This is a genomic window from Aestuariibaculum sediminum, assembly GCF_014596945.1.
Classification (GTDB): Bacteria; Bacteroidota; Bacteroidia; order Flavobacteriales; family Flavobacteriaceae; genus Aestuariibaculum; species Aestuariibaculum sediminum.
On record NZ_JACVXB010000009.1, the window covers coordinates 1 to 57,671 of the forward strand.

At 35.1% G+C, this 57,671-nt stretch carries 45 protein-coding genes and 1 tRNA gene (1 of these 46 running past the window's edge); 7 read left to right on the forward strand and 39 right to left on the reverse strand.

Annotated features, from left to right (window positions below):
* Window positions 1–450: 450 nt before the first annotated feature.
* On the forward strand, window positions 451–1,266 hold the full coding sequence (locus ICJ83_RS15095; protein ID WP_188231246.1) for a mechanosensitive ion channel family protein: 816 nt from the start codon (window positions 451–453) through the stop codon (window positions 1,264–1,266).
* A gap of 3 nt (window positions 1,267–1,269) precedes the next feature.
* Here the strand turns inward: ICJ83_RS15095 and tsaB are convergent, their stop codons facing one another.
* From tsaB to cyoE, 14 genes are all read right to left on the reverse strand, one after another.
* Entirely contained in the window at window positions 1,270–1,944 is a 675-nt protein-coding gene (tsaB, locus tag ICJ83_RS15100) for a tRNA (adenosine(37)-N6)-threonylcarbamoyltransferase complex dimerization subunit type 1 TsaB (RefSeq protein WP_188231247.1), read from the reverse strand.
* Window positions 1,945–1,946: 2 nt separating this feature from the next.
* Entirely contained in the window at window positions 1,947–3,275 is a 1,329-nt protein-coding gene (locus ICJ83_RS15105; protein ID WP_188231248.1) for a TolC family protein, read from the reverse strand.
* 16 nt (window positions 3,276–3,291) lie between these two features.
* Window positions 3,292–4,416 carry an efflux RND transporter periplasmic adaptor subunit gene (locus tag ICJ83_RS15110; RefSeq protein ID WP_188231249.1) on the reverse strand — a complete coding sequence of 375 codons (1,125 nt, stop codon included), beginning with the start codon at window positions 4,414–4,416 and terminating at the stop codon, window positions 3,292–3,294.
* A gap of 15 nt (window positions 4,417–4,431) precedes the next feature.
* Complete coding sequence (locus ICJ83_RS15115) at window positions 4,432–5,676, reverse strand: ABC transporter permease (protein WP_188231250.1); 1,245 nt, start codon at window positions 5,674–5,676, stop codon at window positions 4,432–4,434.
* Between the two features lies 1 nt (window position 5,677).
* Complete coding sequence (locus ICJ83_RS15120; protein WP_188231251.1) at window positions 5,678–6,907, reverse strand: ABC transporter permease; 1,230 nt, start codon at window positions 6,905–6,907, stop codon at window positions 5,678–5,680.
* The gene (locus ICJ83_RS15125; RefSeq protein ID WP_188231252.1) at window positions 6,900–7,601 is read right to left on the reverse strand and encodes an ABC transporter ATP-binding protein; all 702 of its coding nucleotides are present in this window, start codon (window positions 7,599–7,601) and stop codon (window positions 6,900–6,902) included. The genes ICJ83_RS15120 and ICJ83_RS15125 overlap by 8 nt, the downstream gene beginning before the upstream one ends.
* Window positions 7,602–7,693: 92 nt before the next feature.
* Window positions 7,694–7,924, reverse strand: coding sequence for a hypothetical protein (locus ICJ83_RS15130; RefSeq protein ID WP_394354317.1), 231 nt, complete (start codon window positions 7,922–7,924; stop codon window positions 7,694–7,696).
* Complete coding sequence (locus ICJ83_RS15135) at window positions 7,917–8,450, reverse strand: DUF420 domain-containing protein (protein WP_188231253.1); 534 nt, start codon at window positions 8,448–8,450, stop codon at window positions 7,917–7,919. The genes ICJ83_RS15130 and ICJ83_RS15135 overlap by 8 nt, the downstream gene beginning before the upstream one ends.
* The gene (locus tag ICJ83_RS15140; RefSeq protein WP_188231254.1) at window positions 8,443–9,186 is read right to left on the reverse strand and encodes an SCO family protein; all 744 of its coding nucleotides are present in this window, start codon (window positions 9,184–9,186) and stop codon (window positions 8,443–8,445) included. Before ICJ83_RS15140 ends, ICJ83_RS15135 begins: the two co-directional genes overlap by 8 nt.
* Window positions 9,173–9,895, reverse strand: a complete 723-nt coding sequence (locus tag ICJ83_RS15145) for a hypothetical protein (RefSeq protein WP_188231255.1) — start codon at window positions 9,893–9,895, stop codon at window positions 9,173–9,175. Before ICJ83_RS15145 ends, ICJ83_RS15140 begins: the two co-directional genes overlap by 14 nt.
* A gap of 88 nt (window positions 9,896–9,983) precedes the next feature.
* Window positions 9,984–10,364 carry a cytochrome C oxidase subunit IV family protein gene (locus ICJ83_RS15150; protein WP_188231256.1) on the reverse strand — a complete coding sequence of 127 codons (381 nt, stop codon included), beginning with the start codon at window positions 10,362–10,364 and terminating at the stop codon, window positions 9,984–9,986.
* 21 nt (window positions 10,365–10,385) lie between these two features.
* Window positions 10,386–11,366, reverse strand: a complete 981-nt coding sequence (locus ICJ83_RS15155) for a cytochrome c oxidase subunit 3 (protein ID WP_188231257.1) — start codon at window positions 11,364–11,366, stop codon at window positions 10,386–10,388.
* Window positions 11,367–11,503: 137 nt separating this feature from the next.
* Window positions 11,504–12,085, reverse strand: a complete 582-nt coding sequence (locus ICJ83_RS15160) for a cytochrome c oxidase subunit 3 (RefSeq protein ID WP_188231258.1) — start codon at window positions 12,083–12,085, stop codon at window positions 11,504–11,506.
* A 3-nt stretch (window positions 12,086–12,088) separates the two neighbouring features.
* Window positions 12,089–12,982: a heme o synthase gene (gene cyoE, locus ICJ83_RS15165; RefSeq protein WP_188231259.1), complete on the reverse strand. Its 894-nt coding sequence runs from the start codon at window positions 12,980–12,982 to the stop codon at window positions 12,089–12,091.
* 174 nt (window positions 12,983–13,156) lie between these two features.
* Between cyoE and ICJ83_RS15170 the strand changes: the two genes are divergently transcribed.
* Window positions 13,157–13,669: a hypothetical protein gene (locus ICJ83_RS15170; protein ID WP_188231260.1), complete on the forward strand. Its 513-nt coding sequence runs from the start codon at window positions 13,157–13,159 to the stop codon at window positions 13,667–13,669.
* Window positions 13,670–13,759: 90 nt separating this feature from the next.
* Here ICJ83_RS15170 and ICJ83_RS15175 read toward each other — a convergent pair whose 3' ends face one another.
* From ICJ83_RS15175 to ICJ83_RS15220, 10 genes are all read right to left on the reverse strand, one after another.
* The gene (locus ICJ83_RS15175; RefSeq protein WP_188231261.1) at window positions 13,760–15,859 is read right to left on the reverse strand and encodes an energy transducer TonB; all 2,100 of its coding nucleotides are present in this window, start codon (window positions 15,857–15,859) and stop codon (window positions 13,760–13,762) included.
* Window positions 15,860–15,975: 116 nt separating this feature from the next.
* Window positions 15,976–16,773, reverse strand: a complete 798-nt coding sequence (locus ICJ83_RS15180) for an energy transducer TonB (RefSeq protein ID WP_188231262.1) — start codon at window positions 16,771–16,773, stop codon at window positions 15,976–15,978.
* Window positions 16,774–16,898: 125 nt separating this feature from the next.
* Window positions 16,899–17,624 (reverse strand): energy transducer TonB, encoded by a 726-nt coding sequence (locus tag ICJ83_RS15185; RefSeq protein WP_188231263.1) that lies wholly within the window; start codon window positions 17,622–17,624, stop codon window positions 16,899–16,901.
* Window positions 17,625–17,689: 65 nt separating this feature from the next.
* Window positions 17,690–17,998, reverse strand: a complete 309-nt coding sequence (locus tag ICJ83_RS15190; protein ID WP_188231264.1) for a VanZ family protein — start codon at window positions 17,996–17,998, stop codon at window positions 17,690–17,692.
* Between the two features lie 58 nt (window positions 17,999–18,056).
* Entirely contained in the window at window positions 18,057–18,437 is a 381-nt protein-coding gene (gcvH, locus tag ICJ83_RS15195; protein ID WP_188231265.1) for a glycine cleavage system protein GcvH, read from the reverse strand.
* Between the two features lie 69 nt (window positions 18,438–18,506).
* Complete coding sequence (gene sov, locus ICJ83_RS15200) at window positions 18,507–25,772, reverse strand: T9SS outer membrane translocon Sov/SprA (protein WP_449369430.1); 7,266 nt, start codon at window positions 25,770–25,772, stop codon at window positions 18,507–18,509.
* Between the two features lie 6 nt (window positions 25,773–25,778).
* The gene (gene ruvA / locus ICJ83_RS15205; protein WP_188231267.1) at window positions 25,779–26,360 is read right to left on the reverse strand and encodes a Holliday junction branch migration protein RuvA; all 582 of its coding nucleotides are present in this window, start codon (window positions 26,358–26,360) and stop codon (window positions 25,779–25,781) included.
* 53 nt (window positions 26,361–26,413) lie between these two features.
* Window positions 26,414–28,711 (reverse strand): NADP-dependent malic enzyme, encoded by a 2,298-nt coding sequence (locus tag ICJ83_RS15210; protein ID WP_188231268.1) that lies wholly within the window; start codon window positions 28,709–28,711, stop codon window positions 26,414–26,416.
* A gap of 290 nt (window positions 28,712–29,001) precedes the next feature.
* Window positions 29,002–30,849, reverse strand: a complete 1,848-nt coding sequence (locus ICJ83_RS15215; protein ID WP_188231269.1) for a trehalase family glycosidase — start codon at window positions 30,847–30,849, stop codon at window positions 29,002–29,004.
* Window positions 30,830–32,059 carry an MFS transporter gene (locus ICJ83_RS15220; RefSeq protein WP_188231270.1) on the reverse strand — a complete coding sequence of 410 codons (1,230 nt, stop codon included), beginning with the start codon at window positions 32,057–32,059 and terminating at the stop codon, window positions 30,830–30,832. Before ICJ83_RS15220 ends, ICJ83_RS15215 begins: the two co-directional genes overlap by 20 nt.
* A gap of 520 nt (window positions 32,060–32,579) precedes the next feature.
* Between ICJ83_RS15220 and ICJ83_RS15225 the strand changes: the two genes are divergently transcribed.
* Both ICJ83_RS15225 and ICJ83_RS15230 read left to right on the forward strand, forming a co-directional pair.
* Entirely contained in the window at window positions 32,580–33,644 is a 1,065-nt protein-coding gene (locus ICJ83_RS15225; protein WP_188231271.1) for a LacI family DNA-binding transcriptional regulator, read from the forward strand.
* Between the two features lie 125 nt (window positions 33,645–33,769).
* On the forward strand, window positions 33,770–34,792 hold the full coding sequence (locus ICJ83_RS15230) for a LacI family DNA-binding transcriptional regulator (RefSeq protein ID WP_188231272.1): 1,023 nt from the start codon (window positions 33,770–33,772) through the stop codon (window positions 34,790–34,792).
* Here ICJ83_RS15230 and queG read toward each other — a convergent pair.
* The 10 genes from queG to ICJ83_RS15280 form a co-directional block, all read right to left on the reverse strand.
* On the reverse strand, window positions 34,789–35,715 hold the full coding sequence (gene queG / locus ICJ83_RS15235) for a tRNA epoxyqueuosine(34) reductase QueG (protein ID WP_188231273.1): 927 nt from the start codon (window positions 35,713–35,715) through the stop codon (window positions 34,789–34,791). The genes ICJ83_RS15230 and queG overlap by 4 nt on opposite strands.
* A gap of 3 nt (window positions 35,716–35,718) precedes the next feature.
* A complete protein-coding gene (gene ruvB / locus ICJ83_RS15240) occupies window positions 35,719–36,741 on the reverse strand; it encodes a Holliday junction branch migration DNA helicase RuvB (RefSeq protein WP_188231274.1) in 1,023 nt (340 codons plus the stop codon).
* Between the two features lie 80 nt (window positions 36,742–36,821).
* Window positions 36,822–38,612: a cytochrome c oxidase subunit I gene (locus ICJ83_RS15245; protein WP_188231275.1), complete on the reverse strand. Its 1,791-nt coding sequence runs from the start codon at window positions 38,610–38,612 to the stop codon at window positions 36,822–36,824.
* A gap of 30 nt (window positions 38,613–38,642) precedes the next feature.
* Entirely contained in the window at window positions 38,643–39,710 is a 1,068-nt protein-coding gene (locus ICJ83_RS15250) for a cytochrome c oxidase subunit II (protein ID WP_188231276.1), read from the reverse strand.
* A gap of 30 nt (window positions 39,711–39,740) precedes the next feature.
* The gene (locus ICJ83_RS15255; protein WP_188231277.1) at window positions 39,741–41,096 is read right to left on the reverse strand and encodes a quinol:cytochrome C oxidoreductase; all 1,356 of its coding nucleotides are present in this window, start codon (window positions 41,094–41,096) and stop codon (window positions 39,741–39,743) included.
* Window positions 41,097–41,116: 20 nt separating this feature from the next.
* Window positions 41,117–41,665 carry a c-type cytochrome gene (locus tag ICJ83_RS15260; RefSeq protein WP_188231278.1) on the reverse strand — a complete coding sequence of 183 codons (549 nt, stop codon included), beginning with the start codon at window positions 41,663–41,665 and terminating at the stop codon, window positions 41,117–41,119.
* 7 nt (window positions 41,666–41,672) lie between these two features.
* On the reverse strand, window positions 41,673–42,203 hold the full coding sequence (locus ICJ83_RS15265; RefSeq protein ID WP_188231279.1) for a DUF3341 domain-containing protein: 531 nt from the start codon (window positions 42,201–42,203) through the stop codon (window positions 41,673–41,675).
* A gap of 9 nt (window positions 42,204–42,212) precedes the next feature.
* Entirely contained in the window at window positions 42,213–43,658 is a 1,446-nt protein-coding gene (gene nrfD / locus ICJ83_RS15270; protein ID WP_188231280.1) for an NrfD/PsrC family molybdoenzyme membrane anchor subunit, read from the reverse strand.
* Window positions 43,659–43,686: 28 nt separating this feature from the next.
* Window positions 43,687–46,794 (reverse strand): TAT-variant-translocated molybdopterin oxidoreductase, encoded by a 3,108-nt coding sequence (locus tag ICJ83_RS15275; RefSeq protein WP_188231281.1) that lies wholly within the window; start codon window positions 46,792–46,794, stop codon window positions 43,687–43,689.
* A 34-nt stretch (window positions 46,795–46,828) separates the two neighbouring features.
* Entirely contained in the window at window positions 46,829–48,121 is a 1,293-nt protein-coding gene (locus tag ICJ83_RS15280) for a cytochrome c3 family protein (RefSeq protein WP_188231338.1), read from the reverse strand.
* Window positions 48,122–48,336: 215 nt separating this feature from the next.
* On the opposite strand from ICJ83_RS15280, the gene ICJ83_RS15285 reads away from it, so the two are divergent.
* Complete coding sequence (locus ICJ83_RS15285; RefSeq protein WP_188231282.1) at window positions 48,337–48,732, forward strand: SPOR domain-containing protein; 396 nt, start codon at window positions 48,337–48,339, stop codon at window positions 48,730–48,732.
* 51 nt (window positions 48,733–48,783) lie between these two features.
* On the opposite strand, the gene ICJ83_RS15290 is transcribed toward ICJ83_RS15285, so the two are convergent.
* The 4 genes from ICJ83_RS15290 to rimP all read right to left on the reverse strand — a co-directional run bounded on the left by ICJ83_RS15290 (window position 48,784) and on the right by rimP (window position 53,938).
* On the reverse strand, window positions 48,784–49,266 hold the full coding sequence (locus ICJ83_RS15290) for a phage tail protein (protein WP_188231283.1): 483 nt from the start codon (window positions 49,264–49,266) through the stop codon (window positions 48,784–48,786).
* Window positions 49,267–49,391: 125 nt separating this feature from the next.
* Complete coding sequence (gene infB, locus ICJ83_RS15295) at window positions 49,392–52,199, reverse strand: translation initiation factor IF-2 (protein WP_188231284.1); 2,808 nt, start codon at window positions 52,197–52,199, stop codon at window positions 49,392–49,394.
* A 31-nt stretch (window positions 52,200–52,230) separates the two neighbouring features.
* Complete coding sequence (nusA, locus tag ICJ83_RS15300; RefSeq protein WP_188231285.1) at window positions 52,231–53,463, reverse strand: transcription termination factor NusA; 1,233 nt, start codon at window positions 53,461–53,463, stop codon at window positions 52,231–52,233.
* Window positions 53,464–53,476: 13 nt separating this feature from the next.
* The gene (rimP, locus tag ICJ83_RS15305) at window positions 53,477–53,938 is read right to left on the reverse strand and encodes a ribosome assembly cofactor RimP (protein ID WP_188231286.1); all 462 of its coding nucleotides are present in this window, start codon (window positions 53,936–53,938) and stop codon (window positions 53,477–53,479) included.
* A 225-nt stretch (window positions 53,939–54,163) separates the two neighbouring features.
* On the opposite strand from rimP, the gene ICJ83_RS15310 reads away from it, so the two are divergent.
* Window positions 54,164–54,997 carry a universal stress protein gene (locus ICJ83_RS15310; protein ID WP_188231287.1) on the forward strand — a complete coding sequence of 278 codons (834 nt, stop codon included), beginning with the start codon at window positions 54,164–54,166 and terminating at the stop codon, window positions 54,995–54,997.
* A gap of 82 nt (window positions 54,998–55,079) precedes the next feature.
* On the opposite strand, the gene ICJ83_RS15315 is transcribed toward ICJ83_RS15310, so the two are convergent.
* Window positions 55,080–55,152 (reverse strand) — tRNA-Gln (locus tag ICJ83_RS15315).
* Between the two features lie 153 nt (window positions 55,153–55,305).
* On the opposite strand from ICJ83_RS15315, the gene ICJ83_RS15320 reads away from it, so the two are divergent.
* A protein-coding gene (locus ICJ83_RS15320) for a glycosyltransferase family 117 protein (RefSeq protein WP_188231288.1) crosses the window boundary here: on the forward strand, window positions 55,306–57,671 show its 5' portion. Its footprint extends 943 nt past the window's final position; 2,366 of the gene's 3,309 nt are visible here — the first part of the coding sequence; its start codon is at window positions 55,306–55,308; the stop codon falls past the right edge of the window.

The window sequence follows — 57,671 nt, forward strand, 5'->3', positions numbered from 1 at the left end:
CTAGCAACATCGCCGCTAACGGGCTGCAAATATACCCCGCTTTTTCCTTACCAAACAAACTTTTTTTATCCTTTTTTATTCATTTTTACACTCTTCTCTTGTTGTCAATGAGTTACAATCCTTTTATTTTTATTTTCACTTAATAAACAGTCATGTTTTTTACCAGACACTATAATATATTCTCAATATATTATATGTATAACCTAATATTAGAGTCATAACTGATAGAGCTCAAGAAGAAACAAAAAAAGACTTCTAAAAAACCGAACTTGACCCAAAGTATTTTTAGATGGGTAAAAACTGAATACTGACTATGTGACAAAAAACATAAAGCGTTTTAACAAAAGTATTTCCACCAAATTATTTACGTCTTAACTATTTTTTTACTCGCTTTTCAAGATAATGTCTAGAATAGTTAATATTTTTGATATAAATAAAAATAAACACATTATGGATTTAGAAAATTTCGAATCGGGAAAATTAATGGATTTCATTACCGAATATGGCTTAAAAATTATTGGCGCCATTCTTATCTGGATAATTGGGTCTTGGATTATCAAAAACATCCTTAAAGCCACTCGTAAAATGATGGCAAAAAGTAATTACGACGAAAGTTTACAGAAATTTTTATTAAACCTATTTAGCTGGGGCTTAAAAATACTTTTAATCATCACGCTACTTGGAACCTTAGGCGTACCAACAACCTCGTTTGCTGCCATTATAGCAGCTGCTGGATTAGCAGTAGGTATGGCTCTCCAAGGATCGTTAGGTAATTTTGCCGGTGGCGTTTTAATTATGATTTTTAAACCTTTTAAAATTGGAGATTTAATTGAAGCCCAAGGAGAAATTGGTGTAGTTAAAGAGATTGAAATATTTACCACTAAATTAACTGGACTTTCAAACAAAGAAATAATTATTCCAAACGGAGCTTTATCTAATGGAAACATTATAAACTACACCACTGAAGGGACCCGTCGTGTGGATTTAGTTTTTGGTGTAAGCTACGATTCAGATATCAAGAAAACCAAAGAAGTTATAATGAATGTCTTAACATCGCACCCTAAAGTATTGGACACACCTGCACCAGCAGTAACGGTTTTAGAACTTGCGGATAGTTCGGTAAATTTCGCTACCAGACCTTGGTGTAAAACGGAAGACTACTGGACCGTTTACTTTGACGTTACTGAAAATGTAAAAGAGGCTCTTGATGCAGCAGGTATTGAAATTCCTTACCCACATCAAGTTGAAATTCATAAAAATGCCTAAGATTTATTTAGACTTTGGTTTCATAACAACAAAGTCTTTTAAATAATAAGGTTCAAAATAAGCGACATCTTCGGTGTCGCTTTTTTTATACTTTGCGTCACTTATACCCCCCATCTGGCTTGCACTTGGAAATTTATCATCGATAAAAATAGCATTAGGATGCTTAATTAAGGTTTTTGTTTTCTCAACCCCACTTCCAATAAAATAAACTTTACCCTTATTTAAATAGTCTTCAAACGCATTTTCATCCAACACCTGTGCTTCAGTTTTACGGACCTCGTTATAATTGGCATCGTAAATAGCCGAATACACTTCCATGCGTCTGGCATCAAGCATAGACACAATAACACCTTCTGACGCGTTTACTTGTTGAGCTAACGAGAGCAATGTAGGCACCGCAATTAATGGTTTATCTAATGCAAAACACAAGCCTTTGGCTGCCGACACTCCTATTCGTAACCCAGTATAAGACCCAGGTCCTTTGCTAATTGCCACCGCATCTAGACTTTTTGCATCAACCTTAGCTTCCTTTAAAACAGATTCAATAAATACATGCAGACTTTCAGCATGCGAATAATTTTTACTATTATCTTCTTTTAAAACAATAGTTTTTCCATTGTTTGAAATAGCTACCGAACAGTTGGTAGTAGCTGTTTCTATATTAAGTATGAGTGCCAATTTTAATTTTTTAAAGATTTTCCCATGTAAAAGTCTAAAACTTTTGTTTTAAAAACAAAATCATATTTTGAATTTATCAAAGAAGTTTGCGCATTGAGGTAACGAATTCTCGTTTGCTCTAAATCGAAAGCAGTCATATTACCAAGTTTATAACGTTCTTCGGCATTTTCGAAAGCGATTTTTTGTGATTCTATTGATTTTTTGGCCGCTTCAAATGCTTTTAATGCCGCTTGCGCATCGGTAAAAGCCTGCTGAATATTATTTTCCAAATCTAATTTAGCTTGTTGCAAATCTAACTTAGAGTTTTGTTCCTGAATTTGCGATTTAGCAACTGCTGTTTTATTTTGATATTTCGAAAAAATAGGAATGTTTACTCCCAACCTGAACGAATGTGACTTTTGATTATTAAGCTGATTAAAAAATGAGTCTTCATTTTCTGTTAGATTAGAAAAAAACACATTCGAACCAAAACCATAACCAAAACTTACGGTTGGCCAATACCCCGCTTTATTAACCTCTGTACCTAACTCAGCTACTTCAACATTTTTCTTTGCTAATTTAATCTCATTCCTATTATCGTAGGCATACGACAAAATAGAATCGACATCATTATAAAATAGCGCAAATGAAAATGAATTAATATCAATTAGTTCTATTTGAAATCCCTTATTAGGAATTTGCAATAATTGTGATAAGGACAGTAAAGATAAATTATAACTGTTCTCTGCATTAATTAAACTTTGTTCATCTGAAGCTAAAGTTGCTTCGGCATCAAAAATATTAGCTTTAGGCTGTACTCCAGCATTGACAAAACTTTTTACCTGCTCTAACTGATTTTTAGAAAATTCGATTTGCGCTTTGGCAATCTCTAAATTTTCCTTGTTAAACAAAACGTTTAGATAAGCATTTGCAACATTTAGTGCAATGTCGTCCTTTAATTGCTGCAACTGTAATTCGTTTGCTTCTTGAGACAACCGCGATTGTTTGTATAAGTTCGAATTTCGAAAGCCATTAAATACGGTTTGCGAAACTTGAATTCCAAAATTTGTTTGGTGCGATGTACGATTAACAAACTGCCCTTGAAATAGCTCTTGATTACCAAACCCCATTGATTGATTAGCGCTAGCCCCTATCGATGGTAATAAACCTCCTTTTGCTGCAATAACATTTTGTTCTCCTGTTAACAACGAATTTTGAGATTTCTGAACACTAATATTATTCTCCAAGGCATAATCTATACATTCTTGCAGGCTCCATTTTTTTTGTTGCGCCACCGAAACTACACTCATCAAGAACATTAATAGCAATATATTGTATTTTAGTTTTAACATAATTTAGGTTTATCTTTTAACGTCCAGATCTGCTCGCTTCTTTATCATCCTCAGAAGTTTTATTCCAAACCTTTATTTTATCACCTTCTTTAAGTCCATTAATAATTTCCACATTTATTCCATCAGACAATCCAAGCTCTACATCTACTTTTTTATATTTTCCTTCGCCCTCCAAAACCTCTACATAAGGTTTTTCTGTAATTTTATTGTACTGCAGCAAAGCTTCACGAATTGCAAAAACACTGTCTTTACTTTCAATATCTATTTCGGCATTAGCGCTGTATCCTGCTCTAACATTCGTACCTTCTTCTATATTTACATTTGCTTTTATAGTAAACTGCACGGCTCCATTTTCTTCAATGCCTTTAGGAGCTATAAATGTTAAGGTTGCTGGAAAGTCTTTATCAATAATGGCACCAAGAACAACATTAATAGCTTTACCTTCGGAAAGCTTTCCAACTTCGGCCTCATCAACCTTACCTTCAAAAATCATTTGATTCATATCGGCAACAGTCGCAATCGTGGTTCCATCATTGAAATTATTACTTTCAATAACCTGATCACCTTCACGCACAGGAATCTCTAATATAGTTCCCGCAATTTGAGCAATGATATTCGTATTTGCCGAGCTTCCTCCTGACAGAGACCCTCGCTTAATGATCTGATAATCATTTTGAGCTTGGGTTAAAGTTTCTTTAGCCTGATTAAATGACAACTCACTGTTTTCGAAATCCTGTTGCGAAATTACTCCTTTATCAAAAAGCGATTTATTTCTTTTGTATAAAGTTTCTGCATTGTTATAGGATAATTGCGCTGTTTTAATTCGACTTTTCGCGCTAACGAGACTTTGCTCATTTGGTACAACACGAATTTTTGCAATTAAATCACCCTTTTTTACTTTATCACCTTCTTCGACAACAATTTCATCAATAATACCTGAAATTTGTGGCTTCAATTCAATTTCTTCCTCAGGATTTAACTTTCCTGTAGCAACAGCTTTTGTGTTAATGGAAGTGTAAAAAGGTTCTTCTACTTCAAATTCTTCAATAGCCTTAGAGTTGGCGTCCTTAAAATATTTTAAAACGATCAATAATAGAATTAAACCAACTATTCCTATTATGATTTTTACTGTTTTACTCATGTGCTTTTTTTATTGTTATTCTTCTCTTAATGCTTCTATAGGTTTTATACTTGTGGCTTTAAATGCAGGGATTAGCCCTATTAAAGTCCCTAGTATTACTAATATTATTAACGCGACAAACACTATTGCAATAGAAACCGAAGGATTTACTATTGCTGCCGTATCTCCCCGACCAAAAAAATGATTTAATAAAATTAAAATCCACCCTCCCGAAATAATACCAATAATTCCAGCAACTAATGTAATAAACACAGCCTCTACAACAATTTGTCGCTTAATCTCAAATGGGGTTGCTCCAAGTGCGCGTCGTACACCAATCTCTTTGGTGCGCTCTCGAACTGTAATGAGCAAAATATTTCCTATGGCAAAAACCCCTGCTATTAATGTCGATATACCAACAAACCATGTTAAAAACTGCATTCCAATAAGAAAACCGGAAAAACGTTCGAATAATTTACCCAGATTAAAACTTCCAAAGGCTCGAGTATCATCTGGGTGTATATTATTCAGGTTTTTTAATAACAGTTTGGTGTCTAGTTCTATTTGCTTAATATCAAAATCAGGCTTTCCAGTAATCATTAAAGAACCAATTAAATCACCTTGATTATATATTTGTTGAAATGTGGTAAAAGGAATATGAAGATCTTGTTTTGGTCCTCGACTTGTTGTATCCAATTTAAATATGCCAACAACCTTAAAATTTATTCCACTAACATCAATATATTTACCTATTGCATCTTCTCCCTTTTCAAACAACTGTTTATAGACATCTTCTGAGATAACAATTACTTTTTTATTATGTTGGATATCATTTTCATTTAAAAAACGTCCTGTCAGCAAGTTTTTCTTTTGAAGGTTATCCAGCAAGGGATAGTCACCCGCCATTTGGAAATTACCTGATTGAAAATTTCTGGATGCACTGGTTTGTTTTTGACTTCTTGGCAATACAAACTCAACGCCTTTAACATTATCTTCAACCTTACGTGCATCGGTAAGTGTTAGCCTAACCCGCTTACCTTCCTGAAAACCTCTAAAAGGAATACTGGTTGTTTGCCCCCAAATAAAAACACTATTTGTTGCGTAATCTCCAAATAACCGATTGAATGAATTCTCTAGTCCTCTAGCAGACCCCAGTAATCCAATAAGCAGAAGTATACCCCACCAAACACCCACCATGGTTAATACCGACCTAAGCTTATTTTTATTTAAGCTGTCCAGTACTTCCTGCCAGGTATCTCTATCGAATAAAAATCTAAACATACTAATCGTTTCTAAGCGCAACAATAGGTTTAATTTGTGATGCCTTTTTTGCGGGTAAATATCCCGCAATAGCACCAGCAATAATTAATGTTATCGTTGCTCCAAGCACCAAGGTATTACTCACCCTTGGGTCTTTTATAAAATATACTTCCAAACTTGGACCAATAACATCTAAAACACCTATCCCAATAATTAGCCCCACATAACCAGCAATGGCTGTAATAAAAATAGATTCTAATAAAATAATAGAAACTATAGATCCTGGCGAAGCTCCTAAAGCTTTTCTAATACCAATTTCCTTGGTGCGTTCCTTAACAATAAATATCATTATATTACTTATACCAACAACACCCGCGACAAGCGTACCAAATCCAATAACCAAAATAATTACAGTTAATCCATAAGTAATCATACTAACTCTCTTGGTCGTTTCGGCCCTATTAAATAATCTTATGGCGCTTTGATCGTTGTTTGCAACCGAAAACCGCTGTTTTAACTTTGACTCTATAGAACTTCCAAATGCCAAAGCCTGACCAGCTGACATCTCAGGATTATAAGTAAGATGCATCATGTCGACAAAATCGTTATTGCCATATAAAAATTGTATGGTACTCACTGGTATATAAATTACACGCTCTTCTAAGTCGCCTTCATCATCGGTAAAAACACCTACGATTTTATATTGAATTCCTCCTAAATTTATATATTTTCCTAAGGGCTCTGTTTTCTTAAATAAATCTTCAACAATAGCTTTCCCAATTACAGCTATTTTAGTTCTATTTTCAATATCACCTTGATTTACATATCGACCCGATTCAATTTTATTGTTTTCAATAAACATATAATCAGGATACACCCCACGAACATCATAATTACTTTTCTCTCCTCTGAAAGACACAGCATAATTTCTATTTATTTTAGATGTAAAATATTGGACATCATTCCCAAATTGGTCAAGAATATAATCGGAATCCTCATTTTTAAACTGAATTTTTCTGCCTGATTGCAAGCCTTTGTACGCTTTAGAAGTGCGTCCCGGATAAATAACTATTGAATTATTAGCATCGGTACCGAATGAATCATTAAACGTGTTTTGCAAACCATTGGCGATACCAAAAAGTATTGCGAACAATAAAATTGCAAATGCTACTGTAAAACCAGAGAGCAAACTTCTGGTTCTGTTTTTATTAATACTTTGAAATATTTCCCGCCAAAGATCTAAATCAAACATATTGTTCGGCTCTAACTTGGTTTACTTTTGTGTCCTCAATAATTACACCATCGCGCAATCGAACGATACGTTTGCACATATTGGCAATATCTTCCTCATGTGTCACCATTAAAATAGTTTTTCCTTCATCGTTTAATTGCTGAATAAAAGCCATGATTTCATGTGACGTGTTGGTATCTAAAGCACCTGTTGGCTCATCGGCAAGCAACAATTTCGGATTTGCTGCTAAAGCGCGTGCGATTGCTACACGTTGTTTTTGTCCACCCGAAAGTTCTTTAGGTAAATGATGCGACCAATCGGCGAGACCAACTTTACCAAGATGAAACATTGCTAACTCCAATCGTTCTTTACGTTTCATACCTTGATAATATAGCGGTAAGGCTACATTTTCCAGGGCGGTTTTATAGTTAATAAGATTAAAGGATTGAAATATAAACCCTAAAAACTTATTTCTGTAAACAGCTGCTTTTTTTTCGGTTAAATTCTTTATTGTTAATCCATCCAAGATGTACTCTCCCGAATCGGCTTCATCGAGCATACCTATTATATTTAAAAGTGTTGATTTACCAGAACCGGAAGACCCCATAATAGCAACCATTTCGCCTTGGTTAACCGATAAATCGATTCCCTTTAAAACATGCAAACTAGAATCGCCCATTGGATAGGACTTATGTAATTGATGAATTTGTAACATTTTAACCGAAGTATTAATAAGAATTATAAGTTACTAAAAGATTAGACACTCATAACAAAGATATGTTACAAAACGAGGTATAAAAGTTTTTATTATTTTTTTAACGTATTGAATTTCTTATAAATAAGATAGCCAATTCCTGCAACCAAAAGGTAAGGAATAGCCATTAAATATACAATTCCATCATTTATACCTTGAGCTGCAGACTGTCCCTGTTCACTTTCCAACACAGCACGACACATGGCGCATTGTGCTTGAGTTTTAAAAACGCCAAGGCACATAATAATAAATAGGATAATATGTTGCCTACCTGTTTTACGCATAATAAGGAGATATCATAATATAAACCAAAACACCTGTAATAGCAACATACAACCATAATGGAAATGTGATTTTTGCGATTTTCTTATGACGCTCTATATTATTTGTAATTCCGCGCACATAAGTAATTAATACAAACGGAATAACCACTATAGACATTAATATGTGCGTAATTAAAATAAAATAGTACATATATTTTAAAACCCCTTCTCCTCCAAATTTCGTCGAATCGCTGGTCATATGGTAAGCCACATACATAACTAAAAACAGTAACGATAATATGATAGCTGTTTTCATTAAACGTTCATGTAATTGTATTTTACCACCTCTAACAGCAATAAATGCCAAAACCAAAACTAGCGCTGTAATTGCATTTATAGAAGCGTAAATTGGAGGTAAAAAGACAGGAAGTTTAGCATCAATTTTCACACCAAACAAAATAGCCACTACTACCGGAATAACAATTGACAAAGCAATTATTAACTTATTATATTTTGTGTCGTCTATTAATGGGTTAGAATTATTCATTAAGCAATTTTTTAATATCTTCTTTTAAAGCTGTAATTTCTTGAGGCGCACCATCGTCATCAACCTTTTCGGTTTCTGAGGCAATACCTCTATAATATATGATCGGATTTCCAAATTCGTCCTTTCTTGAACGAATAAAACCATTTTTATCAATTAAGGCAAAATTACCTGAATGTTCAAAACCTCCAGCAGCAGTTTCATCTTCGGCTGAATATAAATTAAAGCCCTGATTAGATAACTCGTAAATTGTATCACGATTACCTGTCATTAAATGCCAATTCGGATTAACAATACCATATTGATCGGCATAATCTTTTAAAACTTCTACCGAATCGTGCGCTGGATTAATGGTAAATGAAGCTACTCCAAAATTTTCAAATTCTGAAAATGTATTCTGAATTTGAACTAGATTTTTGGTCATTCTAGGACAAATGGTAGGACAGGTTGTAAAGAAAAATTCTACTACATACACTTTCCCTTCGTAATCCTTGTTGGTAATCATTTTACCATTTTGATCTGTAAATGAAAATGAAGGCACCTTTTTAGGAACCGCATTGACTTCTATAAAGGCCAAATCTGATTCTTTACCGTTTTTTTCGGTTGCGAAATCACTTCGACTTTCATCGCGTACAATATCGTTATTGGTTATTCTATCTATTATTTTTGGTATAAATAATATGCCAAATAACAGAATGATAAACGCAATACCGATATATGAATAATTATTCTTCTTCATCTTTATTTTTTAAATCGTAGTCTCTTCGGCTGGAAGAATCGAACTCACCTTTACGTTTTTGTCTATACTCAGTAAACAGTATACGTAAATCGTCACTCATTTTATTTTTAATTTCGGCAACCTCTATACAGTTATAAGCATATAAACCATAAACAGGATTGTTTTTTTCTTTCTCACGATCTTCACGATCATCGATTCGACCCCGCTGATACAAGTCTTTATCAACTATAAATATTTTATTTGTTTGTAATGCTGAGCCCAAAGCTTCTTCGCTTTTTAAACTCGCGTAAACCTGTTCTATATTTTCAGGAGTCCCATAAACAAAGTGCCAAAATTTTAAGTCTTCGTAAGTAAATATTTCTTCCTTTAATTTCGCCACGGAATCTTCGGTCCCGAATGGTACAACTAACACCACCTGAAATTTTTTGAAACCTTTAAATTTATCGTAAACCAGCTCCTTCAAGTTAGAAGCTTCAATCATATTATTCATAGGATTCTTACCTAAAAACCCCAAAACTGTGATGTGGTCTTTTAAAAAAATTTCTGTACCATCGTCTGATACAAAATCATTAATATCCTTTACCGATTTATTTACAATATCTAAAGGCGTATAGTTATGAGTAGCCGGATATAAAAACAATAAAAACGTTACAGGCAGAAAAAATAAAACTGCTAAAACGACGTATCTGCTTATTTTTTTATAATTCATTAAAACCCTGTTGTGTTTTGTGGTGCAAAAATAAAAAAAGGCGGTATAATTACCGCCTTTATATATCTATTTAACTAAATTATAATAGTTAAAAATCTTTTTTAATAAATCCTTTATCGTAAACGTTAAAAACATAACCACCTTCTTGTAGTAAGATGAAGGTTAAATATAAGATTAAGAAAATCGTCGTCCAAACAACAGCGCGTCTTAATCCTTTAGTTTCATCGCGCATGTGCATGAAATCCCAAGCAATGTAATACGCCTTTACGATAGTTAAAATAATAAATATCCAGTTAAGTAATTTCATACCTAACACTTTTACCATTAAACTTTCTGGTTTGTAAATACCTAATACAACCTCAATAGCGGTTACAAACGATAAGAAGATTAAAACTCCCCAGATTTTTTGAGTATTAGATTTGAATTTAAGTAACCCTCTAAAAATTTCTAATTTATGATCTTGTGCCATTTTTAATGCTTTTTATATAAATTAAACTAGGTAGAAGAATGTAAATACAAATACCCATACTAAATCGACAAAGTGCCAGTAAAGACCAACTTTCTCAACCATCTCATAACTCTTACGTTTCTCGTAGGTTCCTAATACTACATTAAAGAAAATAATGATATTAAGAACAACTCCTGAAAATACGTGGAATCCGTGGAAACCAGTAATGAAAAAGAAGAAATCTGCAAATAAAGGTGAGCCATATTCGTTATGCTGTAAATTAGCACCTTCAACAACTAACTTACCATTTGCTTTTAATTGTTTTAAAGATTCCTCTCTAGATAAAACAGTTTTTTGACCATCTTCAGTTAAATATTGTGTTCGAACTAATAGGTTGCTATTCGCCTCAAAACCGTGAATTACATCTTCTACGGTATACGTCGGTAAAGACCCTTCTCCTACAAACCATAATCCATTTTTACGCTCTTGCTGAACACGTTCATGTTCTCCAGCAACTGCAAAATCTCTTAACGCAACACGATGACCATCAGCATCAACAAACTGTAATATATTACCTCCTTTTGTTTCAACAGCGCCATAATCTCCTTTAATAAAAGTTGCCCATTCCCAAGCTTGCGATCCTACGAAAATTAAACCACCTATAATGGTTAAGAACATGTAAAGTGTAACTTTAGCTTTGTTTAAATGGTGTCCTGCATCTACCGCTAGCACCATAGTTACAGACGACATAATAAGAACAAATGTCATAAATGCCACATAAATCATAGGCAATTCATGTCCGTGTAAAAACGGTACGTGTGTAAATACTTCGTCGGCTATTGGCCAAGCATCAATAAATTTAAATCTAGAAAATCCATAGGCAGCTAGGAAACCAGAAAATGTTAAAGCATCTGAAACGATGAAAAACCACATCATCATCTTACCGTAACTTGCCTTAAGTGGTTCATTACCACCACCCCAAGTTTTACCTTCTGCTTCAGAAGTTACAACTGTAGTACTCATATATGTCGGTTATTATTTAAAAGTTGGACAAAAATAATCATTTTATTCATGTAATAAAACATCAAACTTAAATTTTAAAGGCATAAACACTGATGTTTTAAGATGTTTGTTTAGTATTTATGTATTTGTTTATGAAATTATCTAACGAAATATAAAAACAAGAACAGATATACCCACAGTATATCAACAAAATGCCAAAAAGTTGCAGCCAGCTCAAAGCCAAGCATATTGGTCGCAGAATACTTCTGTTTAAAATGATTATAAATTACAACCAACAAACAAATTAATCCGGCAACAACGTGTAAGATGTGCATTACTGCAATAACATAAACATAAGACATGGTAACATTACTGGTTGGACCTGTAAAATTATATCCTAAATCTATAATCTGCTGAAACCCTACAAACTGATTGTATATAAAAACAATACCTAAAATAAGGGTTACAACTAACCAAAGCATCGTTCCTGTTCTATTTTCTTTTTTTAAGGCTTGTTTTGCTAAAAGAAACGTAACACTGCTTAATACAATAACCACAGTACTTATTATAAATGCATTTGGCAATTGAAAATCTTTTAACCAATCTGGTCGTGAACTACTTACTATAAAAGCACTTGTCCAGCCTGCAAACGACATTACTAAAGAAATGATACCAAACCAAAGCATCATTTTTTTGGCTCTTACTGTTTTTTCTTCTGTGGTACCTTGTGTTAAATCCATAATTTATCTGATAAATTTATCTATAACGTATACAATTTGTATTAATGAAATATAAGACACACTAACAATCATTAATTGCCTGGCCGCTTTTTCGGTCATTATTTTAATCAATCTAAAAGCGTAGTACAGCATCCATAAGCCCAATAAAAATACAATAACAGCCGCTACAATACTTAATTGCAAACGCCCTGTAAAACCAAAAACGGGAATAATTGAAACTAAAACTGTCCAAATGGTATACATTATAGTTTGAACAGCAGTTCCTTTATCTTGTTTTCCTGTAGGTAACATGTAGAATCCGCCTTTTTTATAATCCTGATATAAAAACCAGCCAATTGCCCAAAAATGAGGAAATTGCCAAAAAAACTGTAACGCGAATAATGTACCAGGCTCAATACCAAAATCATCGGTTGCTGCTACCCATCCTAACATAAACGGAATCGCTCCTGGAATAGCACCAACAAAAACCGCCAAAGGTGTTTTAGTTTTTAAAGGTGTATACACACAGGTGTATAAAAAGATAGATATAGCTCCGAACATAGCCGTTTGCTTATTTATCGCATATAAAATTATTACACCTAATAAGGTAAACAAACAAGCAATTACAAACGCTGTAGTTACAGACATACGCCCCGATGGAATGGGACGGTTTTTGGTTCGATCCATTAAGGCATCTAAATCCTTTTCAATAATTTGATTAAACGCATTAGAGGCACCTACCATAAAATACCCCCCTAAAGCTAATAAAATAAGCGTTTTATAATTTACCATATCAACCCCTAACAAATAACCTGCAAGAGATGAAAACACCACGCTTAAAGCTAAACGCATTTTAGTAATTTCTTTAAAATCTGAAATAACCGAAGGGGCTGTTAATGAAGTTTTTGAGCTACTCAATGTTCTTTTTTCTTAATCGCTTTTCTTTTGCGAGTGCAAAGATACTTTTTAATACCAATTTGACCAATGCTTTTTACAGGTATTTAAAAAAGTTAACGTGGGATAATTGGATCACCTTAAATACATTGCAACGCAACCAATTAAAATTTTTAGCATCTTTAATAAAAAAGAAATATGAAATATTACTTTTCAATATTGTTAATGCTCATTAATTGTTTTATTTCTTGTGATAAAGCTGAAGAAAATAACCCCTGCCAACCAGAAACAACAATTTCAACCTGGAAGGTTAACAAAGAAATAAAAGTAGATTTTAATTCTGAATTTAACAGAAACGACTATTCTATAATCGAAGGGAACAAATTATTGTTTGAATACAATCATTCAGGCGCTCAGTGTGACCATTTTATTGATGACGAATGGGGAGAGAAACTAATATTTCACATTGAAATTAGTCAAACCAAATTTGAATATAATGAAAATGATATTCTGTTAACAAACTGCTTTTATCAACAATATGGTGCTTGGGTAAACCATAATAAATACGAAATTAAAAACGGAATTTTAAAAGGAGAAAAAATATCAGACAGCACATGGGAAATCACGGTAAATATTTATACCATTCCTTTGTTTGAAGATGAAGAACCTAAAAATATTCAATTCAAAACAATTTTTACCGAATCAAACTAAATTAAATCAGATGAATAATGCAAACCTAAACACCTGTTCAGGTTGACTCAAATTCGCAAATGACAGCCATTTGATAATCAATAAAATTTATCAAAAATCGAAATACCAGTTAAATAAATCGGTACGGATCCCGAAGTTAATCCATACCGTATTCGATTTAAACGTTGAAGCTGTTTCGGTTTCTGGATTAAAATCTCTGAAAGTGACTTCTGTAAAAATTTTAAGATTTGATGCTGGATTAATTAAATACCCCGCTTGCAGATTTCCATTAAACACATTTGTTTTATTACCTTGACCAACTTCTACACCAGTATCAAAAGGCCTGTCGTCATAATCGCGGTAAACATCACTTCCATAGCTAAAATTATCTATTCCATCGTTGAAATCTAAACCGCGAACACCAAAAATAAATTTAGCATTGGCAAACCAACGGTTATAATGATACCGTCCTATTACTATAAACTCACTAAGGTTAGCTCCCCATAAATGCGCCATAGATTGGTTGCTATGCCCATAGTTGGTAGCAATCGTGTTGTGCGAGTACGTGTACGGACGAATACGATTATATTCTGCCTGCAATAGTAAATTATCGACATTAAAAGCGTTATAATACTTAGCGCCTATTTGATATCCATATTTATTTGCCCAACTACGCTCTCCTCCTTTTATTTCTTTCAAAGAAAATTCATCTAACACAAACTGGCTGTAAATATTGATGTGATCGTTTATTTTATACTTTGCCGATGCCCCTAAAATCGCATTACCCGCATCCTGCCCTGTTTCAAACTCAATGGCTCTGTAAAAAATAACCGGATTCAAATAGTTTATATCGAAACCACGGTTATTGGTATTGGTCCACATTACCGATTCAAAAAAGCCAAGATTTAATCGTTTTGATACATTCCAGCTTAAATAATGGTTTGCTATATATTTCGTTAAAAAAGCTCCATCTTCGGTGACTTCGGGACGGACATCCTTTAACCACATCCAGGTATTGGTATATTTAATTTTCCAAAATTGCGTGTTTATTTTTAGAAACGGGTGAGGACTTGCAACATCACTTAACAATAATGAACGATAACCGTCTCCTATAAAGTTTTTTCCATGTCCGAATTGAATGTTTATAAAATGCACCGGCGCATACGACAAATAAGCCTCAGCCACAGGATAATCATAAGAATCGGTCTTAAAGCGCTTTGCAATACCACGTCCAGGGATAACCGCCGGATCGGGACCAAAGGCCTTTAAACTTTCGGCATATTGGTTAAAGTATTGAGCAAACCGCCCCTGGCTTTCAAAAACGGTGGTATAGAAATTGAATTTTTCTCCCAAACCTCCCTGAACTCTTAAACCTCGCGTATTATTATATGTAGAACTAAAATCTGCTTCCGAATCGTGGCCTACTTCCAAATCAAAAATTGGATCAATTGTAAACCAATAATCTTTTCCTTGTAATTGCACCAAATGCTCATTCCATAATTTTCGCCCTGCCCACGTGGCTCTATCTTGTTTTAGCTTTGCTTGTTCTTCATTAAAATCATAATATTTCGAAACGTCCTGATAAACAAAGGGCTTGGAAGCTGTATGACTATTTGTTCCAACTAAATTAATCTGCCTATCAAATTTTGAGTAATCTGCGTGTGTAAAAGGTATATTTAACTGGCTAGAATACGCCTGATTTTCATAGTTTATTAATGTCGTATTTACACTATCGAACTCCTTTTTAACCCGAGTTTCTATAGTTGACACGTTTTTTACTTTTGATTCCTCCGTTCTTTCTACAACAACTTCTTCAAAAGGAACATTAAAGCGAATTGAATACTGTTTAAATACTGGACGACCATTATAAGTCGCTGGTCTTATTATCGGTAATTTATCAAAGACACGTTGGACCTCTTTCTTAAGTTCTTCATAAATAGCATCGACGTAAACAACCTTGAACTGTCCTTTAACATCTACTTCAAACAATATATAAACATGACCACTATATTCTTCCTTCTTTACAATTTCAGGTATTTTAAAAGTATCATGAATATGATTATAAACAGCACTATTAAAACACTTTTGCAGGTCGTTAACCCCTACAGAATCACAACTTGAAAATACCGGAGGTTTTTCATAAAACAGGGCTTCTTGAGAAAGCACATTAAATTGAAGACATACAAAAAATAACAGTATTAGGTGCTTCATGAACTCTATATTAGGGTTGAAATTTGCTGAAAGATACTACATTTTTAAGAATGACATTAATAAAAAAAACCGATATTGTTACACAATATCGGTTTTTTAAAGCATTACATTATTATTTAATACTGAACTTTAAATACGATGGGTAAATCATAAATAACATCCACATTTTTATCGCGTTGTTTTCCAGGAATCATCTCAGGTATAAAATCGATAACGCGTTCGGCTTCATTTTCCAATTTACTATGTGGCGCGCGAATTTTTACATCTTTAACCCTTCCATTTTTATCGATTGTAAAACGTGTTCGTATAACTTGTTTTCCTGATAGCCCCAACTCATTTCCCAATTCGGTATCAAACTTTCTCTGAATGAGTTTAGACAATTTATCGGACATACATTTCTTCCGTCCTTCATTATCTTTTTCCTTTTCACAGCCCGGATATATAGGAACCTGCTCAACACGAATAAAGTCTACGGGAGCATCTTCGTCGGGAGCTTTTTCCAAGACCAATACTCCTGGTTTTAAATCTTCTTTTGCCCCAGTATTTTGTTCAGCTGTAACAACCTCTTTAGGCTTAATAAATTCAGGAATCTCATCTACTATATCAGGTTCCTTTGTTAAAATTTCAACCTGTTTTTGTTCTACTTTAGGTGCTACCTTTTCTTCGTAAACCTTAATGTTCTCGATAGCAATTTCCTCTACACCTACGTCGCAATAAACTTCTCCAAAATCTTTAGGGATTTCGGTTTCGAATTTCATTTCTAAAAGACCGTACGCCGAAAGCAGACAAACTATTAATCCAATTTGAAAATAAAGGGTAGTGTTTTTTTGTAAATTTGCTTCATGCTTTTGTGATTTTTTCACGATTTGCTCATTTTGCCGAATGAGTTCGTGAGTTTTCTTTGAATGACTCATAATTATTAAAGTTAACTTGTTAATATTATGATAAAAGCACAATAAGCATACCAAAAAAGAAAACCCGTTACAAAAATTGTAACGGGTTTTTAATATTTTAAAGGTTTTATTATAAACGCTTTAGCTTAGTCCTGAACCTGGAATATAATTGGTAACGAATATGGTACTGTTACCGGCTTACCACGTTGTTTTCCTGGTTGCATTTTAGGAAGTAAATTAATTACACGTGCAGCCTCCTTTTCTAATCCAGGGTGCGGTGCTCTTGCTCTAATTCCTGTAATGTTTCCTGTTTTGTCGATTTTAAAGATTACGTTTATACGTTGTCTTCCTGACAAACCTAAATCACCAGCCAAATCTGTATTAAACTTTTTATTTACGAATTGCGAAATCTTTTTAGACATACAATTCTTTTTATCGATATTGGTTTTCTCTTTTTCACAACCAGGGAAAACAGGAACGTTTTCAATTACTGCGAAAGGCACCTCAATATCTTCTTCTACAGCATCAGCAACTTCAACCTCAGCTACTTCTACGATTTCAGTTTCTTGCGTTACCTCGGTAGATTCGATTACTGTTTCTTCAACTTCAACTTCATCTTCTACTATTTCAATCACCTCTGGTGCAGCTGGTGGCGGTGGTGGTGGTGGTGGCGCAATATTTTGATTGGTAAGCGGTATTTCTTCTTCAATTTCTTGCTCCATGTTAACCATACCGATTTCGATATCTTTATCGTCATAAGTTTTATAGTTGATGGCATAATTTGTTAAGAATAACATTAATGCTAAACCAACTGCAAAGTAAAGTGAACTATTACGTCCAACATTTGCTTTAGGATTCTTTTTAGGTTCCATAATTTAAATACGTTTTTTCAGGATTGCTAAAATAACCATTTATTTATCAAAAAAGCAAGCCTTTATTATTTTTTAATCTGCTTTCTAGTATATACTAATACTGCAACTACAGCTAACAGCACACCTGAGGTATTCGCTATAACATCGTATAAATCAGGCTTTCGTGTCTCTGTTACCATCCCTTGTAATACCTCAATAACTATACCAAAAATTATTGAAAATAATGCCGAATAAATTATAGATTTTAATTTTTTGAAACCAAACTTATAATGCCCTGTACCGTACCACAATAAAGCTAGCACCAAGTACGTGAGGGCATGAAATATTTTATCGGCAAAAGAAACCCCTAAATCGGGGACTTCTTTTAATCGCATTAAGCATACATATGTTAACGCTAAAGTGTAAGTTACACTTATTAAAAACAGATTTTTTTTAAGCACCAAGAAGGGCTTTATAGTCGTCTGCAGACATTAAACCTTCTACTTGAGAAAGGTCTGAACATTTTACCTTAATCATCCAACCTTCACCGTAAGGATCGCTATTTACAGTTTCAGGAGCGTCTTCTAAGGCTTCGTTGAATTCGATAATTTCCCCAGATAATGGTAAGAATAAATCTGATACTGTTTTCACAGCTTCAACAGTTCCGAAAATTTCTTCGGCTTCTAAAGTTTCATCAACAGTTTCAACTTCAACATAAACAATATCACCTAACTCGCTTTGAGCGAAATCTGTAATACCAATTGTTGCTACATCACCGTCTATACTAACCCACTCGTGATCTTTAGTATATTTTAATTCTGCTGGAATATTCATTTTTATTAATTAAAGTTAAAGTTTCGGCAAATGTATTTATTCGAAGGCTAAATTCAAACACTTATTGTGTTAATTCCCAAAATTATATCGCAGCGTAACACCCGATCGAATTGTTGTTTGCGGAAATGCTGTGCTTATCGCGTAATCGGAGAAGGCATAATCGAAGTAAAAAATACCCGTTAGGTTTTTACTAAATGCATAGTCGGCCGAATATTTGAAATTCCAAATGGTTTGGCCCGAAGTAATCTGGTTATTTTCTAAATCGAGATACCTGATAATGGTTTTATTATCCCTTACCGAAATATCAGCTTTCATATTAAGGTCACTAATAATTCGTTTACTTGGACCTGCTAAATTTGAATGAATACGCAAATCTTTAATTCTATAGCCCAAGCCTATGGTATACTCTTTACCTTGTACTTCGGTCATTAAATTATTATCAAAACTCAGCGACAGCAAACGGTCTCTTTGAATTTCTGCCAATATTTTAATTGAGTTTTTCATTTCAAAATCTATACGCACCAACGGACTAAAACGCTCCATTAAATTAATGTTACTGAATAAGGTTTTATTTTTATAATTGCCAGACTGGTTCTTTACATCGGCTGGTTGACTATCGTATTCGACTGAAAAATCTGGCTGAACATAATCTAAATTAGTTTGAAACTGATTGATTGTATAATTAGAAGTATAACCATGGTTTATAGAAAAACGCCTAAAATTCCTTTTGAACCATTCGAATTTCATAAACCCTGTATATTTTAAATTCCAATTTGGTATGGGCACATTTCTAAAAGCACTGGTTTTCACCTTACCGGCATCGGTACCAGAATAGGCCGCCAAAAAGGCTGGTAACAAAACGGCCTGACTATTTTTTCCGAAACCTTTTGGGAATCCGTCTGCATCTACATCATTTAAATTTACACCTTGTTTCTGAGCCAATCTTCTGGCAATCGTTAAGCGATTTGATCTAAAATCATTAAATGCATCACTTGAATTTTCGTCACTCGCACTAAATGCCGTTTTAAGTAATATGGTTGAAATACTAAAGTTACCGAAATTATTAGGCGTTAAGGATTCATATTCGTAGGCTCCTGCTACATTATTAACCCTGTAATTTTCGGCATAATTATCTACATAAAGTTTGTTTCCTGTTAAATCAATTTTTAAATCTCTTACAGGCTCAACTGTAGCAGTATACCCAAAATCTTCACTATGCGAAGTTGTGTATTGCTGATTAAATTCAGGAAACAATGTTAACCAACCATTCCTTGCCGCTAAATACCTGACATCATTTTGGCTACCAAAAGTAAACCCTAAGGTTGGTTTTAGTGTTCCAATAAATCCAGGTGTTTGAAGGTAACCTGGTAAAAACGTCCCATTATTTTCTGAATAATTTAATTGAATATTCTTAACGCTCGTTAAAATATCGATACCCGCATTTAAAAATTTTGTACCCGTGTCGCCTTTAGGTTTTGACTGGTTGTCTGATGGATTTGGCGGATTATTACTACTTCTAGTTGTTGTTGATGTATTTCTTCTAACTGGTTTTTTCACCAAACCTATATTTCGATACAAACGATTTAAATCGAATCTTGTATTTATATTATGAACATTTGAATTTTGAACTGTATTTCCTAAATTATAGGTTACGCCATCGACTTCCAAATTACCATAAAGGTCTGATCCTTTTTGCCACTGAAACGTACCACTGTATTGATACGTAGCATTAATAAAATTTAAAGCTGGTATTTTTTCAAACGGTACCTGATAGTTTATACCTAACTCCTGCATTTGCCTGTTAGGATCACCAAAATCAAAAAAGCCATCCCATACATCTAAAGTTGGATCCTGCAATTGCTCATTTGCAACAGTATTCTTAAAATAGTTACGAATAATATTGTTATTAGCTGCTGTAAAATTGAAACTTAAAGCATCGGTTAAATTATAATTAATGGTGTACTGAAAGTCGAACATGTAATTTCTTCTAAACAATTCTTCGATAGCAATATTACCGGCAGCGAGCTCAACTTCTCTATATTTTTGCTTATTAAATTGTCTATTAATATCGGTATTAACGGTAAAGCTAGCCGGCAGTAAGTTAAGATTAAAATCTTTTAATAATTTCCAATACTTTCCTGTAAATAGCGAATCCTTATTTTTAAATGGTTCAATTCTTAGCGGCTCAAAATTGTATGCATAATTAACCCCGGCCCGTATCGATTTATTTACAGAATTTTCGATTTCGAAATCCCTATGCTCTACTTTGTTATATGAGTAATTTAAGGTCAGGTTTTCTACATCGTAAAAATGAGGCTTTCTTTCTTCATTTGTTTTTATTTTACGAACCCCTATAAAATTAATACTCTTACGTTTGGTATAATCTTCCGATTGTTGCTTGATCCGTTCCCGTTCTCCATTTGATTGCGCCGCATCCAATCTGGAATCTAAAGTTAAATCTTCGTAATACTGATCGTATTTAGGCGTAATTAATTCCTCACTTTGCCCATAATTAAACGGTATTTGAACTCCCCACTCTTTTGGCAATAGTTGTCCGACATTAACATTAGTCACAACATCATACTGTTTCACATCTTCCAGACTTCGCTGACTTGGACCTTGCTCTATACCTCCGAATCCTGATGTGCTTTGCCTACCAGTTGCCGAAATATTCATAAAATCGGCCACATTACTATCCATACTTAACACAGCAGCCCAACCTCCTTCGTTATCCATATCGGATAATCGCAATTCGTTAAACCAAACTTCGGCACATAACTCGCTGTCGGTTGCATTTTTTACACCGACCATAAGTGTTCTAATATCACCAAAATTTGGATTTCCTTTAATTCCTACCCGATGTTGTCCTGTTACATATCCTGAGTATGGGTCTGACACTAAGTTAATGTCACCGTTTACCACATCGTAAAATGTTGGATCTTCATTTCCGAGTGTCATTTGCGATATACCTTCCGCTTTTATTTTGGTTAAAATTTCAACCGGTAAATTAATCTCATTTTCAGTTGGCCATATACCTTCTCTCGTTTCCGAAGTAGATATCATTAAAGGTATTTCAATTTGATAAAAGTTTTCTGTAAGGTCGTTACCCATTCTAATAAATCCAACAACATCGTTATCTGTTAAATTACCAGTGCCATCTTCACCGTCTTCTGCGTGAATAAACATTCGTAAGCGCTTAAACTGACGCATATCTATACTTATATTTTTATAGACCGCCTTTGCGTCTTCAGCTTCCAGATTACATACTTTAACCACTAGCGATTGCTCATTCTGATCTACTACCGTGTTGTTATTAAACAACTGTTCCGGTTCAATTCCGGGTGGACGTTGATAACTTCCTTCGTTCTCAATAGTACCTATTACACCTACCGAAAAATCGGTTTGCGCATCTTCTGGGGTTGGGTCATTTTTATCTAAAGCCTGTGTATATCGACGCCATTCACTTCGCACCAACTCTAACGAACCAAAACGCATAACAGTAGGTTGTATGAAATCTTTCAAATAAATACGTGTAAAGCGTATCGAGCGGAAATCGCTAATTCCACCATATCGTTTATACTCTGGTATATTATTATCATCGAATTTCTCTAATGGCACGTTAATAGGAATCCTGAACTGATACCATCTTACAGGCACATTATCTCCATTTGGCATCCTGCGCACAGGTTCTTTAAAATCTCTTAAGAATTCCTTTAAAGGATTACTGTTGGGTAAATTTTCAAAATCGTCTTTCGATTGCGGCAAATTTTGACGGCTAATAGGTAAGGCATATTCAAAATAACTATTAATAGTATTCATCGTGTTGTCGCGATTTACATCCTCGACATCTGGTTGCGTATTTGCACCACGATCGGTATTAGAAAAAGTATCAGGTGTATTTCCCTGCACGCCATTATACTTTTTGTAACGTTCGAAAATATCTCCTTCAGCATTTAAAAAATAGGTGTAATTATCGTTTGATGGATCTTCACCAAAATTATTACCGAAAATGGCGAGCTCTTCTGCGTCATCGTAACCATCGTAACCCACATCTTGATTATCGCGTTCCTGACCTGTAGTATCGAACGTGTAAATTAAGGACTGGTTTAATGGCGCCACCGTACCCCATTCGGTTGGATTCAATAAACTTATATCGCCATCTTTAGGCAAACCATTTTCATACAACTTTTTACCATCTTTAATAATGTCTTCGGAAATATTACCTAAGTTAAACACCAATGTACCACCAGGGTTTGACGGGTTCTCATGAAATGGATCTTGCAGCCAAAATTCTATGTACTCCACATTTTGCTGTTCGAAGTCGGTTGAAGTTATCTGACGTGTAATTCCTGCCCAGGAATCCTGCGGGTTGCTAATTACATTATTAGTAGTGTTAGGATCGAAATTATAGGGTCCACGCTCGGTTGGGTAATATGCTAAATCTAATGTAGATAGCACCGAATTTTGACCTTGAACTAAATCCCGATCTGGAAATAATTCGTTAATAAAAACACGACTTGTATACAAACTAGACATGTCGTTGTCGGAGATGCCATTGGGACGTTGCCCACTGTAAAATATTGGGTCGATATTATACCAGTTAAGCATGGCGCGCTGGTACCCATTTTGAATACCATTTTCATCCTCATTTGGGTTAGATGCCACATTCAATTCTAAAGGCCTGCTGGATAAAAACCAGGATTGCTGCGATTTTAAATCGATAGCGTTTTGGGTACCCTCAAAATCATCAATATATGAAGTTGCTTCACCATTTAAACTGGTTCGTTTAGGAGCTCCAGGAGCAAGATAAGCGAATTCACCACGTAACGATACATTCGATTCTACATCGGTATCTATATTTGGTAATTTGTTAACCATTCGTGTTAAGAATGGCACTTTAGTTGCGTAATTTCCGTTTAATCCGAAAATCGTATTATTTATAGGCTCCGAACCATAATTAGCCTTTTGTGTGATAGGTCGTTCATTTAAATTTAAAAATGTTCCGCCAAGCACAAAATTTTCGTTGAATTTATGTTCGACATTAAATCCGGTAAAACGCTTTGTTTGCTGACCAAAAACGGCATTATTCTCGGTAGAAACCTCAATAGGTGTATTTGATGCTTTTAAAGCTTCATCTAAAATTTGAACCCGTCCTAATTGATAATTTACAGTATAATCAACTCCTTCAACTAATACACGACCTCCTGCTGTTACTTTTACAGAACCACGCGGTACATTAAAGGAACCTATAGGAATACCGTCGCTGCCAGTAGATTTATAACGCCCTTTTAATTTGAACTTGTTTTTCTCTACCTCTTCTAAAGCAGCTGTTTTAGTACTGTTATAAAGAATATCGTAAACGTACTTTTTCTGATCGTCGTTATAGGTTGTTTCATCAGTATATGTTCCGTCACCCAGAACATTAAAAAGATATTCTCCAAAAGGTTCTGCGCTGGTAAATATAATTTTCCCATTTTGCGGAATTACTGTGATACCTGGGACAAAATCAAAAAAACCATCACCATTGGTTTGCGGGTCGTTATTAAAATTTAACTTATCTAAATTAAATACTCGTAATAAGGGTGTATTCTGAATTTTTGCTTCTTCTGGCGTATTGGCCGTTAACGGGTTTCCGTAAACATCTTTAGTAAAATCTGACCCTACGGGTTTTATAAAGTTTAAAGGTGAAGCTTCATTGTAAAATATGTTTAATTTAAAATCTTCTTGACTTAGGTTATAAGCTCCCGTATCATAAACGTTTTTCATCATTAAATCCCAGATGTATCTGTCGACGTTTGTAACACTACTTTTTAATAATTTTAAAACTAAGTTTGTATTTACCACATTGGTTACCTGTCCAGAACTGTTTGTTGTTACATCGGTGGCATCTACACCATCGTTAGCAAACTCTCCAACCTGATACACATTTCCTCCAACAGTAAACTGAAAAGCTACAGCCAGCACCTCATCGTTATTTAAACGCTGCGTTAAAGAAAGGTAACCTAATTGACTATTAAAGGTGTACTCTCTGCCGTTTTCTAATTTTCTCGCATTTTCCAATTTGGCATAATCGAAACCTTCATTTACTCCAGATATATTAAAACCGTTATGAACCGTTGAAATATCTCGTATCGCATCGTTTAGCTGAGAATTGGGACCACCAACAATTGTGGGGTCGAATGCATTATTACCATTGTCTGGAAATACCCCTGGAGCTCCAAATACATTAACATTAGAATCGACCTTATCGGTTTCGGCTAAATCCTGAAGCGCCACAATGTTTCTAACATTATCAGTTTTATTACTTCTGTTGGTTATCCAAACCTCTAATCGGGTAATTTGTAACCCTTTATTATTTATAAATGGATAATTCTCTAATGCCCGATCGTAATTTTCTCTAAAGTACTGCGCTAGGAAAAAGTGCCTGTTTTCGTCGTAATCGCGAATAAATAATTCAAACTCTTCCAAAGTACCGCCTCCTTGAGCTATAACTCGGTTAGATTCTGAACGTTGCTCAGAAAAGACCGCCGTAACTGTCGTTTTACCAAACTGAAGCTGTGTTTTAACACCGAACAAACTTTGCGCCCCAGTAATTAAAGAGCTATTTAATGGCATATTTACATTACCAACCTCAATTTTTTGAATAATATCATCCTCTGTTGGCGTGTATTCTAATTTTATAAGATTTTGAAAATCGAATGTTGATTGTGTATCGTAATTAGCATTTACCTGAAGTCTGGTTCCAACCTTACCTAGCAAACTTAAACTAATACGCTGATCGAAATCGAAAGTAAAATTGCTGCGGTTTCGAGGAGAAAATGTGGGATTATCCTGCCTTGAGAATAAAACTCCTAAATCCATCTCTACCGATCCCTGAGGCACCACCTCTATAGTATTGCTACCAAAAATACTTTCAAATAACCCAGATTTTACATAAAACTCAGGCAACAGGTTCTTTTGAGCATCTTCAGTACCATCCTTTTTACCATCTAAGGCATCTATTTTTTCTTTGTAATACGACCTTAAACTTTCTTTAGCCACTAAATCGTAATATTCCTGTGGCGTTAAAATAACCGGATACTTAATATTAAAAGACCCTATTTTTTCGGTGTAAATGTAGCGATTCGTTACAGGGTCGTAAGTATATTTAGCATCGATGCTTTCGGGCTTTGGGGTTTTAATGGTACCCAGACTAGCCCCTGTTTTTAAAGAATCCTGAGCATAAGACCAACCTAGGCCTACAAACAAAAAAACCACAGATAAAAAAAACGTTTTAAAATGCTCTTTTTTTGCTGTGTTAATCAATTTTTGAAAAAGAAGGTTAGTTATATTCAAAATTCTTTACAAATTTTTTAAAGCCTGCTTAATTAAGTTTTCGACGGTTGCTTCTGGTTCTGTTTTTAAAATCTTATCTACAACGCGCTCCGCCTGCTTTCTAACATAACCAAGTACCTCTAAAGCAGATAACGCTTCATCTTTGTTGGTATTGTCTTTTGTAGCAGAAACTTCATCTAAATCATAAATTTTAAGAACCTTATCTTTTAAATCGATAATAACACGTTGCGCCGTTTTTGCTCCAATACCTTTTATAGATTGTATAAGTGGAGCATCGCCGGAGGCAATACCTTCAATGACTTGTTTTGGCGTTAGGGAAGATAACATAGTACGCGCCGTACTGGCACCTATACCACTTACAGAGAGGAGTAGTCTAAAAACTTCTCGCTCTATTAAAGAAGAAAACCCATATAAGGTATGGGCATCTTCTTTTATTTGTAAATGCGTATATAGTTTTAAATTCTCGTTATTTGGAATTTCGGAATAGGTATGAAGTGAAATATTTAACAAATATCCTACTCCATTACAATCTATAACAACATCTGTTAAATTCTTCTCTACAAGTTTCCCTTGAATATGTGTAATCATTTATAGCAATTGGTATACTTTCAAATGTAATAAAATTATTTAAAAATCAATCGTTATAAGTCATCCTTTTCCTTCTCCTGTTTTTCCTTTTGCTGTGCATCTACTACAGCGATAGCCGTCATATTTACAATTTCATCTACGCTGGCTCCAAACTGAAGGATGTGAACCGGTTTACGCATACCCATCATTATTGGCCCAATAGACTCCGCTTCGTTAAGCTCCTTTAAGAGCTTATAAGTGATATTAGCAGAATCTAAAGTAGGGAATATCAAGGTGTTAACTTTTTTATCTACCAGTTTTGAAAACGGGAATTTATCCTTAAGCATCTCGGCATTTAAAGCAAAATCCGTTTGTAATTCTCCATCTATTATCATATCTGGATAATAGCGATGTAAATAAGCTACAGCGTCACGGACTTTTGATGCTTTAGGATCGGATGATGAACCAAAATTTGAATATGAAGTCATAGCCATAACTGGTGTCATACCAAACATTCTAACCACTTGCGAAGTCATTTGCGCAATTTTAGTAAGTGTTTTGGTATCTGGATCAATGTTTATAGAAGTGTCGCTTAAAAATAATGGGCCTCGCTTGGTCATCATAACATTTGTAGTAGCTACACGTTTTACTCCTTTAGCCATACCAATAAGTTCTAACATTGGCTTCACCACTGTTGGATAACTTCTAGAATACCCTGTAATTACTGCATCGGCATCGCCTTCATTTACCATCATGGCAGCAAAATAATTACGTTCTCGCATTAATCGTTGTGCTGAATAATAGGTAACGCCTCTTCGTTTACGCTGTTCCCAGTATACTTTTGCGTATCTGTTTTTACGATCATTTTCTTCTTCTGTTTTAGGATCGATAATCAATACATCGTCACCTTCAAATTCAATTTCGGCCATTAATTCCTCAATAGCTTCCTTTCTTCCTAATAAAATAGGAATTGCAATACCTTCTTCATAAGCAATTTGTGCCGATTTTAATACTTGCAATTGATCTGCTTCAGCAAAAACCACACGCTTTGGGTCTAATTTAGCTCTGTTAAGTAACAATCGAACCATTTTATTATCGGATCCTAAACGCTCACGTAATTTATCCTGATACCCTTCCCAGTCGATGATAGGCTCTTGCGCAACCCCACTTTCCATAGCTGCTTTAGCAACAGCTGGAGGAACCTCAGCTATTAAACGAGGATCAAATGGTTTAGGAATAATATACTCTTTACCGAAGGTTAATTTAGTTTCTCCATAAGCTATATTTACTTGTTCAGGCACTGGTTCTTTAGCCAATCGAGCTAAAGCTTCAACTGCAGCCATTTTCATAGCTTCGTTAATTTTTGTAGCACGAACATCTAAAGCGCCTCTAAAAATAAATGGAAATCCTAAAACATTATTTACCTGATTAGGATGATCGCTACGCCCTGTCGCCATAATGACATCTTTACGCGTAGCCAACGCCAAATCGTACTTAATCTCAGGGTCTGGATTTGCCATAGCAAAAACGATTGGGTCGTTAGCCATTGACAGTAACATTTCTGGAGAGAGTACATTAGCCATAGACAAACCAATAAACACATCAGAATCTTTCATAGCTTCCTCTAAAGTGTCAATTTTTCTATGGGTTGCGAACTCGGCTTTCTCTGCTGATAAATTATCTCTGTCGTCTCTAATCACACCTTTACTATCGAGCATGACCATATTTTCACGTTTTGCTCCAAAAGCCTGATACAAACGAGAGCATGAAATCGCTGCGGCTCCTGCACCACTGATTACGATTTTCACATCCTCTATTTTTTTCCCAATTAACTCTAAGGCATTTATTAAAGCTGCCGCAGAAATTATGGCTGTACCATGCTGGTCGTCGTGCATTACCGGAATATCAAGCTCCTCTTTTAATCGACGTTCGATTTCGAAAGCTCCAGGTGCTTTAATATCTTCTAGGTTTATTCCACCAAAAGTTGGTGCAATATTTTTTACAGTTTCGATAAATTTATCGACGTCTTCAGTATCTACTTCAATATCAAAAACATCAATATCGGCGAATATTTTAAATAAAAGCCCTTTTCCTTCCATAACAGGTTTAGATGCCTCAGGACCAATATTTCCTAATCCTAAAACTGCTGTTCCGTTGGAAATTACTGCTACTAAATTGCCTTTTGCTGTATATTTATAAGCATTATTTTTGTCCTTTTCGATTTCTAAACATGGCTCTGCAACCCCTGGCGAATATGCTAAAGATAAATCTCTTTGTGTGGCATATTTTTTGGTTGGTACGACCTTAATTTTTCCTGGAGTAGGTTTTGCGTGGTATATAAGTGCCTCTCTACGTTTACTTTCTTGGCTCATATGATAATTAGTTAACTAATTAGGCAAATATAATAATACTCCTCTAGGTAAACGGTTTATCTTATAAGTTTTTAATGATACTTTTTTAACTAAATCGTGTATTATATTACTTTCAAAACACACATTTGATTACTAATATTATAATTTTCATTTGAATTTTGTACGAATCAAACTCGACATAATGATATTTTAATATATGAATTACATTTATGTCAATAAATTTAATTTCCAAAAAAAAGGCTTTATCATTATAAAGCCCTTTTTGTAGTTGGTAAGTTTGGTTATGTTTTTTATTTGAATATTACGTCTGGGTCGGTTACTGCATTTAACAATTTAATATATTTTTCATCCAATAACTTTACACCCAATTTAAAGGAGGCATTGGTCCATCCAAATCCACCATCGGGAACATATTTAAAGTTAGTTCCAACATTTCCGTATTCGACATTTACTTCATGCGTACAATGGAAAACATCAAATTTTTCTGGAATTAAACCGTTATAATCTACCGCCGTTTTTACGATAAGCCAAAGCCAACGGTAAATTAGCTCCTGACTTTTCTCATGAAAATCATAATTTTCCAACCCTTCCCAAATTAGCATTTGGTGTGGTGCCCAGCCGAAAGGGAAATCCCATTGACGATCTGGCATGTCTTCTGGCAACATTACTAAACGTGCTGTTGACACTATACCGCCTTTAAAAGCTATTTCTGGTAAGTGATTTAACAATTTATTGGCTTGTTCCTGACTACAAAGATTGGCCCATAACGGATAAAAATTTGAAGCTGAACTACAGGGTTGTTGTTCTTGCGTTTTAAAATTATAATCGTAATAGCATCCCATCTCTTTGTTCCACATGAACTTATCCATTAAACCTTTTCGATGATTAGCGCGTTCATACCAGTCTTTAGAACTAAATGTTTCTCCTTTAAAAGTAAAGTTATCATCAAAACAATGTTCAATAAAATAAGCTATGTCGGATTCGTATTTGTATAGCAAACTGTTTAAATCGACCGTGTTTAAATGCGCCGAACAGCCATCGAGTCTGTTAGTAGTATCATGTCCACTTTCGCGCATACTTCTGTCGTGCACAAAATACATATCTAAATCTTCGTCTATGAGCTGCTTATCATCATACTTTGCTTTAAATTCTTCTAAAGGTAAATTATGTTTTTTAGCGTAGATTTTTAAAATTGCATCAAAATGTCCAGGTTCTGTTTCACTCGGAGCCCCCTGTCCTTCTCCAAAATATCTATTCAATCCATTTTCTGTTAAACGCACACCTTTAGTCATCCAAACGTTAAAATACTCGGTAATTGCTGTACAAAGTTTTTGTTTTAACCAGCCCTCAGGTAAATCGAACGCATAAGCCGTATACATTTCTTTTATAAAAGAACTAAAAAATGGCGGTTGTGACCTTGATAAATAATAGCTTCGATTGGCATTAAGTATTTTTCCGTAATGAATAATTTGATATTCTAAATTGTCAATCATAGATTGAGCCAATTCAAACTTATCATCTATAATAAGTCCGAGACTTATAAAATAACTATCCCATCCATACATTTCATTAAACCTTCCTCCTGGCACAACAAAAGGACGGCTATGCCCTTGAATTTGCGAATAGGCCAAAGATAAAATCCCAGGTTTTTGGTTTAAGGCTAAAATTAATTCCTTCGAGATGTTTTCCGGGATAGCTTCTACTTTTACATGACTATGCTTTTCTGTTTTTTTCTTATAAAACTGAAGTGCATTTATATCCGACTCTGGCACATAGAGTCTTAAATAATCCCCTTGCATTTTCTCATCTTCCAATACTTCAAGTAAGCCATCGTCATCAAAGCTACGAGTTAACTTATCCCAGTAATAATCTTTTATAACTCTTGAAAGTCTTGTTACAGGCGCTTCAAATACATGTTCCAAATTTACAACTCCTGTTTCTTCATTTAATAAAGCTGTTTCCTGTAGTAAATTAGCTAAATAATATGTGCCTTCGATGGTAACAGGCTCCCCATTTATATTATCAACTATCAAAGACTTTTTACCATGATCTTCTACCGTAATAGTATAACTTCCAGTAGTATCTTCCTGGTTAATTAAAAGTTCAATAAGTTTATCTCTATGAATTAATAACTTCATGTTTTTTAATAGTTTTATTCAACATTAACAGGGATATAATTAAGACTGTCATTGGTATAATCATGAAGAAAAATGCCTTTTGACCTCCAATATGCTCAAAGAGGTAGCCAATAATTCTTGACCCTAAAGTCCCACCAAGTGCAGAGAAAATAACAATTAAACCTGTCATTGAACTATGCAGTTTATTTGGAAGTGCAGAAAGCACCACTGAGTTGATTAAGGGATAGATGGGCGCTATAAACAGCCCAATAATTGGAAATATAAAACCTATAAAAGGTATATCGGATACATTTGTAATTTCATTTGTTTCTAAACCAAAAACCTTTGGAAGAATTACAGCTACAATTATCATGGCAACAACAATACAGGTAACTGATATGGTTAACCAAGATACTTTTTTTACTAAAGCTCCAGCCAACAATCTACCTACCGCAAGAGAGATTGCCAGAATACTTGCCATTTGGACGCTTAATGTATCATTTAAAGACAATACAGACTTGTTAAACGTTGGCAACCATGTCATAATCCCTTGCTCTACCATAACAAATAAAAAGGCACTGATAACAAAAAAGATAACTAACGGCGCAACAATAAGCTTTAACATAGCTATAAAATCTTGCGTTATAGTTTTATTGGATATCTCTGGTTTTACTTCAATTTTTGAAAAGAGCAATAAGATAAAGGAAACCGCTATTAATCCAGCTAAAAACAGATATACATCTAGCCACGCATCTGGATTAGTTTCATCAAAAAAAGCAGGAAAAATAAAATAGGCTAAGGCTATGCCCACCATAAAAAATCCTTCTATAGAACTCATAAAACTTCCGTGCTCCTGCGGCGAATTTGTTAAAAGTCCTATCATGGAATATACGGACACCTTAATAAAGGCAAAGGCAATACCAATGGTTAAAAACAAAATTTTAGTACTGCCAAAAGTATTTCCATAATACATGTATAAACACCCAAAAAAGACTACAAAAAGCGCGATTAGCATACTTCGTTTATAACCAATTTTAGGAAGAAATGATGCGACAAAAAAAGACACAAAGGCAATGGACAAATCTTTAAACCCCTCTAATACACTGGCATTGGTTTCGCTTACATTGTAATTATCTATAGCCTGTTTTATAACAATACCAACGCTGTTAAGTAATATGGCGAATACGAAATAATTTACGTAAAGAGCGATTTTAATACCAAGATTCTTCATTCAATTGTTTTGGTTTCGATTAAAACACCGCTTAAAAATATTTTTAAGCGGTGTTAACAAACAAACATCTAATAATCCCAATTACAACTATTAATAATCAAAATTCTATCCTAGGGGGCGATTTTTTACGAACCGCCTTGAGCGCAACTTTTCTCAAATAATTTTAAATCTTATTCGAAATTCAAATCACACTTTTAAACTAAAACAATTCTAAATTACATGCTCTCAACTTCTTCCTATTTCCTTTATTTACCATTAAATTGAACATTGAAAGTTTTGAAGGTGTGTTTATTTTAGTTTTATATTACTTTTTTATAAGTAAATGATTTAATGGCTTTTAATTCTATTTCAAATGTAACCCTCCTATTTCATTTAATACAAAAAAAACGAACGAAAACATTTTCGATTTAACCGAAAACGTTTTCGATTAACAATAGCAATAGTTATTTCATCGAAATCAATTTAAATTTTATACCATAAATTGCTATATTGACAATAGAAACCCTAATAACATGAGAATATGAGAACTGTCACTCTAAAACAAATTGCTGAAGAGTTAAATATTTCAGTAACCACAGTTTCCAAAGCCCTTAAAGGTTATTCCGATGTAAGTAAAGAAACAAAAAAGCGCGTTCTTGATTTAGCCGAACGTCTCGATTACACGCCAAATTCTTTTGCAGTGAGTTTAAGAATGCGCCAATCTAAAATTATTGGTGTTATAATTCCAGATACGGTACATTACTTTTTCTCAATTGTTATTAAGGGAATTTTAAAAGTTGCCGAACAGCATGATTATATGGTCATCTTAATGCAGAGTAATGAGAAATTTGAACTCGAAAAGAAACAAATTGATTTGCTATTAAGCAAAGGGGTTGATGGCATTTTAATTTCGTTATCGAATAATACAAAACGGTTTGACCATTTACAAAAAGTAATAAAACATGACATACCATTATTGTTATTCGATAAAATTGCTAAAACGGTAAATTGCTCAAAAGTATATATTGATGACCGTAAAGCCGCTTACGATGCCGTTACTTACCTAATAAATAAAGGGTACCGCCGTATTGCTCATTTTAGAGGTGATTTAAACCCGCAAAATTCGATTGATCGATTTTTAGGCTATAAGCAAGCGTTATTAGACAATAACATTCCTTTCGACCCAAAATTGGTTTATATGTGTAACAACAATACCGATTTTGATGATGGATACAATAACGCAAAACAAATGTTTGAAGACCATGGTCATACCATTGATGCTGTTTTTACAATAACTGATCTCATATCGATAGGTATTATAAAATACTGTGACGATAACGGCATTAAAGTTCCGGACGATTTAGCTTTATTTGGGTTTAGTAACTGGTTTATGTCTTCGGTAATAAACCCAGAATTATCAACAGTAGAGCAACACCCATTTAAAATTGGTGAAACTTCAGCTGAAATTTTATTTGATGAAATTAAACGCAAACTTAACGACGAACCTATTGAATATAAAAAAGTGGTCATCCCAACAGAGCTCGTTATTCGAAAATCGAGTGAAAAAAGCGAAAATAATCCCATTAAAAAAGTAATAAACCTATAGTTTGGATAAACTTTAAAATAGCTCATTATAAATCATTAGTCGCAGATAATCAACGTATTTACATATAATAATTTAAAATTATTATTACTACTTTCGTCGCTTTGACATCAATTTTAGTAGAATAAATGAAAACAGTTACCCTAAAGCAAATAGCTAATGAGCTAAATATTTCTGTAACTACTGTCTCCAAAGCATTAAAAAATTATCCCGACGTTAGCAAAAAAACACGCCAACGTGTTTTAGAGTTAGCTAAAAGTTTAGACTACACCCCAAATGCTTATGCGGTTAGTCTACGTATGAAACAATCGAAAACTATAGGTGTAATAGTTCCAGATACGGTTCATCATTTTTTCTCTACGGTTATTAAAGGTATTTTAAAAGAAGCTGAATCACGCGATTACATGGTAATCTTAATGCAAAGTAATGAACGTTTTGACTTAGAAAAAAAGCAAATCGATTTACTTATGAGCAAAGGGGTTGATGGTATTCTGGTGTCGTTATCTAACGATACCAAAAAATTCGATCACCTTCAAAAGGTTATCGATTATAACATTCCATTGGTTTTATTTGATAAAATTTCAAAAACCCTGAAATGTTCAAAAGTTTACATAGATGATAGAAAAGCCGCTTACGATGCCGTTACCTATTTGATAAAAAAAGGTTTCAAACGTATTGCTCATTTTAGAGGCGACTTAAATCCGCAAAATTCCATAGATCGTTTCTTAGGGTACAAACAAGCTTTATTAGATAATGGCATACCATTTGACCCTGAGTTGGTATACATGTGTAATAACAATGCCGACTTTGATGATGGCTATAACAACGCTAAAAAACTTATAACAGACCATGGCTCTAACGTGGATGCAATCTTTACTATTACCGATTTAGTTGCTATTGGTATCATAAAATACTTTAAGGACCATGATATAAAAGTACCTGATGACATTGCATTATTTGGGTTTAGTAATTGGTTTATGTCTTCGGTAATTTGCCCCACATTAACAACCGTAGAGCAACATGCCTTTGAAATTGGTGAACAATCTTCTAAAATATTATTTGATGAAATACAGTGCAAATTAACAAAAACACCCATAAAACATAAAAATATAATTATCCCTACCGAAATGATTTTTAGAGAATCGAGCTAACTTTTTAAGAAATCAATATTTCTTTTTAGTCCAGAAAATTTGGTTCGTTTTACTGCCGATTTTTTAAATATTTTGCTAAATACCTCTTGGGTAATTTCTTCCCAATCCCTTTTAGACATAGTCAAAAGCTCAGGGTGCGGATTAAATAAAGGTTCATTATGTCCTTTAGAAAATCGATTCCATGGACATACATCCTGACATACATCGCATCCAAACATCCAATTATCGAACTGCCCTTTAAATTCTGTAGGAATTTGATCTTTTAATTCTATGGTAAAATAGGAAATACACTTACTTCCGTCTACGACGTAAGGTTCTTTTATCGCCTGCGTAGGACAGGCATCAATGCATTTAGTACAAGTACCACAATGATCGGTTGTAGGGGCATCGTATTCCAATTCTAAATCCACAATAAGTTCGGCAATAAAATAAAACGAACCAACTTGCCGGGTTATTAGATTACTATTTTTACCGACCCAACCTAATCCACTTTTGGCTGCCCAAGCCTTATCTAAAACAGGAGCTGAGTCAACAAATGCACGTCCGTTAACTTCACCAATTTCATCATTAATAAAATTTAGAAACACTTTTAGCTTATCTTTAATTACAAAATGATAATCGGTTCCATAAGCATATTTACTAATTTTTGGAGCTTCTCCATCTACTTGTTTATGTTCAGGGTAATAATTTAATAATAATGAAATGACACTTTTCGAACCTTCAACCAACTTTGTAGGGTCTAATCGCTTGTCGAAATAATTCTCCATATAGCTCATTTCACCGTGCATATTTTTATTTAACCATTTTTCTAATCGAGGAGCTTCCTCTTCTAAAAATCCAGCACGACTTATCCCACATGACAAAAAACCGAGGCGTTTGGCTTCGGTTTTTATCAATTGTGTATGTTTTGTAAGAGACTTCATTTATTAAAACAATCCTCCCTGTACAGATCCTTTTATACGTCCTAAATGTTTATATGCTAATTCGGTAACTTCGCGACCACGCGGCGTTCGCATGATAAAACCCTGTTGTATTAAAAAAGGCTCATAGACTTCTTCAATCGTTTCGGCACTTTCACTAACTGCGGTAGCTAATGTAGTAATACCTACAGGACCTCCTTTAAACTTATCGATTATAGTTGTTAAAATTTTATTATCCATTTCATCCAGACCATGAGCATCGACATTTAACGCCTGAAGTGCGAATTTCGCTATTTTAATATCTATACTTCCATTACCTTTTATTTGTGCAAAATCACGAACCCGACGTAATAATGCATTGGCTATACGTGGCGTACCTCGACTTCGTCCTGCTATTTCAATAGAAGCTTCCATACTAATAGGGACATTTAAAATCGATGCACTACGTTCTATAATTGTTGCTAATAATTCGGTGTTATAATATTGAAGTCTACTTTGAATACCAAATCGAGCGCGCATTGGCGATGTTAACAATCCCGACCTCGTTGTTGCACCTACTAAAGTAAACGGATTCAAATTAATTTGAACCGTACGTGCATTAGGACCAGATTCAATCATGATATCAATCTTGAAATCTTCCATTGCCGAATACAGATATTCTTCAACAATTGGACTTAAACGATGAATTTCGTCAATAAACAAAACATCGCGTTCATCTAGATTTGTTAAAAGCCCTGCAAGGTCTCCTGGTTTGTCTAAAACAGGTCCTGAGGTTACTTTTATACCCACATTAAGTTCGTTTGCTAAAATATTAGCTAACGTTGTTTTACCAAGCCCTGGTGGGCCATGAAATAATGTATGATCGAGTGCTTCACTTCTTAAATTAGCCGCCTGAACAAAAACCTGAAGATTCTCCAATACCTGATCCTGACCCGTAAAATCGTCAAAACTAAGAGGTCTTAACTTTTTTTCAACATCTAATTCTTCTGGTGAAAAGTGATCGCTTGTAGGGTCTAAGTTTTCGTTCATAATAAAGTATCTCAAATGCAAATATAAAGAAAAAGCCTTTCTAAATTTAGAAAGGCTTTTTGCAATTTATTTATCTTTTATTAGTGTTGAAGTTCTTCTTCACCATCCTTTAGCGGAACATTTTGAGGAACAAAATCTACATCATGACCTGGCTTACTGTAATCGTATGCCCAACGGTAAACATGAGGAATCTCTCCTGGCCAATTTCCGTGAATATGCTCAACTGGTGTAGTCCATTCTAAAGTAGTAGACTTCCAAGGGTTTTGAGATGCCTTTTTTCCGTAGAAAATACTGCTAAAGAAGTTATATAAGTATATAATTTGCACAACTCCACCTATTAAAGCAAACACAGTAATAACAACGTTTACATTAGCTAAATCATCGAATAATGGAAAGTTACTGTTTGTATAGTAACGACGAGGTAATCCAGCCATTCCAATAAAATGCATTGGGAAGAAAACACCGTAGGCACAAACTGCAGTTATCCAGAAATGAATGTATCCTAAATTTTTGTTTAACATACGTCCAAACATTTTAGGGTACCAGTGGTAAATACCAGCAAACATACCGTAAAGCGCAGAGATACCCATTACTAAGTGGAAGTGAGCCACAACGAAATATGTATCATGAACGTTAATATCTAAAGCCGAATCTCCTAAAATAATACCAGTTAAACCTCCAGTAATAAATGTAGAAACAAATCCAATAGAGAATAACATAGCCGGATTCATTTGCAGGTTACCTTTCCAAATGGTGGTTATCCAGTTGAAAGCCTTTACAGCAGATGGAATCGCAATTAATAAAGTAGTAAATGTAAATACAGAGCCTAAGAAAGGATTCATTCCCGAAACGAACATATGGTGACCCCATACGATTGTAGATAAGAATGCAATCGCCAATATTGAAGCAATCATTGCACGATACCCAAATATTGGTTTACGTGAATTTGATGCCATAATCTCAGATACCAGACCCATTGCAGGTAAAATTACAATATATACTTCCGGGTGACCTAAAAACCAAAACAAGTGTTCGAATAATACCGGTGAACCTCCATGATAATGTAACACTTCACCTTGAATGAATATATCTGATAAGAAGAATGATGTTCCAAAACTTCTATCCATTATTAATAATAAAGCAGCAGATAATAATACCGGGAATGATACTACACCAATAACTGCAGTGATGAAAAATGCCCAAATAGTTAAAGGTAATCTGGTCATTGTCATTCCTTTTGTACGTAAATTAAGAACGGTAACAATATAGTTAAGTGAACCTAATAAAGACGATGCTATAAAGATTGCCATAGATACTAACCATAATGTCATACCCATTCCTGAACCTCCTTGCGCCATTGGTAAGGCACTTAATGGGGGATAAATAGTCCATCCCGCAGCAGCTGGACCAGCTTCAACAAATAATGAAATTACCATGATGATACTAGACAAAAAGAATAACCAGTAAGAAACCATGTTAAGGAATCCAGAAGCCATGTCACGCGCACCAATTTGTAACGGAATTAATAAGTTACTGAAGGTACCACTTAAACCAGCTGTAAGTACAAAGAATACCATTATAGTACCATGTATGGTTACTAATGCTAAATAAATATCGGCATCCATAACACCCTCAGGTGCCCATTTTCCTAATAAAGCCTCAAATAACACGTTTGGCTCCTCTGGCCATGCAATTTGCATACGGAACATTAAAGACATAATAATTCCGATTACTCCCATAATGGTACCCGTAATAAGGTATTGCTTAGCAATCATCTTATGGTCCATACTAAAGATGTACTTCGTTACGAAAGTCTCTTTATGATGATGTCCGTGGTCGTCGTGAGCGTGAGTATCTGCGTGTGCTGACATAATCTTATATCGTATTTATCTTTTTATTAATTAGTTTGTTAGAGAGTTTTTAAATTCCTTCTGTTCTTTAATCCATGCATCAAACTCTTCCTGAGTTTCTACTACAATCTTCATTTGCATGTTGTAGTGTGATTTACCACAAATTTTATTACAAATTAACAAGTAATCAAATTCATAGCGATCTAAAGCATCCTCTCCTTTAGCTATTAAATCCTTACTTTTTTCAACTCTAATTTTGTTGATATTAGCCACTTTTTCAACCATATCAGGGTTTTGTCTCATTTCCTCACTAGTAACGGTTGGTGTAAAACCAAACTGAGTAATCATACCAGGAACACAGTTCATTTGAGCTCTAAAATGTGGCATATAAGCCGAATGTAATACGTCTTGAGAACGCATTTTAAACAATACTGGCTTTCCTACAGGTAAGTGTAATTCTTTAGTTATAATATCATCCTGAGCGTTTGGATCAGCTTCATCTAAACCTAAAACGTTAGCTTTATCGATATCTATTAAGCGTACATTAGCTAAACCTAAGGTATTATCCTGACCAGCATAACGTGCTGTCCAGTTAAATTGCTGAGCATATAATTCAATAACTAATGGATCATCACTTTCATCAACGCCCATAATGTTTACCCAAGTATTTAAACCATATATAATTAAACCTGCTAATACAATAACTGGAATAATTGTCCAAATGGCTTCAAGCTTATTATTATCGGCAAAGAATAGAGCTTTTTTCCCCTTCTCTCCCTTATATTTAAAAGCAAAATAGTGTAATAAAAATTGCGTTACTGTTTGAACAAAAAATATGATAACTAACGATATAGCCATTAAGTTATCTATGGTTGGACCATGAGCAGAAGCCGAGTTAGATAGTAACGGTAAATCGCCCCATTTAACTATGCTTATAATGGTAATGATATAAATGAAGGCTAAGAAGCCCATCATTAAATATGCATTTATTTTGTTGTCTTTATCGGTGGCAACCTGGTCGCACTCCGATTTTGCCTGAGCCAAATCGAATATTTTTACCATTTGCCATATGGCAACTAGAATAAATACTAAAACTATAATTGTTAATAAAGCAGTCATTGTTATCGTTCGTCTTTATTTATATCTTAATTAATAATGAAATTCTTCGCTTTCCTTTGTTAAAGGGTAATTCTTAGCTAGTAATGGTGCTTTTGTTAAAGCTGTAAACACTACAAATATAAATAACCCTCCAAATAGTAATATGGCACCAATTTCAGGAACTCCAATAAACCATCTATCGCCAACTGTTGCAGGCATAATCATATTGAATACATCAATATAATGACCAAATAATATTACTAAACCAGTCATTACTACAAACCAAGGTACACGTTTAAAGTCTGCATTCATAAGTAATAATACAGGGAATATAAAATTAAGTGCTACCATACCAAAGAACGGCAGGTTATAATCATTAATACGTGTAATAAAATAAGTTACCTCCTCTGGTATGTTAGAGTACCAGATAAGCATAAATTGAGAGAACCATAAATAAGTCCAGAAAATACTAATGGCAAACATAAACTTAGCGACATCGTGTAAATGGTTTTCATTTACAAACTCTAAATAACCTCTAGATTTTAAATAGATAGTTATTAAGGCAATTGCAGTAATACCACTTACAAACATACTAGCGAAAACATACCATCCGAATAACGTTGAGAACCAGTGTGGATCTACACTCATTACCCAATCCCAAGACATCATAGATTCTGAATAAATAAAGAAAACTAGGAAAGCTGCTGCTATACGGAATGATTTCTTGAAATTACTTTTATCTTCAGCTGAATCTTGAGCAATTGAGAACTTACGGGCAAAATGACGATATAAACTCCATCCTGCAATAAAAACAATACCTCTTACTGCAAACATTGGTAAATTCAACCAACCCGATTTTCCTTGAATTAAGGCATCCTCTGCCACGATTTCAGGATTCATCCAGATGAATAAATTATAATGACCTATAGTTCCAGAGGCAATTGCTATTAATAAAACAATAATCGCTCCAGGTAATACATAAGCGGTTATAGCTTCCATTACTCTAAAAAGCACAGGTGACCATCCAGCTTGAGAAGCGATTTGAATGGCATAAAATGCTAAAACACCCAAACCAATCATCATAAAGAAAAATGCACCAACATATAAAGCCGACCAAGGACGGTTTGCAATCTGGTGCTGTACGTGTTCTGCATGCGCATCACCGTGGTGAGCATCTTCTCCATGTGAAGTTTCTGCATGAGCACCATGAGTATCATGCGCACCAGCAACTTCATGTGTAGCCTCTTCTCCGTGTCCTCCACCATGATGTGAAGCTTCTTCAGCAAGCATTGTTTTAACTTCGTCTAAAGATTTATGAGATGTCATAAAACCATATCCAACACCTAATACTCCTAAAACCATTAAGATGATTGAAAATGTCTTTAATTTATTTGAAAATGTATACATATCTATATAATCTTATCTTCTTACTTTACTAAATCAGCTCTTAATTTTAATACATACGAAACTACTTGCCAGCGTTCTTCTTCATTAATTTGATTAGCGTAAGAACCCATTGCATTTTTACCATAGTAAATGGTGTGGTAAATACTTCCAGCTGTAATATCTCTATCGGCATAATTTGGTATACCTAATATTTTTTCACGTTTTACAAGTTTACCTTGCCCGTCGCCCTTATTTCCATGACAGATACCGCAGTATATATCGTAAAGTACTTTACCTCTTTCTAAATCCACTTTTGTAGAATCAATTGGATTTGTTAAGGTCGCCTTTGCCAATTCGTAACCTTCAGTAGTATTTTCAATATCGAATGGAACAAACCCTCTAGGTATTGTACCTTCTGCCGGTAATTGTGCTTCTACTCCATTTCTAAAAGCAGTCGACTCACTATAGGTTTCGTATCCTACAGATTCATACATATTTGGCATGAACTGGTAATTTGGTGCGGAATCTTTTTTACAAGATACAGCTACTAAAACAACTGCTATTGCTAATATTTTAATTAAGCTCTTCATCTCTATATTAATGCGCTTTATCAATTAGATTAATTTCTACGGCTCCAGTTTCACTTAGTAAACTTTGTAATGCTTCTTCGTTACCATCCACAGGAATTTCCATTAGGAAATGATCGTCTGTTGTTCTTGGATCCGGATTTTCAGCATTTTTAAAAGGCCACATTCTACTACGTAAGTAAAATGTTATTACCATTAAGTGGGCTGCGAAAAATACCGTTAATTCGAACATGATAGGCACGAACGCCGGCATGTTTTCAATAAAACTAAAACTAGGTTTACCACCAATATTTTGTGGCCAATCTTCAATCATGATGAAATTCATCATTGTTATTGCTACAGTTAAACCAACTAATCCGTATAAAAATGCCGCGATGGCGATACGAGTTGGCGCTAAGCCCATAGCTTTATCTAGCCCGTGAACTGGAAACGGGGTATATACTTCTTCAATGTGATATTTTGCAGCCTTTACTTTCTTGACAGCCGACATTAAAACATCGTCATCATTATAAATCGCGTGAATTACTTTAGATGCTTCCATTTCTTACGCTTAGTTTTTATTGTTAACGTTACCAGAAGTTCTTTCGTCTGCTCCTGTACCTACTAAACTCCCTCCTGCTTCTCTAATTTTCTTATATCGTTCTCCCGAAGATTTAAGAATGGTCTTAACCTCTGCCTGTGCAATTACCGGGAATGTTCTAGAGTATAATAAGAATAATACAAAGAAGAATCCGATGGTTCCAACAAAAATTCCAATATCAACGAACGTTGGCGAGAACATTGTCCAAGACGATGGTAAGTAATCACGGTGTAAAGACGTTACGATAATTACAAAACGCTCAAACCACATTCCTATGTTTACTACAATCGAGATAAAGAATGAGAACATGATACTTGTTCTTAACTTTTTAAACCACATAAACTGTGGAGAGAATACGTTACATGTCATCATCGCCCAATACGCCCACCAGTAAGGACCAGTAGCTCTGTTTAAGAAGGCATACTGTTCATACTCCACGCCAGAGTACCACGCAATAAATAACTCAGTAATATATGCCACACCAACTATAGAACCAGTAATCATAATAATGATGTTCATAAGTTCGATGTGTTGTACGGTAATATAATCTTCAAGATTACATACTTTACGCATTACAATTAATAATGTGTTTACCATTGCGAATCCAGAGAATACCGCTCCAGCAACGAAGTACGGTGGAAAGATAGTGGTGTGCCAACCTGGAATAACCGACGTAGCGAAGTCAAACGATACGATAGTATGTACAGAAAGTACTAAAGGTGTAGCTAAACCAGCAAGTACTAAAGATACTTCCTCAAAACGTTGCCAGTCTTTTGCACGACCTGTCCAACCGAAACTTAACAAGGAATAAATTTTCTTTTGGAAAGGCTTTATAGCTCTATCGCGTAACATGGCGAAATCTGGCAATAAACCGGTCCACCAGAATACCAATGATACCGATAAATATGTCGAAATCGCGAATACGTCCCATAATAATGGCGAGTTAAAGTTAACCCATAAAGAACCGAATTGATTTGGAATTGGTAACACCCAATAACCTAACCATGGACGACCCATGTGAATAATCGGGAATAAACCAGCCTGAACTACCGAGAAGATAGTCATTGCCTCCGCAGATCGGTTAATTGCCATTCTCCATTTTTGACGGAATAATAAAAGTACCGCAGAAATAAGTGTTCCTGCGTGACCAATACCAACCCACCAAACGAAGTTAGTAATATCCCAGGCCCAACCTACGGTTTTATTTAAACCCCAAGTTCCTATACCTGTAGATATGGTATAAATGATACATCCAAGTCCCCAAAGAAAGGCTGCTAGTGAAATTCCAAAAACTATCCACCATTGTTTATTTGCTTTTCCTTCAACAGGCTTTGCTACATCCACAGTAACGTCGTGGTATGACTTTTCTCCTGTAACTAAGGGTCTTCTAATAGGTGCTTCGTAATGAGACGCCATAATTATATAATTGATTCTTTAATTAGATTTATGCTTCAGTTGTATTTCTCACTTTAGTTTGATACATCACGTTAGGTTTTGTTCCTACGTGCTCTAATAAGTGATACATACGGTTATCTTCTTTAAGTTTCGCAACTTTGCTTTCCTTATCGTTAATGTCTCCAAAAGTCATTGCTCCACTTGAACAAGCGGCCGAACATGCTGTTTGGAATTCACCATCCTTAATTTCACGTCCATCACGTTTGGCATCAAGAATTGTTTTCTGAGTCATTTGAATACACATAGAACATTTTTCCATAACCCCACGAGAACGTACCACAACGTCTGGGTTTAATACCATACGTCCTAAATCATCATTCATATGATAATCGAACTCGTCGTTACCATTATATAAGAACCAGTTAAAACGACGTACTTTATAAGGACAGTTGTTTGCACAGTATCTTGTACCCACACAACGGTTATAAGCCATATGGTTTTGACCTTGACGACCATGCGATGTTGCCGCCACCGGACAAACAGTTTCACAAGGTGCGTGGTTACAATGCTGACACATTACTGGTTGGAAAGCTACCTGTGGATTAGCAGAAGCATGCTCCATTTCACCAAACTCACTTAATGAGCTTCCTAAACCTGCGATGTTATCTTTCTTCTCATCATCACCTGCGAAAGATTCTTCAGATGAATAATATCTATCAATACGTAACCAATGCATATCACGGCTACGACGTACTTCTGTTTTCCCTACTACAGGCACATTATTTTCGGCGTGACATGCAATAACACAAGCCCCACATCCTGTACAAGCATTTAAATCGATAGATAAGTTGAAATGGTGCCCGATTGAACGATCAAACTCATCCCATAAATCAACATCTGGTGAAGTTACCGGAGTTTCTTCATGATTTAATGATACCTGCGGAATAGCATTCCAGTATTTTTTATCTTTTGTATTAAATACTTCCAGAGTCGTTTCCTTTACAATATCACCACGTCCCATAAGAGTATTGTGCAACTGCACACAAGCAAATTCATGCACTCCTGACACGGCTTCAATTGTTACATCCTGAACATTGTTAAAGTTATGGTATAATGCATAGGCGTTAACACCAGTTTGCATTTCCTCTTTAAGTCCTTTAGTTTTACCGTAACCAAACGACAAACCAACAGAACCTTTAGCCTGACCTGGTTGAATTAATACCGGCACTGTTAAAGCTGTTCCGTTAACTGTTACTTTCGCATAGCTTCCATTTAATGCGCCATTAGCAACATTTTCGTTAGTTAAACCTAACGCATCAGCATCAACTTTAGAAATTGTCAGGTAGTTATCCCAAGATGTTCTTGTAATTGGATCTGGAAATTCTTGTAACCATGGGTTATTGGCCTGCTGACCGTCTCCCATACCTACTTTAGTATATAGTGACAATTGTAAACCGTTACTCTTGGCAGAAGCTGCTAATGCACTTGCTGCTTGATTATCTGGTTTTTCAACTTCATTATTTTCTACTACATCCTCTAACTCATCAATCTCATTAGTTTCATAAACCTCTTGCGAAACAAACTGTCCATCGTGTAACGCCTGATTAAAAGACGCTCCATTTAAGATATCAGTTGTCCAGATTTCTTTGATGTAATCATTATAAGAACTTGGATTTGATGTCCAAACTAATAAAGCCTCTTGAAACTGTCTTGTATCAAATAACGGACGAATAGTTGGTTGCGTTAATGCATAATGTCCGTTTTTAATTTCTACATCTCCCCAAGACTCTAAATAATGTGGAGCAGCAGCAATATACTGCGTTTCCGAAGCTGTTTCATCTTCCTTCATTGAGAAAGCTACCGATAACTCGGTTTTCTTTAGGCCTTCAGAAAAATCGGCAGCGTTTGGTAATGTGTAAACTGGGTTAACACCAGCCATAATGATTGCTGCTACTTTACCTGCTTTCATTTCTGCAACTAAATTCGCAACATCTTTCGCATTACCTTGTCTTGTTTTAATAGCAACTTTAGGATCGAAAGCCTTACTTGCTAAAAACTCATTTATTTCTAGAGCTACGGTTTGTGCATTTACATCCTGAATTCCTGTAACAACAACTCCGTTAGACCCAGCTTTCTTTAATTGAGCAGCTGCTTTTTGAACAGCCTCATCGATATGTGCTGGTAATTCACCACCTACGGCACCACCAACTACATAACTATATAATTTCGCTAAGGCTACCTTTTGCTGACTTGGTGTTAAAGGAACACGTTTGTCGGCATTAGCACCAGTTAGCGACATATTTGATTCAAACTGAATATGACGTGACATTTTGCCGTGATTAGGCACTTTGTTCTTTGCATAGCCAGAATCAAATCCACCACCTTGCCAGTCTCCCAAGAAGTCCGCTCCAACAGAAACAATAGTCATCGCTTTTGAGAAATCGTAGTTTGCTAAGCCTCGCTTACCATACTTTGCCTGATAAGCATCTAAAGCAGCACTTTCTGAAATCGCATCATATACTACATGCTGAACATTACCGTACTCTTCTTTAAAGTCGGCAATTAAATTACGCGTAGAAGGACTCGCAAAAGTTTGCGTTAATAAAACAATCTTCTTGTTAGCCGCTTTTAATTCCTTTAATTTTTTAATGGTCGCTGCATCGAAATCACCCCATGAAATGGCATTACCATCTTTTTTAGGACCTTGCACTCTTAAGCTATCATACAATCCTAAAACCGAAGCGTTCACTCTGGCATTAGCACTACCATTGGTAGCTGCCAAAGTATTATTTTCAATTTTAATTGGACGACCTTCACGTGTTTTCACTAAAACACTAGCAAAATCGAACCCATCAGCAACGGTAGTTGCATAGTAGTTAGCAACACCCGGAATAATTTCTTCGGGTTGCACAACGTAAGGAATCGATTTAACTACAGGACCTTCACAGGCAGCTAACGAAGCAGCCGCTGTACTAAATCCTACATATTTTAAGAAATCGCGACGCGTTGTAGAACTAGACTCTAATGCATTTTTATCACCTAAAAATTCATCTGTAGGAATCTCTTCTACAAACTCGTTTTGTTTTAGCGTCTCAACAATAGAGCTATTATCGTTTAGCTCTTCAACACTTTTCCAGTATTTCTTGTTTGATGACATATTATATAATTGAATTACTTCTTATTAAATTTTATTAATAGTGGCATTTTCCACATTCTAAACCACCCATTTGTGCAGCCGTAAGTTTATCTACACCATACTTCTTAGATAATTCTTCATGAATTTTCTCGTAGTAAGCATTATCTTCTACTTTTACATTTGTCGTTCTGTGACATTCTATACACCAGCCCATAGTTAATGGCGCATGTTGATACATCACTTCCATTTCCTCCACAGGTCCGTGACAAGTTTGACACTCTACACCTGCTACCGACACGTGTTGAGAGTGATTAAAGTAAACAAAATCTGGCAAATTATGGATACGCACCCATTTCACAGGATGTGAATCTCCTGTATATTTTTGGTTCGCATCATCCCAACCTGCCGCAGCATATAATTTTTTGATTTGATCGTCGTAGAACTCTTTTGAATATTCCGGGCTCGTTTCACCATTGTACTCATAAATAGATTTATGACAGTTCATACAAACGTTTACGGATGGAATTCCAGAAGTTTTACTTACACGTGCTGATGAGTGACAGTATTTACAATCGATACCATTATCGCCTGCGTGAATTTTATGTGAGAAATGAATAGGCTGAACCGGTTGATAACCCTGGTCTACACCTACCTGCATTAAATAACCATAAATAAAATAAGCACCAGCAAGCAACAAGAATATGGCAGATACTAACATTAAGAATTGATTCTTAACAAACGCTTTCCAAAGCGGCATTCTTTTAGTTTCTTCTGGTAATTCTACCCCTTGCGCTTCAGCAAAACGACGTAAGGTCTTATTTACCAAAAACAAACCAATCGCTAATAAGGCAAACAACACAGCAAGTGCCCCTAATACTAATTCGTTAGACACACCTGAAGACGCACCTCCATCCGCACCAGCCTGAGCCGTAGCAACAGCAGCTGGAGCCTCTTGTTTAACTTCGGCTGTATAAGCCAAAATATCATCAATATCCTTTTCAGATAATTGAGGGAAAGCCGTCATCGCTGCTCCAGAATACTCATTGTAAACTTTGTTAGCATAAGCATCGCCCGACTTAATAACACCAGAACTATTATGAATCCAATCATAAATCCATGCTCTGTCAAGTCCTTGCTCATCTGCTAAACGCGCCTCAACATTACGAAGCGCTGGCCCTGTCATTTTTTTATCTAATTGGTGACAAGCAGCACAATTTGCATTAAATAATGATTTTCCTTTTGCTGGATCGCCTTCTTGAGCCGAAAGCCTCGCGGTAAATACTAATAAAACAATTAAACTTAAACCAAGTATGTTTTTGCCTAATTTACGGTGAATCACCTTTTTCATATTGTTGGTTATATTAACTTCTAAACTTTGGTATGGTTTTTTCATACAATAATTTAAAAAAAACGCAGTTATAAAATCTCTCGCAAAAGTAACACTTAAAGTCGATTTTAGAAATGTTACATTAGCGTTAATTGATAATTTAGAGACATTCTAAATAATAAAAATGAACCTATAATTGCGTTATTACGTATACATTTGCATAAACCCAATAAAAAATGAAACCTTTGAATTTAAAAATCAAGCTTTTAGGACTTTTTTGCTTTGTTTTAACTTTTGGCATTACTAACGCACAACAAGGCAACGTCACTATAAATCAGGATAGAAGCATTACAACGTTATTAAATCTTAAGAAAGAAATTAATACTAACGAAAGTGATTCCGAAAGGTATAGAATACAAATTTATTCGGGCAACAGAGCGAAAGCCGAAAAAACTCAAGATGAATTTTCAGAAACTTTTCCTGATTGGCGAGCTACAATTCAATACGAAACTCCTAATTTTAAAATTTGGGCAGGTAGTTTTAGAACACGCTTAGAAGCAGACAGAGCTTTAAAAAAGATTAAGACCGAATTTCCTGCTGCATTTATTTTTAAACCTAAAAAGTCTAGCTAATTTCGATTTAAAGAATTAAAAAAAAGCGACCAAATGGCCGCTTTTTTTTATTTAATTTCTTGATGGATATACCCCTTTAAGAGCAATAATGTAATTTATGGCTTGATAAGGCTGAATATTGTTTATGGTTTGTCCTTCTCCCCCACGATTTCCAACATTACTATTTACATTTATTCCTTTATTGAATGCAGAAATATCCTTAACAACATTACTTTTTTCGTCGCCGCCTTTTTGCCCCAATCGGTACGAACTTAATCCAGGACCTGCACCAGGATGCACTACAACTCTTCCTCTTAGATCCGGTAAAGCAAAATTTGTTCTTCCATCGCCACCGTAAGTCGTTCCTAAAATAGAAAACAACGCTGTATTGCTACTTATTGGCAATAGCTGACCATTACAAAGTGCCCACCCACGGGGCGCAAAATTTCCAGCAAACATAACCACCTGACCAATAAGCGGCTCGGATTGCGCATTAACTTTAAATCCTGTTAACAAGGCTAAAAACAAAACAATAATTGGTAATAATTTACGCATATTAGAATATTTTAATTTTACATTGCTTTCAAGTTAACAATAAAAATAATAGTCATCCATGTATACAAAAAAAATCCCGCGTATCGCGGGATTTAAAATTATTGTTGAAATAGATTTTTTTCTACTTATTTAAGTTTCTTTTTAACTTCAACTTCGTGGAAAGCTTCAATAACATCACCTTCTTTAATGTCGTTGTAATTTTTAATTTGCATACCACAGTCGTAACCTTTCGTTACTTCTTTAACATCATCTTTGAAACGTTTAAGCGATGCTAATTCTCCCGTAAACACCACTACTCCATCTCTAATAATACGCACTCCTGAACTTCTTAGAATCTTACCATTAGTTACCATACAACCGGCTATGCTACCAATTTTAGATACTTTAAAGATTTCTCTAATTTCAGCCGTACCAGTAACTTCTTCTTTAAATTCTGGCGATAACATTCCTTCCATGGCGTCCTTAAGATCATTAATCGCATCGTAGATAATGGAATACGTTCTGATATCGATTTCTTCTCTATCGGCAGTTGCTCGTGCATTTCCAACAGGGCGCACATTAAATCCAATAATAATAGCATCGGAAGCCGAAGCCAACAACACATCACTTTCGGTAATGGCTCCTACCCCTTTATGTAAGATGTTTACCTGAATTTCTTCAGTCGATAATTTTTGGAATGAATCGGTAAGGGCTTCAACAGAACCATCCACATCTCCTTTAAGGATTATATTCAATTCTTTAAAGTCTCCTAGTGCAATACGACGTCCAATCTCATCTAGTGTAATATGACGTTGCGTTCGTACAGACTGCTCTCGTTGTAATTGAGAACGTTTCGCAGCGATTTGCTTGGCTTCACGTTCATCTTCAAATACGTTAAACTTATCACCGGCCTGTGGCGCACCATCTAAACCAAGTATAGACACTGGTGTAGAAGGACCTGCTTCGGCAACATCATTACCACGCTCATCGTGCATAGCTTTAACTTTACCACTGTTTTTACCAGCCAACACGTAATCCCCAACACGCAGCGTACCTGCCTGTACTAAAACAGTTGCAACATACCCTCTACCTTTATCTAAAAAGGCTTCAACTACTGTACCAACTGCAGGTTTTTCAGGATTAGCTTTAAGTTCTAACAACTCAGCTTCAAGCAATACTTTTTCTAATAATTCTTTAACGCCAGTTCCCATTTTAGCAGAAATATCGTGAGATTGGATTTTACCTCCCCAGTCTTCTACTAAAAGGTTCATATTTGCTAAGCCTTCTTTAATTCTATCAGGATTTGCATCTGGCTTGTCAATTTTATTTATAGCAAAAACTATTGGCACACCAGCTGCCTGCGCATGCGAAATAGCCTCTTTGGTTTGTGGCATGATATCGTCATCGGCCGCAGCCACAATTATAGCGATATCGGTAACTTGCGCACCACGAGCACGCATTGCTGTAAAGGCCTCGTGACCTGGTGTATCTAAGAACGCTATTTTTTGTCCGTTTTCTAATTCTACACCATAAGCTCCAATATGCTGAGTAATACCTCCAGACTCACCAGCGATTACATTTTCCTTACGGATGTAATCTAAAAGTGATGTTTTACCGTGGTCAACGTGACCCATTACGGTTACAATCGGTGCTCTTGGTTTTAAATCTTCTTCTTTATCTTCAACAACTTCAATTGACTCTTCAATATCGGCTGTTACAAATTCTACTTTATACCCAAATTCTTCAGCAACTATTGATAAAGTTTCTGCATCTAAACGCTGGTTCATGGTAACCATCATACCAAGCGACATACAAGCTGAGATAATAGAGGTTACAGGAACATCCATCATGGTAGCAACCTCATTTGCTGTTACAAACTCAGTAACTTTTAATACTTTACTTTCTGCTGCTTCCTGCTGTAATTCTTTTTGAGTTTGGTCTCTGTGCTGATCTCTTTTATCTCTACGATATTTAGCACCTTTACCTTTTGAGGATTTCCCTTGAAGTTTTTCAAGTGTTTCACGCACTTGCTTTTTAACATCTTCTTCGCTAGGATCTTCTTTAATAATTGGACGTCTACCTTTGTTTCCTCCCTTATTAAAACGATCGTTTGATCGATTTCCTCTATCACCTCCCTGATTTCCAGATTGGTTAGGACCTCCAGCTTTGCTTATACGACGACGCTTCTTTTTATTGGCAGCATCTCCTCCTTGCTTATTGTCGGTCTTTTTATCTTCTTTCTTCTTTTTAGGCTTATTGAATTGAGATAAATCAATTTTATCGCCTGCAATTTTAGGCCCAGAAAGCTTTTGGTATTTGGTTTTCACCTTTTCCTCAGAAACCAATTCACCATTCTCATTAGTAACCATAGTTTTCTCAACTTCAGGCCCTTGATGTTTAGGTTTTTGGCTTACTGGCTTCTCAGCTTTTTTCTGTTCCTCTTTAGTTTCCTTTACAGGTGCCTCTGGTTTAGCCTCTGGTTTTACCTCTTCGGCTTTTGGCTTTTCTGCTACCGTTGGTTGCTCTTTAGGAGCTTCAGCTTTCGCTTCTTCCTGTTTAGGTGTTTCTGGTTTTTCGGCCTGAGGTTTCTCAGCAGGTTTATTAGAATCTAAATCTATTTTACCTACTTGCTTCGGTCCAGAAAGTATTTTAGTGGCTTTTACAATTTCTTCCTTTCTAGCTGCCTCTTTCTGTTTTTCTTCAAGTTCACGCTCGCGTTGCTCTCGCAGCTCCTCTTTTTCTTTCTGCTTAGCCTCACTAACCTCTTTAGATGCTACTTTTTTGTTAGCATCTGTTTGAAACTCATTAGAAAGCACATTATATACTTCCTCTGAAATTTTAGTGGTTGGTCGCTTCTCTATTTCGATGCCCTTTGAATCTAAAAATTCTACAGCTCGATCTAAAGAAATATTCAGCTCGCGTAATACTTTATTTAATCTTATTGTTTCAGCCATAAATTGCCTTTAAAATACTCAAATATATATGTTATTCTTCGAATTCTTCTCTTAAAATTCTAATAACTTCTTTAATTGTTTCTTCTTCTAAATCGGTACGTTTAACTAAATCTTTAACTTCCTCTTCTAAAATACTTTTTGCAGTATCTAATCCAACTCTGCTAAATTCTTCAATTATCCATCCCTCTATTTCATCTGAGAACTCGCTTAACTCAACGTCTTCCTCAGCACCTTCTCTAAACACATCGATATCGTAACCTGTTAACTGTCCCGCTAAACGGATGTTGTGCCCACCTCTACCAATGGCCTTACTTACCTCTTCTGGCTTTAATATTACTTCTGCTCGTTTATTCTCTTCATCTATTTTAATAGACGTTACACGCGCAGGGCTTAAAGCTCTTGTAATATACAACTGTAAGTTGTTTGTATAGTTTATAACATCGATATTTTCATTTCCTAGTTCACGTACAATCCCGTGAATTCTAGACCCTTTCATACCAACACATGCACCAACTGGATCGATTCTATCATCGTATGAATCTACCGCTACTTTTGCTTTTTCACCAGGAATTCTAACCACGTTCTTAATTGTAATTAAACCATCAAAAACTTCTGGTATTTCCTGCTCAAATAGTTTTTCTAAGAACGATGGTGCCGTTCTAGACATAATAATTGTTGGTTTTGCCCCTTTCAGCTCAACACTATCAATTACTCCTCTTACATTATCACCTTTTCTAAAGAAATCGGAAGGTATTTGTTTATCTTTTGGTAAAACAATCTCGTTACCTTCATCATCCAACAAAATTACAGCTCTATGACGAATATGATGTACTTCTGCCGTATAAATTTCACCAACTAAATCTTTAAACTGCTTAAAAATTATAGTGTTGTCGTGTTCGTGAATTTTAGAAATTAAATTTTGACGCAATGCTAATATCGCACGTCTTCCTAAATCTATAAGCTTTACTTCTTCTGAAACGTCTTCTCCTACTTCAAAATCTGGTTCAATTTTACGAGCTTCAGTTAACGAAATCTCCTGATTTGGATCTTCAACTTCTCCATCGGCTACTACGACTCTGTTTCTCCAGATTTCTAAATCTCCTTTATCAGGGTTTACAATAATATCGAAATTATCATCATCACCATATTTCTTCTTTAAGGCACTTCTAAACACTTCCTCTAAAATCGCCATTAACGTAACACGGTCAATTAGCTTATCGTCTTTGAATTCTGAAAAAGATTCAATTAACGCGATATTCTCCATAACTCTTATTGAATTAAAATTTAATCATAACTTTTGCTTCTACAATTTCCTCGTAAGCGATATTCGCTTGTTTTGTTACAGTTACTTTACCTTTACCTATAGGCTTAGGTTCTCTAACTTTCCATTCTAATGTTATATCTGTGTCGGTGGCTTGAGTAAGTGTCCCTTCGAACTTTTCCGAAGCTGTTCTTACTTTCAGGTCTCTATTCAGATTCTTTTTATACTGTCTTAAATTTACTAGTGGTGATGCTGCTCCTGCAGACATTACTTCTAACGAAAAATCGTGTTCTTCTCGATCAATATTATGTTCAATAGCGCGACTTACAAACATGCAGTCTTCAACCAACACCCCATTATCGCCATCAATTACAATTTTAACATGGTTATCGTTACCAATATTAAACTCTATCAGAAACAAATCATTTCGTTCCAGTAACGCGGCATCCAGCAATTCTTTTACGGTCTCTTTAAACATTTTATTTTATAAAAAGAGGGGACTCTATGTCCCCTCGTTCTTAATTTCGCCTTTCAACGCTGCAAATATACAACATTTTATTGATTTTTAAAGCAATATTTCATAATTTTAAGTAGTTAGCCATTATAACCAACCTAAATATTTATAACTAAATTTAGTATTCTTTAATAAAAAATTACGAACACGACTAACAAATTTTAAATCCTAATTTAAACAATAAAACCAATGAAGAAAATATTAGTCCCAACAGACTTTTCAACTGAAGCAGAAAACGCATTAAAAGTAGCAGCACAATTAGCCAAAACATACAAATGCGAACTCCACCTACTACATATACTTGAAATTCCAATTCACCAGGTAGATCCTATAAGTGGATTTAGTGAATTGCCAGAAGCTATATTTTTTATGAAATTGGCTCATAAACAATTTACCGAACTTAAAAAGAAGGACTTCTTAAAAGGCTTAAAAATTCATGAACATGTTGAGTTTCATGAAATATTTAAGGGTGTATTCCAAGTTTGTAAAAAGCAAAACATAGACCTAGTAGTAATGGGCTCCAGTGGGGCGAGTGGGTTGAGAGAAATATTTATTGGAAGCAACACCGAAAAAGTGGTAAGAACCTCTAAAACACCCGTACTCGTAATTAAAAACGATCACCCCGAATTTAAAATAGAAAACATGGTGTACGCCTCAGATTTTGAAACCGACAGCAAAGCATCTTTCGCTAATGCCGTAAACTTTGCCCAGCTATTTAAAAGCAAACTACATTTGGTTATGGTAAATACACCTAACTACTTTATAAGTACCGATGACGCTAAATCAAAAATAAATCAATTTATTGAAGACTCAAATTTAACAAACCACACAATAACCATTTATAATGACGTAAACGTTGAAAGTGGCATTTTAAACTTTGCCAAATCCATTTCTGCCGATGTAATAGGCATTAGTACCCACGGCCGAAAAGGACTTTCTCACTTCTTTAATGGTAGTATAAGCGAAGATTTAGTAAACCACGCGAATCGTCCTATTCTAACTTTTAAAATAGAAGACAACTAATAGAGCGATTAAAACTTTTTAAAAAGAATAATACTAAAATCAAAAAACCCCGATTATTTTAATAATCGGGGTTTTATTTTTGTTGGCCTACTAGGGCTCGAACCTAGACTCTTCTGGACCAAAACCAGACGTGTTGCCAGTTACACCATAGGCCAGTACCTGTTTGCGGGTGCAAATTTAAAACAAAGTTTTATTTCTACAAGCTTTTTTTAAAAAAAATATTTTAGCCACCTTAACGTTTCCTTAAAAAGAGGTTTGAATACCATAATTATTATTAAATTCGCCTACGTAAAAATAAAGAAAAATTCATGACCAGTTCAAACTTTAAGAAGTGGAACACCATTTTAGGATGGTTTGCTTTTTTAATAGCTCTAATCACATACACCTTAACCACCGAACCTACTGTAAGCTTTTGGGATGCAGGCGAGTACATTTTAACCTCAGCAAAACTACAAGTTGGCCATCCTCCCGGAGCACCTTTGTTTCAAATGCTTGGTGCTTTCTTTTCTATGTTCGCTCTTGAACCTTCTCAAGTGGGTTTTATGATGAATATGATGAGTGCCATTTCTAGTGCTTTTACTATTTTGTTTATGTTTTGGACCATTACTCTTTTATTGAAAAAAATTGTTGGCACCAAAAAAGACATAAGCGAAGGTAAGGCCATGGCTATATTAGGTAGTGCGCTGGTTGGTAGTTTAGCTTTCACTTTTACCGATTCGTTTTGGTTTAATGCCGTTGAAACTGAGGTATACGCTATGGCAACTTTAATAATGTCTGTTTTATTCTGGCTTGGCCTGCGTTGGGAACAAGATATGGAAAAACCACGAGGTAACCGCTGGTTAATTTTAATCGCCTTTATTATCGGACTTTCCTTTGGTGTTCACTTTATGGGATTATTAACGATTCCTGCCATTGGTCTTATTTACTACTTTAAAAACTATAAAACAATAACCATTAAAAACTTTATCATTGCTAATATAGCATCGGTAGCAGTTCTATTATTTGTTTTTAAATTATTAGCTCCTAATATTCTTAAAATCTTTAGTGTATTCGAAATTTTCTTTGTTAACACCATAGGTTTACCTTTCAATTCTGGTTCTATAATTGCTGGAATCGTTTTAATTGGTTCAATATACTATGCTTTACGTTATACAAGAACTAAAGGTTATATACACTTAAACACAGCTGCTCTTTGTTTAACTTTTGTTATTGTTGGATTCTCTACCTGGCTTATGCTACCCATTAGAGCGAATGCCAATGTTGTGATTAACGAAAATAATCCATCGAGTGCCAGAGAATTACTAGCTTATTACAACCTCGAACAGTACCCTGAAACACACCTGTTTTATGGTCCGCAGTTTACCGACCAGTATGCTTTTTTAGATGAGAACAATCCATATATAGACGACAAACCTAAATACGAAAAAGACGAAGAAAAAGGAGAGTACGTTATTGTTAATGACTATAAAGGCGCCAAACAAAACTACAATTCAAAGCACGCATCTATTTTACCTCGAATGTGGAGTCCCGAACACGCAGAAAACTATATGATGTTTACCGGGTTTTTAAATTTTAAACTAAAACCCGATTATCAAATGGATAATCAACTTAGAAGCGCCATCAATAAATTTAAAAATGATGTGGCTCAAGGCAATGTAGATCGCGAAGGCTATAACACCTTTTTAAAGAATTTCAAACAGTACATTGACATTGAAAAACCAAGTTTGGCTGACAACATTAAATATATGTTTCAGTATCAGTTAGGATATATGTATTGGCGCTATTTTATGTGGAATTTTTCGGGGCGGCAAGATGACATCCAGGGACGATACGATAACCATGGCAACTGGATTACAGGAATCAATTCTATTGATGAAAAATTATTGGGTTTACCTCAAGATAATTTACCAAGCGATGTTAAAAACAATAAAGCCAGAAACACCTATTACTTATTACCATTTTTACTCGGTCTTATAGGTTTCTTCTTTTTGTTTAACAAAGACAAAAAAGTCTTCTGGACCATGCTTGTATTTTTCTTATTTACAGGTGTTGCCATTCAAGTTTACACAAATGTGCGCCCATTCGAGCCACGCGAACGCGACTATTCGGTAGTTGGTTCGTTTTATGTGTTTGCGCTTTGGATTGGTTTTGGCGTATACGCCCTTTACGATGCCTTAAATAAATTTGCTCCTAAAAAAATTGTTGCTCCAGTAATAAGCCTGATATGTTTAATTCTTGTACCTGGAATTTTAGCAGCAAACAATTGGGATGATCACGATCGTTCAGGAAAATATACCGCCAACGCTATGGCGAAAATGTACCTGGACTCCTGTGCCGAAAACGGCATTCTATTTACTATTGGTGATAACGACACCTTTGCCCTTTGGTATGCCCAAGAAATTGAAGGGTACCGTACCGACGTACGCGTTGTGAACACAAGTTTATTCCAAACCGACTGGTATATAGACCAAATGAAACGCAAAGCATACGAAAGCGACCCGATACCATCTCAGTTAACACACGATTTATACCAATACGGAACCAACGATTATATCGTTATTGAAGAAGTTATTGCCGATACCCTTGACGTAAAACAATTTTTAGATTTTATCGCAAGCGATAATCCTAAAACCAAATACAAGTATGTTTTACAGCAAAACAATTACGATATAAC

Excerpts from the sequence above, each read along its gene's own strand:
- ICJ83_RS15160 (WP_188231258.1), bottom strand. The coding sequence starts at position 12,085 with ATGGATTTAACACAAGGTACCACAGAAGAAAAAACAGTAAGAGCCAAA.
- ICJ83_RS15260 (WP_188231278.1), bottom strand. The coding sequence starts at position 41,665 with ATGAAGAGCTTAATTAAAATATTAGCAATAGCAGTTGTTTTAGTAGCT.
- ICJ83_RS15130 (WP_394354317.1), bottom strand. The coding sequence starts at position 7,924 with ATGCGTAAAACAGGTAGGCAACATATTATCCTATTTATTATTATGTGC.
- ICJ83_RS15175 (WP_188231261.1), bottom strand. The coding sequence starts at position 15,859 with ATGAAGCACCTAATACTGTTATTTTTTGTATGTCTTCAATTTAATGTG.
- ICJ83_RS15120 (WP_188231251.1), bottom strand. The coding sequence starts at position 6,907 with ATGTTTGATTTAGATCTTTGGCGGGAAATATTTCAAAGTATTAATAAA.
- queG (WP_188231273.1), bottom strand. The coding sequence starts at position 35,715 with ATGAAGTCTCTTACAAAACATACACAATTGATAAAAACCGAAGCCAAA.
- ICJ83_RS15285 (WP_188231282.1), top strand. The coding sequence starts at position 48,337 with ATGAAACCTTTGAATTTAAAAATCAAGCTTTTAGGACTTTTTTGCTTT.
- ICJ83_RS15225 (WP_188231271.1), top strand. The coding sequence starts at position 32,580 with ATGAGAACTGTCACTCTAAAACAAATTGCTGAAGAGTTAAATATTTCA.
- ICJ83_RS15145 (WP_188231255.1), bottom strand. The coding sequence starts at position 9,895 with ATGAATTATAAAAAAATAAGCAGATACGTCGTTTTAGCAGTTTTATTT.
- rimP (WP_188231286.1), bottom strand. The coding sequence starts at position 53,938 with ATGTTTAAAGAGACCGTAAAAGAATTGCTGGATGCCGCGTTACTGGAA.
- ICJ83_RS15105 (WP_188231248.1), bottom strand. The coding sequence starts at position 3,275 with ATGTTAAAACTAAAATACAATATATTGCTATTAATGTTCTTGATGAGT.
- ICJ83_RS15190 (WP_188231264.1), bottom strand. The coding sequence starts at position 17,998 with ATGCGATTAAAAGAAGTCCCCGATTTAGGGGTTTCTTTTGCCGATAAA.
- ICJ83_RS15220 (WP_188231270.1), bottom strand. The coding sequence starts at position 32,059 with ATGAAGAATCTTGGTATTAAAATCGCTCTTTACGTAAATTATTTCGTA.
- ICJ83_RS15265 (WP_188231279.1), bottom strand. The coding sequence starts at position 42,203 with ATGGAAGCATCTAAAGTAATTCACGCGATTTATAATGATGACGATGTT.
- ICJ83_RS15135 (WP_188231253.1), bottom strand. The coding sequence starts at position 8,450 with ATGAATAATTCTAACCCATTAATAGACGACACAAAATATAATAAGTTA.
- ICJ83_RS15245 (WP_188231275.1), bottom strand. The coding sequence starts at position 38,612 with ATGTCAGCACACGCAGATACTCACGCTCACGACGACCACGGACATCAT.
- ICJ83_RS15125 (WP_188231252.1), bottom strand. The coding sequence starts at position 7,601 with ATGTTACAAATTCATCAATTACATAAGTCCTATCCAATGGGCGATTCT.
- ICJ83_RS15290 (WP_188231283.1), bottom strand. The coding sequence starts at position 49,266 with ATGCGTAAATTATTACCAATTATTGTTTTGTTTTTAGCCTTGTTAACA.
- nusA (WP_188231285.1), bottom strand. The coding sequence starts at position 53,463 with ATGGAGAATATCGCGTTAATTGAATCTTTTTCAGAATTCAAAGACGAT.
- nrfD (WP_188231280.1), bottom strand. The coding sequence starts at position 43,658 with ATGGCGTCTCATTACGAAGCACCTATTAGAAGACCCTTAGTTACAGGA.
- ICJ83_RS15180 (WP_188231262.1), bottom strand. The coding sequence starts at position 16,773 with ATGAGTCATTCAAAGAAAACTCACGAACTCATTCGGCAAAATGAGCAA.
- ICJ83_RS15280 (WP_188231338.1), bottom strand. The coding sequence starts at position 48,121 with ATGAAAAAGGTGATTCACCGTAAATTAGGCAAAAACATACTTGGTTTA.
- ICJ83_RS15170 (WP_188231260.1), top strand. The coding sequence starts at position 13,157 with ATGAAATATTACTTTTCAATATTGTTAATGCTCATTAATTGTTTTATT.
- ICJ83_RS15215 (WP_188231269.1), bottom strand. The coding sequence starts at position 30,849 with ATGAAGTTATTAATTCATAGAGATAAACTTATTGAACTTTTAATTAAC.
- ICJ83_RS15115 (WP_188231250.1), bottom strand. The coding sequence starts at position 5,676 with ATGTTTAGATTTTTATTCGATAGAGATACCTGGCAGGAAGTACTGGAC.
- ICJ83_RS15110 (WP_188231249.1), bottom strand. The coding sequence starts at position 4,416 with ATGAGTAAAACAGTAAAAATCATAATAGGAATAGTTGGTTTAATTCTA.
- ruvB (WP_188231274.1), bottom strand. The coding sequence starts at position 36,741 with ATGAACGAAAACTTAGACCCTACAAGCGATCACTTTTCACCAGAAGAA.
- ICJ83_RS15255 (WP_188231277.1), bottom strand. The coding sequence starts at position 41,096 with ATGTATACATTTTCAAATAAATTAAAGACATTTTCAATCATCTTAATG.
- ICJ83_RS15155 (WP_188231257.1), bottom strand. The coding sequence starts at position 11,366 with ATGAGTACTACAGTTGTAACTTCTGAAGCAGAAGGTAAAACTTGGGGT.
- ICJ83_RS15140 (WP_188231254.1), bottom strand. The coding sequence starts at position 9,186 with ATGAAGAAGAATAATTATTCATATATCGGTATTGCGTTTATCATTCTG.
- ICJ83_RS15150 (WP_188231256.1), bottom strand. The coding sequence starts at position 10,364 with ATGGCACAAGATCATAAATTAGAAATTTTTAGAGGGTTACTTAAATTC.
- ICJ83_RS15185 (WP_188231263.1), bottom strand. The coding sequence starts at position 17,624 with ATGGAACCTAAAAAGAATCCTAAAGCAAATGTTGGACGTAATAGTTCA.
- ICJ83_RS15250 (WP_188231276.1), bottom strand. The coding sequence starts at position 39,710 with ATGACTGCTTTATTAACAATTATAGTTTTAGTATTTATTCTAGTTGCC.
- infB (WP_188231284.1), bottom strand. The coding sequence starts at position 52,199 with ATGGCTGAAACAATAAGATTAAATAAAGTATTACGCGAGCTGAATATT.
- ICJ83_RS15275 (WP_188231281.1), bottom strand. The coding sequence starts at position 46,794 with ATGTCATCAAACAAGAAATACTGGAAAAGTGTTGAAGAGCTAAACGAT.
- gcvH (WP_188231265.1), bottom strand. The coding sequence starts at position 18,437 with ATGAATATTCCAGCAGAATTAAAATATACTAAAGATCACGAGTGGGTT.
- ICJ83_RS15230 (WP_188231272.1), top strand. The coding sequence starts at position 33,770 with ATGAAAACAGTTACCCTAAAGCAAATAGCTAATGAGCTAAATATTTCT.
- ICJ83_RS15310 (WP_188231287.1), top strand. The coding sequence starts at position 54,164 with ATGAAGAAAATATTAGTCCCAACAGACTTTTCAACTGAAGCAGAAAAC.
- ICJ83_RS15095 (WP_188231246.1), top strand. The coding sequence starts at position 451 with ATGGATTTAGAAAATTTCGAATCGGGAAAATTAATGGATTTCATTACC.
- ICJ83_RS15210 (WP_188231268.1), bottom strand. The coding sequence starts at position 28,711 with ATGAGCCAAGAAAGTAAACGTAGAGAGGCACTTATATACCACGCAAAA.
- ruvA (WP_188231267.1), bottom strand. The coding sequence starts at position 26,360 with ATGATTACACATATTCAAGGGAAACTTGTAGAGAAGAATTTAACAGAT.